This is a genomic window from Endozoicomonas sp. ISHI1, from assembly GCF_024606225.1.
Classification (GTDB): domain Bacteria; phylum Pseudomonadota; class Gammaproteobacteria; order Pseudomonadales; family Endozoicomonadaceae; genus Endozoicomonas_A.
In genome coordinates, this window is sequence record NZ_JAGRPU010000014.1 from 1 (window position 1) to 57,671 (window position 57,671).

The 57,671-nt window shown below is 48.6% G+C and carries 50 protein-coding genes, 4 tRNA genes and 1 riboswitch (1 of these 55 running past the window's edge); of the genes, 40 read left to right on the forward strand and 14 right to left on the reverse strand.

The window, feature by feature from the left end; translation table 11 throughout:
* Nucleotides 1-326: 326 nt before the first annotated feature.
* Together KBW69_RS23770 and KBW69_RS10360 are read left to right on the forward strand one after the other, a co-directional pair.
* The gene (locus KBW69_RS23770) at nucleotides 327-485 is read left to right on the forward strand and encodes a DUF5993 family protein (protein ID WP_368736464.1); all 159 of its coding nucleotides are present in this window, start codon (nucleotides 327-329) and stop codon (nucleotides 483-485) included.
* Nucleotides 486-534: 49 nt separating this feature from the next.
* Complete coding sequence (locus KBW69_RS10360; protein WP_257255378.1) at nucleotides 535-1,077, forward strand: disulfide bond formation protein B; 543 nt, start codon at nucleotides 535-537, stop codon at nucleotides 1,075-1,077.
* On the opposite strand, the gene KBW69_RS10365 is transcribed toward KBW69_RS10360, so the two are convergent.
* The gene (locus KBW69_RS10365; protein ID WP_257255379.1) at nucleotides 1,015-2,607 is read right to left on the reverse strand and encodes a PhoPQ-activated pathogenicity-related family protein; all 1,593 of its coding nucleotides are present in this window, start codon (nucleotides 2,605-2,607) and stop codon (nucleotides 1,015-1,017) included. The genes KBW69_RS10360 and KBW69_RS10365 overlap by 63 nt on opposite strands.
* A gap of 34 nt (nucleotides 2,608-2,641) precedes the next feature.
* Complete coding sequence (locus tag KBW69_RS10370) at nucleotides 2,642-4,321, reverse strand: hypothetical protein (RefSeq protein WP_257255380.1); 1,680 nt, start codon at nucleotides 4,319-4,321, stop codon at nucleotides 2,642-2,644.
* Between the two features lie 170 nt (nucleotides 4,322-4,491).
* Here KBW69_RS10370 and KBW69_RS10375 point away from each other — a divergent pair, with 170 nt between their 5' ends.
* The 12 genes from KBW69_RS10375 to KBW69_RS10430 all read left to right on the forward strand — a co-directional run bounded on the left by KBW69_RS10375 (nucleotide 4,492) and on the right by KBW69_RS10430 (nucleotide 15,200).
* Nucleotides 4,492-4,872: a hypothetical protein gene (locus tag KBW69_RS10375; RefSeq protein WP_257275586.1), complete on the forward strand. Its 381-nt coding sequence runs from the start codon at nucleotides 4,492-4,494 to the stop codon at nucleotides 4,870-4,872.
* A 16-nt stretch (nucleotides 4,873-4,888) separates the two neighbouring features.
* On the forward strand, nucleotides 4,889-5,308 hold the full coding sequence (locus tag KBW69_RS10380) for a YbaN family protein (RefSeq protein ID WP_257280837.1): 420 nt from the start codon (nucleotides 4,889-4,891) through the stop codon (nucleotides 5,306-5,308).
* Nucleotides 5,309-5,578: 270 nt separating this feature from the next.
* A complete protein-coding gene (locus tag KBW69_RS10385; protein ID WP_257255572.1) occupies nucleotides 5,579-6,142 on the forward strand; it encodes a hypothetical protein in 564 nt (187 codons plus the stop codon).
* A gap of 55 nt (nucleotides 6,143-6,197) precedes the next feature.
* Nucleotides 6,198-7,073: an SMP-30/gluconolactonase/LRE family protein gene (locus KBW69_RS10390; RefSeq protein ID WP_257280838.1), complete on the forward strand. Its 876-nt coding sequence runs from the start codon at nucleotides 6,198-6,200 to the stop codon at nucleotides 7,071-7,073.
* A 269-nt stretch (nucleotides 7,074-7,342) separates the two neighbouring features.
* A complete protein-coding gene (gene rbsD / locus KBW69_RS10395) occupies nucleotides 7,343-7,783 on the forward strand; it encodes a D-ribose pyranase (protein WP_257280839.1) in 441 nt (146 codons plus the stop codon).
* 117 nt (nucleotides 7,784-7,900) lie between these two features.
* A complete protein-coding gene (gene rbsA, locus KBW69_RS10400; RefSeq protein ID WP_257255644.1) occupies nucleotides 7,901-9,409 on the forward strand; it encodes a ribose ABC transporter ATP-binding protein RbsA in 1,509 nt (502 codons plus the stop codon).
* An 11-nt stretch (nucleotides 9,410-9,420) separates the two neighbouring features.
* Nucleotides 9,421-10,452 carry a ribose ABC transporter permease gene (gene rbsC, locus KBW69_RS10405; RefSeq protein ID WP_257280840.1) on the forward strand — a complete coding sequence of 344 codons (1,032 nt, stop codon included), beginning with the start codon at nucleotides 9,421-9,423 and terminating at the stop codon, nucleotides 10,450-10,452.
* Nucleotides 10,453-10,543: 91 nt separating this feature from the next.
* Nucleotides 10,544-11,476, forward strand: a complete 933-nt coding sequence (rbsB, locus tag KBW69_RS10410; RefSeq protein ID WP_257280841.1) for a ribose ABC transporter substrate-binding protein RbsB — start codon at nucleotides 10,544-10,546, stop codon at nucleotides 11,474-11,476.
* 62 nt (nucleotides 11,477-11,538) lie between these two features.
* Complete coding sequence (gene rbsK, locus KBW69_RS10415) at nucleotides 11,539-12,501, forward strand: ribokinase (RefSeq protein WP_257255564.1); 963 nt, start codon at nucleotides 11,539-11,541, stop codon at nucleotides 12,499-12,501.
* A gap of 12 nt (nucleotides 12,502-12,513) precedes the next feature.
* A complete protein-coding gene (locus KBW69_RS10420) occupies nucleotides 12,514-13,530 on the forward strand; it encodes a LacI family DNA-binding transcriptional regulator (protein WP_257255563.1) in 1,017 nt (338 codons plus the stop codon).
* A 131-nt stretch (nucleotides 13,531-13,661) separates the two neighbouring features.
* A complete protein-coding gene (gene tal, locus KBW69_RS10425; protein ID WP_257255562.1) occupies nucleotides 13,662-14,612 on the forward strand; it encodes a transaldolase in 951 nt (316 codons plus the stop codon).
* A gap of 162 nt (nucleotides 14,613-14,774) precedes the next feature.
* Complete coding sequence (locus KBW69_RS10430) at nucleotides 14,775-15,200, forward strand: Spy/CpxP family protein refolding chaperone (protein WP_257280842.1); 426 nt, start codon at nucleotides 14,775-14,777, stop codon at nucleotides 15,198-15,200.
* Nucleotides 15,201-15,204: 4 nt separating this feature from the next.
* Here KBW69_RS10430 and KBW69_RS10435 read toward each other — a convergent pair whose 3' ends face one another.
* A complete protein-coding gene (locus KBW69_RS10435) occupies nucleotides 15,205-16,551 on the reverse strand; it encodes a PhoPQ-activated pathogenicity-related family protein (RefSeq protein ID WP_257255559.1) in 1,347 nt (448 codons plus the stop codon).
* Nucleotides 16,552-16,800: 249 nt separating this feature from the next.
* Between KBW69_RS10435 and KBW69_RS10440 the strand changes: the two genes are divergently transcribed.
* The 5 genes from KBW69_RS10440 to KBW69_RS10460 all read left to right on the forward strand — a co-directional run bounded on the left by KBW69_RS10440 (nucleotide 16,801) and on the right by KBW69_RS10460 (nucleotide 25,569).
* Nucleotides 16,801-17,316 carry a GNAT family N-acetyltransferase gene (locus KBW69_RS10440; RefSeq protein ID WP_257255558.1) on the forward strand — a complete coding sequence of 172 codons (516 nt, stop codon included), beginning with the start codon at nucleotides 16,801-16,803 and terminating at the stop codon, nucleotides 17,314-17,316.
* Nucleotides 17,317-17,459: 143 nt separating this feature from the next.
* Nucleotides 17,460-18,290, forward strand: a complete 831-nt coding sequence (locus KBW69_RS10445) for a phosphodiesterase (RefSeq protein WP_257255557.1) — start codon at nucleotides 17,460-17,462, stop codon at nucleotides 18,288-18,290.
* Entirely contained in the window at nucleotides 18,287-18,955 is a 669-nt protein-coding gene (locus KBW69_RS10450; protein WP_257255556.1) for a phosphohydrolase, read from the forward strand. The genes KBW69_RS10445 and KBW69_RS10450 overlap by 4 nt, the downstream gene beginning before the upstream one ends.
* Before the next feature lie 66 nt (nucleotides 18,956-19,021).
* Nucleotides 19,022-19,126, forward strand: a riboswitch (TPP riboswitch).
* 86 nt (nucleotides 19,127-19,212) lie between these two features.
* Nucleotides 19,213-20,940: a phosphomethylpyrimidine synthase ThiC gene (gene thiC / locus KBW69_RS10455; RefSeq protein WP_306670940.1), complete on the forward strand. Its 1,728-nt coding sequence runs from the start codon at nucleotides 19,213-19,215 to the stop codon at nucleotides 20,938-20,940.
* A 303-nt stretch (nucleotides 20,941-21,243) separates the two neighbouring features.
* Nucleotides 21,244-25,569, forward strand: coding sequence for a DUF2608 domain-containing protein (locus KBW69_RS10460; protein ID WP_257280843.1), 4,326 nt, complete (start codon nucleotides 21,244-21,246; stop codon nucleotides 25,567-25,569).
* Here the strand turns inward: KBW69_RS10460 and KBW69_RS10465 are convergent, their stop codons facing one another.
* From KBW69_RS10465 to KBW69_RS10490, 6 genes are all read right to left on the reverse strand, one after another.
* The gene (locus tag KBW69_RS10465; protein WP_257280844.1) at nucleotides 25,570-26,622 is read right to left on the reverse strand and encodes a histidinol-phosphate transaminase; all 1,053 of its coding nucleotides are present in this window, start codon (nucleotides 26,620-26,622) and stop codon (nucleotides 25,570-25,572) included. It abuts the gene before it with no gap.
* A 163-nt stretch (nucleotides 26,623-26,785) separates the two neighbouring features.
* Entirely contained in the window at nucleotides 26,786-28,009 is a 1,224-nt protein-coding gene (locus KBW69_RS10470; protein WP_257280845.1) for a WD40 repeat domain-containing protein, read from the reverse strand.
* Between the two features lie 183 nt (nucleotides 28,010-28,192).
* Nucleotides 28,193-28,438, reverse strand: a complete 246-nt coding sequence (locus tag KBW69_RS10475) for a hypothetical protein (protein ID WP_257280846.1) — start codon at nucleotides 28,436-28,438, stop codon at nucleotides 28,193-28,195.
* Between the two features lie 56 nt (nucleotides 28,439-28,494).
* On the reverse strand, nucleotides 28,495-29,862 hold the full coding sequence (locus KBW69_RS10480) for a WD40 repeat domain-containing protein (RefSeq protein WP_257280847.1): 1,368 nt from the start codon (nucleotides 29,860-29,862) through the stop codon (nucleotides 28,495-28,497).
* Between the two features lie 32 nt (nucleotides 29,863-29,894).
* A complete protein-coding gene (locus KBW69_RS10485) occupies nucleotides 29,895-30,212 on the reverse strand; it encodes an aminotransferase class I/II-fold pyridoxal phosphate-dependent enzyme (RefSeq protein ID WP_257255577.1) in 318 nt (105 codons plus the stop codon).
* 193 nt (nucleotides 30,213-30,405) lie between these two features.
* Entirely contained in the window at nucleotides 30,406-31,752 is a 1,347-nt protein-coding gene (locus KBW69_RS10490) for a WD40 repeat domain-containing protein (RefSeq protein ID WP_257280848.1), read from the reverse strand.
* Between the two features lie 438 nt (nucleotides 31,753-32,190).
* Here KBW69_RS10490 and birA point away from each other — a divergent pair, with 438 nt between their 5' ends.
* The 15 genes from birA (at nucleotide 32,191) to rpoC (ending at nucleotide 47,842) form a co-directional block, all read left to right on the forward strand.
* Nucleotides 32,191-33,153, forward strand: coding sequence for a bifunctional biotin--[acetyl-CoA-carboxylase] ligase/biotin operon repressor BirA (gene birA, locus KBW69_RS10495; protein ID WP_257254484.1), 963 nt, complete (start codon nucleotides 32,191-32,193; stop codon nucleotides 33,151-33,153).
* Nucleotides 33,150-33,902 carry a type III pantothenate kinase gene (locus tag KBW69_RS10500; protein ID WP_257254483.1) on the forward strand — a complete coding sequence of 251 codons (753 nt, stop codon included), beginning with the start codon at nucleotides 33,150-33,152 and terminating at the stop codon, nucleotides 33,900-33,902. Before birA ends, KBW69_RS10500 begins: the two co-directional genes overlap by 4 nt.
* 94 nt (nucleotides 33,903-33,996) lie before the next feature.
* Nucleotides 33,997-34,695 (forward strand): SPOR domain-containing protein, encoded by a 699-nt coding sequence (locus tag KBW69_RS10505; RefSeq protein ID WP_257254482.1) that lies wholly within the window; start codon nucleotides 33,997-33,999, stop codon nucleotides 34,693-34,695.
* A gap of 106 nt (nucleotides 34,696-34,801) precedes the next feature.
* Nucleotides 34,802-34,885 (forward strand) — tRNA-Tyr (locus KBW69_RS10510).
* A gap of 70 nt (nucleotides 34,886-34,955) precedes the next feature.
* Nucleotides 34,956-35,029: transfer RNA gene (locus KBW69_RS10515), tRNA-Gly, on the forward strand.
* 17 nt (nucleotides 35,030-35,046) lie between these two features.
* A tRNA-Thr gene (locus KBW69_RS10520) sits at nucleotides 35,047-35,122 on the forward strand.
* Between the two features lie 148 nt (nucleotides 35,123-35,270).
* Nucleotides 35,271-35,346: transfer RNA gene (locus KBW69_RS10525), tRNA-Trp, on the forward strand.
* 61 nt (nucleotides 35,347-35,407) lie between these two features.
* Nucleotides 35,408-35,779 carry a preprotein translocase subunit SecE gene (gene secE, locus KBW69_RS10530; RefSeq protein WP_257254481.1) on the forward strand — a complete coding sequence of 124 codons (372 nt, stop codon included), beginning with the start codon at nucleotides 35,408-35,410 and terminating at the stop codon, nucleotides 35,777-35,779.
* 9 nt (nucleotides 35,780-35,788) lie between these two features.
* Nucleotides 35,789-36,322 carry a transcription termination/antitermination protein NusG gene (nusG, locus tag KBW69_RS10535; protein ID WP_257275605.1) on the forward strand — a complete coding sequence of 178 codons (534 nt, stop codon included), beginning with the start codon at nucleotides 35,789-35,791 and terminating at the stop codon, nucleotides 36,320-36,322.
* A gap of 179 nt (nucleotides 36,323-36,501) precedes the next feature.
* Nucleotides 36,502-36,936 (forward strand): 50S ribosomal protein L11, encoded by a 435-nt coding sequence (gene rplK / locus KBW69_RS10540; protein ID WP_257275606.1) that lies wholly within the window; start codon nucleotides 36,502-36,504, stop codon nucleotides 36,934-36,936.
* On the forward strand, nucleotides 36,936-37,631 hold the full coding sequence (rplA, locus tag KBW69_RS10545; RefSeq protein ID WP_257275607.1) for a 50S ribosomal protein L1: 696 nt from the start codon (nucleotides 36,936-36,938) through the stop codon (nucleotides 37,629-37,631). Before rplK ends, rplA begins: the two co-directional genes overlap by 1 nt.
* Nucleotides 37,632-37,975: 344 nt before the next feature.
* Entirely contained in the window at nucleotides 37,976-38,506 is a 531-nt protein-coding gene (gene rplJ / locus KBW69_RS10550) for a 50S ribosomal protein L10 (protein WP_257275608.1), read from the forward strand.
* 129 nt (nucleotides 38,507-38,635) lie between these two features.
* Entirely contained in the window at nucleotides 38,636-39,013 is a 378-nt protein-coding gene (gene rplL / locus KBW69_RS10555; RefSeq protein ID WP_257275609.1) for a 50S ribosomal protein L7/L12, read from the forward strand.
* A gap of 476 nt (nucleotides 39,014-39,489) precedes the next feature.
* Nucleotides 39,490-43,566, forward strand: a complete 4,077-nt coding sequence (gene rpoB, locus KBW69_RS10560) for a DNA-directed RNA polymerase subunit beta (protein ID WP_257280849.1) — start codon at nucleotides 39,490-39,492, stop codon at nucleotides 43,564-43,566.
* A gap of 64 nt (nucleotides 43,567-43,630) precedes the next feature.
* On the forward strand, nucleotides 43,631-47,842 hold the full coding sequence (rpoC, locus tag KBW69_RS10565; RefSeq protein ID WP_257255184.1) for a DNA-directed RNA polymerase subunit beta': 4,212 nt from the start codon (nucleotides 43,631-43,633) through the stop codon (nucleotides 47,840-47,842).
* Between the two features lie 183 nt (nucleotides 47,843-48,025).
* Here the strand turns inward: rpoC and tnpA are convergent, their stop codons facing one another.
* Entirely contained in the window at nucleotides 48,026-48,430 is a 405-nt protein-coding gene (gene tnpA, locus KBW69_RS10570) for an IS200/IS605 family transposase (RefSeq protein ID WP_257280850.1), read from the reverse strand.
* Nucleotides 48,431-48,477: 47 nt separating this feature from the next.
* Here tnpA and KBW69_RS10575 point away from each other — a divergent pair, with 47 nt between their 5' ends.
* Nucleotides 48,478-49,572, forward strand: coding sequence for a transposase (locus tag KBW69_RS10575; RefSeq protein WP_257280851.1), 1,095 nt, complete (start codon nucleotides 48,478-48,480; stop codon nucleotides 49,570-49,572).
* Here the strand turns inward: KBW69_RS10575 and KBW69_RS10580 are convergent.
* Nucleotides 49,569-49,955 carry a hypothetical protein gene (locus KBW69_RS10580; RefSeq protein ID WP_257255185.1) on the reverse strand — a complete coding sequence of 129 codons (387 nt, stop codon included), beginning with the start codon at nucleotides 49,953-49,955 and terminating at the stop codon, nucleotides 49,569-49,571. The two genes, KBW69_RS10575 and KBW69_RS10580, sit on opposite strands and share 4 nt — an antisense overlap.
* A gap of 394 nt (nucleotides 49,956-50,349) precedes the next feature.
* Between KBW69_RS10580 and nhaA the strand changes: the two genes are divergently transcribed.
* The gene (gene nhaA / locus KBW69_RS10585; protein ID WP_257255186.1) at nucleotides 50,350-51,753 is read left to right on the forward strand and encodes a Na+/H+ antiporter NhaA; all 1,404 of its coding nucleotides are present in this window, start codon (nucleotides 50,350-50,352) and stop codon (nucleotides 51,751-51,753) included.
* Between the two features lie 249 nt (nucleotides 51,754-52,002).
* A complete protein-coding gene (locus tag KBW69_RS10590) occupies nucleotides 52,003-53,715 on the forward strand; it encodes a choice-of-anchor I family protein (RefSeq protein ID WP_257280852.1) in 1,713 nt (570 codons plus the stop codon).
* Nucleotides 53,716-53,814: 99 nt separating this feature from the next.
* Here KBW69_RS10590 and KBW69_RS10595 read toward each other — a convergent pair whose 3' ends face one another.
* Both KBW69_RS10595 and KBW69_RS10600 read right to left on the reverse strand, forming a co-directional pair.
* Nucleotides 53,815-54,171 carry a YgiW/YdeI family stress tolerance OB fold protein gene (locus KBW69_RS10595; protein WP_257255188.1) on the reverse strand — a complete coding sequence of 119 codons (357 nt, stop codon included), beginning with the start codon at nucleotides 54,169-54,171 and terminating at the stop codon, nucleotides 53,815-53,817.
* A 128-nt stretch (nucleotides 54,172-54,299) separates the two neighbouring features.
* A complete protein-coding gene (locus KBW69_RS10600) occupies nucleotides 54,300-54,671 on the reverse strand; it encodes a hypothetical protein (RefSeq protein ID WP_257255189.1) in 372 nt (123 codons plus the stop codon).
* 247 nt (nucleotides 54,672-54,918) lie between these two features.
* Here KBW69_RS10600 and KBW69_RS10605 point away from each other — a divergent pair, with 247 nt between their 5' ends.
* From KBW69_RS10605 to KBW69_RS10615, 3 genes are all read left to right on the forward strand, one after another.
* Complete coding sequence (locus KBW69_RS10605; protein WP_257280853.1) at nucleotides 54,919-55,491, forward strand: RING-H2 finger protein; 573 nt, start codon at nucleotides 54,919-54,921, stop codon at nucleotides 55,489-55,491.
* 215 nt (nucleotides 55,492-55,706) lie between these two features.
* Nucleotides 55,707-56,267, forward strand: a complete 561-nt coding sequence (locus KBW69_RS10610) for an RING-H2 finger protein (RefSeq protein ID WP_257280854.1) — start codon at nucleotides 55,707-55,709, stop codon at nucleotides 56,265-56,267.
* 215 nt (nucleotides 56,268-56,482) lie between these two features.
* Nucleotides 56,483-57,061 carry a hypothetical protein gene (locus KBW69_RS10615; RefSeq protein ID WP_257280855.1) on the forward strand — a complete coding sequence of 193 codons (579 nt, stop codon included), beginning with the start codon at nucleotides 56,483-56,485 and terminating at the stop codon, nucleotides 57,059-57,061.
* Between the two features lie 141 nt (nucleotides 57,062-57,202).
* Here the strand turns inward: KBW69_RS10615 and glpX are convergent, their stop codons facing one another.
* Nucleotides 57,203-57,671, reverse strand: the final stretch of a protein-coding gene (gene glpX / locus KBW69_RS10620) for a class II fructose-bisphosphatase (protein WP_257280856.1). The gene runs 542 nt beyond the window's last position; 469 of the gene's 1,011 nt are visible here — the last part of the coding sequence; its start codon lies beyond the right edge, outside the window; it ends in the stop codon at nucleotides 57,203-57,205.

Consider the following 57,671-nt stretch of genomic DNA (forward strand, 5'->3'; position numbering starts at 1 on the left):
TTAAATGTGTTGCTTGTGGTCATGCCGAAAATGCCGACATTAACGCTGCCAAGAATATCTTAGCGTCAGGACATGGCGTGTTAGCCTGTGGAGCGGGTTCGTTGGAACCTGTGACGAAGCAGGAACCGCTGCGAAATCGTGAGAAAGTAGCAGCCTGGGCTAGGCGCCCCCATGGGAATCCCCCACTGATTTCTTGAATCAGTGGGGGAGGATGTCAATAACCTGTAAATAAAACATGTTAACGCTATGCTCTAATGAAGCTTTCATGGTCGGGGGTTGTCGCAAAAGTTTGTGAAACAATCTCGTTAGGCTGGGGAGTACAGGTAATGCCTTACACTTTGCTATCTTTTATCTTCATATTATTTGCGTTGATGGTTGCCTGGTTCAATCGAAAGTGGGGAATCGTTTGCTTCAGCATTTCTCTTGTTCTGATTGCATTGGTTTTTATTCATCATATTTCTGAGCACTTGGAAATTTATCTTTAGAAGTTTGGCGGGTCTAATCATGAACTCATGCAGAGAGATCAATGATTTTGTGAAGTTTGCCAGTGTTTTTGAATTGATAGTCATCTGTCTTCTTCTGGTTGCTGCTTTCTGGTTTCAGTTTGTGATGGGCGAATTACCCTGTCCTCTCTGCATATTGCAGCGGCAGGGAATTTTAGTGATAGCCTCAGGGTTCCTGCTCAATATGAGGTACCACGTTCGACCCGGTCATTACAGTTTGTCGCTGCTAGCGGCTGTCTTGACTAGCTTTATTGCTCTGAGGCAAATTGCACTGCATGTGAACAATCCTCAAGGATATGGTTCGGCTTTGCTGGGACTGCATATGTATACTTGGTTGTATATTCTGTGCTCTGCTTTAATCGTATATATCGCACTGGTCATAGGTTATTCCAGACAGTTTGAATTGCACGCTTATGAGGACGAAGTCTCAGAAGCGAAAAACCCCGAAATCAGATGGTTTTCCCATTTTGCCTTTGCGCTTCTGGTGTTCCTGACTGTGGCTAATATCGTTTCAATTTTCTTTGAGTGCGGGCTTGAGCAGTGCCCGGACAATCCGGTGCGTTATATCCTCTGAGCTTTGGCCATGAGATGGAGTGCGATTGTCCTCGGGATAAACATCTGGGGTGACAAACACCCGGGTCGTGAATGACAGGTCACGATAGGGCGGGTTAGGGTAGATCAGCTCGACAAAGCTGGCTTTCCAACCTTTTTCGGGGGCTTTCAATGCGACATCTGCCCGACAGCTTTCACGACAACGGAATGTGAGTGTTTCAGATTTAAACTGGCTGACCTTTGGGTTGTCTGAAGTGGTTCGGAAATCTCTGGCTTCAGGATTTGTTGCAGTCCACAGTTTCATGGCTTTGGGAGGCATTGAGGCTTCGACTTTCAGGTTTAGTTTAGAGACATCCCAGCTGATCTTGGGCATGGGGCGATCTTTAATGATGGCTCCGTAAAAGGATTCGATGCTTTCACTCACCAGTGTTTGATCCATTCTGAGAATGTAATGCCTCAGGTCTGGAAGGAATCTCAGCCATTTTTCGCCTTTCAGGTCATCGAAGTAAAAGCGGCTGGAGTCGGGTAAGAAAAAATCATCGCCGGTGGCATTAATGATGTACTTCGGCATGGTTAGCAGAGGGAGGTAGGAATAGGGGTCGACCACCTCCATTAGCTGAGTCATAGGCTGGGTGCCGATTGTGTGCATCAGAGAGTAATAGTCTTTGACAGCCGGAGCCCAGCGTTGGTAACTATTGAAGTGGTGTCGCATACTCTCTTGCAGATTAAGAACATCGATGACCATGGGTATGATGGCTGACACTCTGTTATCCATTGCTGCGGTCAGCCAGACTGTCCAGCCTCGTTTTGATCCTCCGGCTAATACAAAATGCTCAATTTTAATGTGCTTCTCTTTCATCAGTGCCTGAATCGTATCCATGGCCCGAATGGAAGCCCTGACCATGGGTAATCGGAGTGGCCAGTTATAGTTTTTCCCCGGGTTATCAATGAACTTTTGCCAGCTATAGGCCATCAGGCCATCTTCCTTGAGCGGTTTGCCATCACCAAATCGCAAGAACTGGTTTGGAATGTCTTTCAGATCAACGACGATCGACCGGGTTCTGGCGGCTATATGAGAAAATTGCAGGGCATCAGTGCTCCTCTTGTTTCTATCGGGCTGATCTTCGGGCCAATGGATGATGCCGCCATTGATAAAGAGTAGAGCAGTGGTGGAGCTGACTTTTTCCGGTATATACACCTTGATCCGATGCTCCCAGACCGGATCAGAGACTTTATCCTGTTCTCCGATAGTCCAGCGCAGAGACTTCATACGGACAGGGTAGACTTTGACCTTCAGCTTCTTTCCATCCAGCTCGACGCGCTCTTCAGTCGCAGCTGCAGCACTCCATTGATAATTCTTATCTTCTTGTTTCAGGTAACAGGGCAGTACGTCACGAAAGTGTTTGCCAAGGTAAGAGGGGTTACAGTTGTCAGGAGAGACTTTCAGGTGATCTCTGGCATGAGCCTGATGCTTCAGAAGCATCAGGCATAAGCAGAACAATGCCAGTAAGCCAGCCTGAAAACTGGAGACGAATTCTTGTTCTTTTGCCATTTTGTTACTCTTTTTTTTGCAATTTCATGGCAGTTCACAGGGGTGTTAAATCAGGGCTTCCTGCTGCCAGCGTTAACATGAAGTCTTTCAGCTTTAATTCATGATCTCTCTGGAGTCTCGCCTTGGTATTACTGCCGACAAACTTATTGCAGGCTTCTGAATCAAGATTCAGGCAGGCCGAAACTCTTTTTTGATATCGAGTGTGGTCTTCAGCCTTTACCCAAAGGCTCTGACCGGGCAGAAAACTGTACTCCAGACTGTTGCGTGCGAACTCAATAATCTGATCAAAGGACAGGAGAGCGCCGTCGCTGGATTGATTAGGGCTGAAGCCATAGACGGCTTCTACAAACTGACTGGTCAAATCGACTTTTAGAATCCCCGGATCGTCAGTAGCCAGCGCCACTGCAACATTGCTATTGACATAAACAGGAAAGGGGTGTCCGCTGTTGGGCCCGATATCATTCAATCGCTGGTCGCTGGTGAAAGGAATTTCAACAGCAATGTCATTATCCAGCATGGTTTTGAGCAGCTCAGCACTGCAGTTGACGTATTCTTCATTGCCGGAGCTGGACTGCTTCAGGCAGTCCTGTGCCATTAGGCTGATCCCGTGGCCTATGCGTTTGGGCTGAACGATATTAATAGCGTCTGCCAAGGTGGTTCGGTAGTAAAAATCTTCGACTGTGGCTTTGACCAGTTCTCCTGCATGCAGGCTAATATGCTCTTTCACCAGAGGGTATTTTTTGTGGTTTTTAAGAAAACTCAGCATTTTCATATGGCTGAGGTAATCGTTCAGTGCCGTATCATTATTTTCAGCGCCGTCTATGTTGATGCCCAGCACTTGAGGATCGCTGCCAGAGAGACTCAATTGAGCCAGTTCAAAGGCAAAGATCATCTGGGCGTAAACCCGGGGCAGGGGATCGGTCCGGTGAATTTCGTGTAGAAACCGAACGGTGACAGAACAGGCAGGTTGAGAGGGGCTATGAGAGCAGTTCAAGTGGTCGTCAGAATCTTTCAAGGCATCGGCTACCTCTTTGGCAGCTGCCTTTAACTGGGTTTGAAAATCGGGCTGGGCACTCAGTCTGGTACGAAAGTCTTCCAGACTTTTGGAACTGTCCGGGTCCGGTGCGGGCAGGTTGGTGATGAGGGAAAACAACTTGTCAGGCCCGTTCGCTTCATTCCAGTAGATAGTTGATTCAATGTAAGAAAGTCCATCAACAGCGGCCTTTTTACGTATAAGTGAAATGAAACGGGCATCTATTCCATCGAATAAGGCTTTCACGATAGCAAAGTAGTCGAAGAAATGCTTGTCACGGATCTCAAGCGTATCGTTGCTGTCGGCAAGCGTTAGCTGCCTGATCAGAGCTGCACGGTTTTCTTCATTACTGACGTATGCGCTCACGGACTGTGCACAGCAATCACACGGGGCCATGTGATGGTCCTTATAAATGCAAAACTTTCGTTCTATCGCGATATCAATGATTTCTTCGGGCTCGATGGCCCCCATCAGGTGATGATGGAGATCGCCGCCTTTGGGCAGTCGATTCATAAACGCCTGAAGTTCCGGACGGTTGTTACGAATACTCTCCATGAAATCACTGGTTCGCTTATGGCCCTTGGTAAACCCGGAAATCTCATACTCAGAGGATGAAAAACTGGTGTTGGCAGTTAAGAGCATCATCACCAGAGCAAATCGAAGAAGAATATCTGAAGTCATAATTGATCAATAGTCACTGTTGAGGATTACAGTATAGATATATTTTAAGTGCTCATTTCTGATTCGGGTGAGGTCTGCTTGTAGCTGTGTGCATCCTTTCCTGATTAGCCACCATGAAGCAGAAAAAAGAGTTACTATAGCCACGCAAGTTATCTTCCAAGGTTTCGCTTATGACATTAAAAGCCCCTGCTATACTCCTGCTGGTTCTGTTACTGGGTGGTTGCTCCACGCTGGGCTGGAAAGCGGGGCATATGGCCAAAATTAAGTTTGATCTCAATGAACTCAACAAGGAGGGTCTGCGAGGCTCAGGTGATAACTTGACAGCGGTGTCTTATGAATTCTGTATTCCGGACAAGATTGAGTACGTTGATCAGGTCATGGCGATTGATCCAACGCTGGTTGTTTACCGGGCGTCGCCGGGAAAAATACAGTGCCGATCAGCAGAGTATCTGGCAGTTGGTGACACCCATCAGCTGGATTTTTATGAAGTTCTGAGAAAACTGGCAGAGCTGGATTATGTAAAGATTATTCAGGAAGCGACGTTTGAGTAAGTGTAAAGGGCCCAATTTGGCTGGTCAGCTGGCAACAGAAGAAGAAAATCTTCTGGTCAGAAACCCGTTATTGCGAATCTTCTATCAGGGATTGGCATTGCTTTGCATTGTTCTCGGCATCATTGGTGCCGTGCTGCCCCTCATGCCAACGACCGTGTTTCTGTTGCTGGCAGTGTGGCTCAGCGTTCGGTCTTCACCCAAATTGAATCGGTGGTTGCTGGAGCATCCAAGGTTTGGTCCGGCCCTGAAAGAGTACCTGCATGACAGGGCGCTCTCACCCAAAATAGGGTGTCGGGCTCTGGCGCTCCTGTGGCTGGGCATAGGGATTTCAGTCTGGCTGGTTCCTCAGGTTTTTCTGAAAGTGTTGTTGGGGCTGATTGCTCTGGCGGTGAGCATTTATCTTTGGATACTGATGCGCAGATATCAACAACAGTGAGTCAATGTAACAATGACCTTCAAAAACATGCCACGGCCAAGGAGGGTGTCGCAAAAGTGCTGCGCTTCGCTGATACCGCGTTAAAAAGTGGCTCAAAATGCTCATTTACTCGCTGTAAACTGCGCTTTTTCGCCACTTTTTGCCTTGTCACAGCTTTGCTCGCTACTTTAGCGACACCCTCTAAGAAGAGGGGAACAGGTCGTTCTGGTAGCCAGTTCCTGATCAGGGCTCTGACTATAGTAAAGGGAAGTAATAAGTCAGGGCATTATCATGGAGTTGAGAAAATGGGTACTTGGCGCCGCTATTTTGCTGATTCCGATTGCAGGATACGCAAAGCCAATTTACAAGTGTCAGGTTAATGGCGATGTGGTCTTTACAGAAGAGAAGTGTGACAGCAATGCCAAACCAATTGAGCTCAAGGGGTTGGCGGCACCGCTTGAGCCATTTGATATCGATAAGTTGCGGGGGATGGACGAAAAGTTACGCGTCCAGATGATCGAAGATCGCATTGCTCTGAGGCAGAAGCGGATTCGGACCTATCGTAATCGTATGCAGAGCGAGCTGAAAAAACTTCAGGGAAAAATCAATAAAAAGACCCTGGAGAACAAGAGCCTGCCCCGCAACAGTGTTCAGGAAAAAGAGCTCAATACTCAACTGAAGTCTATTGCAGACAATGTTGAGCTGGATACCAGGGGAACCCTGTCTGATCAGATGAATGCGGTTGTAGTCCGTTATAAAACCCTGATTGAAGCGGAACAATTTCAAATTGAACTGTTGTTGCAGGAGCTCAGGGTTAACCAGATGATGCATCAGAACACCTCCCGGAATCCCTGAAATTTCTTGTAAATTCACTTGCAAGCTCTGGGTACCGGGTTCACTATTCACTCCGATGAAAATCGTCAAAAATGTGCTTGATGCCGGTACTCTTTTAGGGGAATGTCCCCGCTGGCATGAGCCCACGTCTACCCTCTACTGGGTTGATATCACCGGAAAGTCTCTCAACAGCTGGCAACCAGAATCCGGCGCCCGGCAGTCGTTGAGTCTGCCTGAAGAAATAGGCTGTTTTGTGTTCAGGGCGTCTCATGGGCTGGTAGCGGCCTTGCGTTCCGGCTTTGTATTTCTGGATTCCATTGAGTCGGGTCGAATAACTCCTATTTGTGACCCGGAGTCTGATAAACCTCACAATCGCTTGAATGATGGTCGTTGCGATGCTTTGGGGAGGTTCTGGGTGGGATCTGTTTATCCACCGAAAGACAAGTCGGATGCCTGGATCTACATGCTGAATAATCAGCTGGATTGCCAAAGAAAGGCAGGGCCATTTTTAACCAGTAACGGCATCGCTTTCAGTCCGGATAATCGAACGATCTACTATGCGGATTCACCTGAGCAGATTATTTACGCCTGCGACTTTGATCTTGAAAGAGCTGAGTTGAGCAATCGCAGGGTGTTTCATCGATTCCCCGCTGGAAAGGGACGTCCGGATGGTTGTGCTGTCGATGAAGAAGGTTGTTACTGGACAGCACTCTTCGCTGGCGGAGCAGTTGTCAGATTATCGCCCGGCGGGGTCCTTTTGGAGACCATAAGCTTACCCGTTAAATATCCAACCATGGTCGCTTTTGGTGGTGATGATTATTCAACATTGTACATCACCAGTTGCCGTCAGGCCTGTTCTGATGAGGAGCTGGAGTTGTATCCTGAGTCGGGCTCCATTTTTGCTATAGAGATTGAAATCAGTGGCCTGAAAGAAAATCGATTTGCTCTTTAACCAATACAGTTGTTTAAGTGTTTTTCCTTTCTGATAACCGCTGTTTTCGTGCCTGTTCATGTCCTATCGAATCAGTATTTCCCATAACCCATTCGTGTTTTTGTCTGTGAGGGTTTGTTTCTGATTGATCTATGTCAATTTTAATCCACATTCGAATCGTTATAGTGGCGGCGAGAAAAACGTTTGCGCAAACGTTTTTCTGCATCCTGATCATCGGCAAGCAATATATATCCGATAGCCATGAGCTTTCTGCGAAGAAAAGCTCGCTAATGCAACGAACGGTGGCCACCATGAAAAAGACCAGACTTCTCAATTCACAGCTCTCCGGAGCCATTGCCAGTCTGGGCCATGGGCAAGGGTTGACTGTCTGCGATTGCGGTCTGCCCATTGGTGACAGTGTTGAGCGAATTGATCTGGCTTTGACCCATGGTGTTCCGGGTTTTCTGGATACTCTGGATGTAGTTTTTTCTGAAACTGTCGTAGAAGAAATCATCATTGCCAAAGAGTTTGCCCAGGTCAGTCCGGAGTTGTATCAACAATTCGCTGAGCGTATTCGACGGTTGGGAGAAGAACAGGGGGCTCCTGTGAAAGTTGTTCAGGCGACTCATGAGTCCTTCAAGGCCCAGTCCGACCTCAGTAAGGCAGTGGTTCGTACCGGGGAATGCACACCCTATGCCAATGTTATTCTGAAATCTGGCGTTGCTTTTTAAAACAGCCTTGAGCTGATTAACAGCCTTGAGCCGATTAAGAGCATGAACATGAAATGCCGTCGCTTTCATACCTCTGAAAATGGCATTGTCGTTGTGAGCAGTCTTTAGGAGGATGTGGTGAGTACCCAGTCAAAATCTGAACCTGTTTTCCAGATGAAAGATGTCATCAAGATATTTCCCGGTGTTCGGGCTCTGGATGGCGCCTGCTTAAATATTTATCCTGGCCGGGTAATGGCACTCTTGGGAGAAAACGGTGCCGGCAAGTCAACTCTCATGAAAGTCATGACGGGTATCCACAGGTGTGATGAAGGCCAGCTGAAGTACCACGGTGATGACGTGGTTTTCAGGAGTTCCAGAGATTCCCGGGAGCGCGGTGTCAGCATTATCCATCAGGAGCTGAACCTGATTCCTGAATTGTCTATTGCCGAGAATATTTTTCTGAGTCGTGAACCTATGGGGCGATTCGGCAGAATTGACTGGAAAACCATGCGTGAGGAAGCGCAGAAACTGCTCGATCTGCTGGATGTGCCGTTTGATCCCTCAACACCAGTGGGCAAGCTGAGTATTGGTGTTCAGCAGATGGTAGAAATTGCCAAGGCGCTGTCGTTTTCATCGCAGGTGATTGTAATGGACGAGCCGACAGATGCTCTAACCGATAAAGAGACTGAAAGTCTGTTCAAAGTGATTCGCCAGCTGCGCAGTGAAGGTAAGGGCATCGTTTATATCTCCCACCGTCTGCAGGAAATTTTCCAGATCTGTGATGACGCTACCGTCATGAGGGATGGTCGTTTTATTGCTGAAACGCCGGTATATCAGCTGACTGAGGACGACATCATCGAACAGATGGTAGGTCGCTCCCTTGAAGAACAGTATCCCCGCATTGAAGTAGAAACCGGTGCCCTGGCGCTGGAGGTGAAAAATCTTTCTGCCCCGGGTGTTAAAGGTATCAGTTTCCAGCTGAAAGAAGGTGAGATCCTTGGAATCTCAGGCCTGATGGGCGCAGGACGAACTGAACTGATGAAAGCTCTTTACGGTGCGAATGCCGCCCAGTCTGGCGAAATCCGGGTAGCGGGTGAAGCAAAGCAAATTAAAACGCCGGCTGAAGCTTTGCAGTCAGGGATTGTCTATATCTCTGAAGACCGTAAAGGGGATGGTCTGGTGCTGGAGCTTTCGGTGTCTGAAAACATGAGTCTCTGCAGCCTGAAACGATTCCAGAGTGCTATCGGGAAGATTAATCGCAGCCGCGAGATGGACTCGGTTCAACACTTCATTAAAGCCTTCAATATCAAAACCCCTTCGGCTAAACAGCTGATCAAGAATCTCAGCGGTGGTAACCAGCAAAAAGTGGCCATCGCTAAGGGTTTGATGATCAATCCAAGAGTGCTGATCCTGGACGAGCCTACCCGTGGCGTTGATGTTGGTGCCAAGAAAGAAATCTACCAGTTAATCAACGAATTCAAGAATAAGGGCATGAGTATTTTGCTGGTGTCGTCTGACATGCCGGAGGTTCTTGGCATGAGTGACCGGGTTCTGGTGATGCATGAAGGAAAAATTACCGGTGAATTTGATCGTCAGGAAGCCACCCAGGAAAAATTGATGCGTTGTGCCGTTGGTAAGGCAGCGTAAGAGGAAATATTATGACTGAAAAAACCTTACGGTCAGGTGCACTCAGCCCTGGGCTTACAGGCAGCCCTGAGCATGTAAAGAGCAGCGTTAGTAAGTTCCGCATCAATAAAGATTTTCTGTTCGAGTACAAATCTGTTATTGCCCTACTGATCTTCATGGTGGCGGTCTCCATGATCAGTGACAGCTTTTTCAGCACTAACAATATGCTGAATATCCTGCGACAGACTTCTATTAACGCCATCATTGCGGTGGGTATGACCTTCGTCATCCTGACCAGTGGTATCGACCTGGCCGTTGGCTCCATTCTGGCACTGAGTGGTGCTCTGGCGGCAACCCTGATTGGCATGGACTTCAACATTATGCTGGTGGTGACCCTGACTCTCGCAGCTGGTGCTGCCATGGGAGCCATGAGTGGTTTGATAATTGCCAAGGGAAGGGTTCAGGCGTTTATAGCAACACTGGCGACAATGACTCTGCTCCGTGGTGCCACAATGGTATTCACCGACGGTCGTCCCATCTCTGCCAGCAGCGGTGCTGCTTCTGATGCGTTCTCATTTATCGGCAGTGGCTACTTGTTTGCTATTCCTTTCCCGATTTACCTGATGGCATTCACCTTTTTAGCAGCATGGTTCGTGTTAAATCACACACGACTGGGTCGTTACGTCTATGCTCTGGGTGGTAACGAAGCTGCTACTCGTCTGTCCGGTATCAACGTCGATCGTATCAAACTGGCTGTTTACTCCATTTCTGGCGGTCTCTCCGCCCTGGCAGGATTGATTGTCACCAGTCGTCTGGCTTCGGCTCAGCCTACAGCGGGTAATAGTTACGAGCTGGATGCAATTGCTGCGGTAGTGCTGGGTGGAACCAGCCTGACAGGTGGTAAGGGACGGATCACCGGTACTCTGGTTGGTGTGCTGATCATCGGTATCCTGAACAACGCCCTGAACCTGCTCAATGTTTCTTCCTACTACCAGTTGATTGCCAAGGCTCTCGTTATCCTTCTGGCTGTCCTGGTAGACACTCGTTCCTCCAGACAGTCTTAAGAACAACGCTACTTTCCGTCGTGGAAGTGGCCGTCTGCCAATATAAGGCCGGAATAAACCGGCCAAACAATCGACCACGAGGTTGTTCTCCATGATTTTCTCCATGAAAAAAACATTAGCCATTGCCCTGGCTGCAGGTCTGGCTCTGACAGGTTGCAGCAAGCCTGAAGAAGGCACTACGGGTACTGAATCCTCTGACGCTTCCGGTCAGAAATCGATGGCGCTGGTGGTGTCTACCCTGAACAACCCTTTCTTTGTCACCCTGAAAGAAGGGGTTGAGAAAAAAGCTCAGGAGCTGGGCTATGACTTGGTGATTCTGGATTCCCAGAATGATTCTGCAAAGGAAATGACCAATACTGAAGATCTGACGGTGCGTGGTGTTGATGCCATCCTTCTGAACCCTACTGATTCAGACGCTGCAGCTAACTCTGTGCGTGCTGCCAACCGTGCTGAAATTCCGGTAGTTACTCTCGATCGTGGGGCTAATGGCGGCAATGTGGTGTCTCATGTGGCTTCCGACAACATTGCCGGTGGTGAGATGGCCGGTGAATTTATTGCCAGTAAGCTAGGCGGAGAGGGTCAGGTGATTCAGCTGGAAGGTGTACCGGGCACGTCCGCTGCTCGTGAGCGTGGTGAAGGTTTCATGAAAGCCATCAAGGGCACTAACCTGGAGCTGGTGGCCAGTCAGCCAGCCAACTTCGACCGTACCAAAGCTCTGAACGTTACCGAAAACCTGCTACAGGCTCATCCGGATGTTAAAGCCATTTTTGCCCAGAACGATGAAATGGCATTGGGTGCCCTGAAGGCCGTACAAGCTGCGAAAAAAGACGTCATCGTCGTAGGTTTTGATGGTACGGATGAAGGGATCCAGTCTGTTCAGGACGGTGGTCTGGCTACCACTATTGCCCAGCAGGCATCCATGATTGGTGAAATGGGTGTGGAAACTGCGGATAAAGCTATCAAGGGCGAAGAGGTGGCAGTCTATACACCGGTTGAGCTGAAACTGATTACTAAGCAGCCCTGAGCCGATAATGAGTATGACCAGACCTTTGGACTGATCATAGAAGCGAAGATAGAGATAGATTCATGACCAAACAGATTCTTGTTCTTGGCAGTGTGAATGCAGACCATGTACTGAAAGTAGAGTCTTTTCCCCGTCCCGGTGAAACTGTCACTGGCAGTCGCTACGATGTTATTCCCGGTGGTAAAGGTGCCAATCAGGCAGTAGCGAGTGCCAGACTGGGCGGCAACACCCGCTTTCTTGCCTGTGTAGGACAAGATGCTTTTGGTCATGAAATTGTCGACAAGTTCGCAGAAGATGGTATTGATACTTCCCTGATTGAACAGGTGGAAGGCTTAAATACCGGTGTCGCCTTGATTTTTGTCGATGGGCGTGCAGAAAATTGCATTGGTATTGCTGCTGAAGCTAATGCAGCATTAACCCCTGAGCGGGTTCTGGATAAGAAAGCCGGGATTGCCGGTGCTGACTACCTGCTCATGCAGTTGGAAACCCCGCAAGCTTCTATTCTCGAGGCTGCAAAAGTGGCGCGCAGCAACGGTGTTACTGTTGTTATCAACCCGGCACCCGCACGTCCATTGTCTGATGAACTGTTGGCCAACGTTGATACAATCACGCCCAATCAGACAGAAGCAGAACTGCTGACAGGTGTCGCTGTCAATGATCCGGAAAGTGCCTGTCAGGCTGCCTCAGTGCTCCATGACAAGGGAATTTCAACGGTTGTTATCACTATGGGAAGAATGGGTGCGCTGATTTCTGATCAGACGGGTGCCCGAATGGTTCCCGGTTTTGAAGTATCAGCAACCGACACCACCGCTGCAGGCGATACGTTTAATGGTGCACTGCTAGTGAAGCTGGCTGAAGGATTGGATATAGACAGTGCTGCACTTTTTGCCAACGCCGCAGCAGGCATTTCTGTGACTCGCAGTGGTGCGCAGACATCTATCCCGGGAAGGGATGAAGTAGAACAACTTCTGGCAGAACGCATTGCGCATTGCTCAGAAGTACAACAGATTGTGGCAGAACGGTAAGAGAACGGCGCTATGGCAACGATCAAGGATGTTGCAAAGCAGGCAGGAGTTTCCATCTCAACGGTCTCTCATGTTCTGAACGGTACCCGGTTTGTCAGTGAAGATAAGGCATTCCGGGTCAGAAAGGCGGTTATAGCATTGAACTATAAGCCCAGTGCTGTTGCCCGCAGTTTAAAAACGAATAAAACCTACACCATCGGTATGCTCACGGGATCCAATGCCAACCCGTTTTTTGCCGAAGTGATTCATGGTGTTGAAGCCACCTGTTATGAGCGGGGCTATCATCTGGTTCTGTGTAACTCCGACGACAATCTGGATAAACAGGCATCTTATTTGCGGACTCTGGAAGAAAAGCGCATTGATGGCCTGCTGGTGATGTCCGCTCACAGTGCCCCGGGTTTTTTTGAAATGCTGAGTGAGCGTTGCCAATGGCCTCTGCTTATCCTGGACTCTCCGGCTCCGGGTCTGGAAGCCGATGTCATTATGGAAGATCCGGAGCAGGGCGGTTACGAAGCAACCCGTCACCTTCTGGAAAAAGGGCATCGCTCTATTGCCTGTATTAGTGGTCCGACAAAGTTATCGCCGAGTTCACAGCGACTGGCAGGTTATCATAGGGCGTTGGAAGAGTTTGGGATACCGGCCGGGAGTGGCTGGGTTGTTGAAGGGCGTTTGACAGCAGAGAGTGGTTTTTTGGCAGCCAATCGTCTGCTGGATGACCTGGATGCTGGCCAGCAGCCACCATCGGCCCTGTTTGTCGGCAATGATCTGATGGCCATGGGGGTAATATGTGCACTTCAGACCCGGGGTTACAGGATTCCGGATGATATATCCGTGATAGGGTATGATGATATTGAACTTGCGTCGTATACATCGCCGCCATTGACCACGATTCATCAGCCTAAGGCTGAGCTGGGCAGGCTGGCTGCGGATACACTGATTGCACGTATAGAAAACCCGGGTCAAAAGCCTGAGGTAAAAACGCTGCGTTCAACATTGGTTGAACGTCAGTCTGTTAAATCAACGCTGTAAATCCGGACTATAAGTTTTTTCATTCAGACAGTCATGAATACAGATACAATCCTGAGTAGTTCCTGATGAATAGTTCCTGACTATTGTAAGAAAAATGATTGCCAGAATAAAAAGTGAGGATCGAGAGGCCAATGAATCAGTTAGAGCAACTCAAGGGTATGACAAAAGTAGTGGCAGACACCGGCGATATCGAAGCCATTCGTCGATACCGGCCCGTGGATGCTACGACTAATCCATCCCTTATTCTGAAAGCGGCAGAGCTGCCTGCCTATGAGCCACTTTTTAACCATGCCCTGGAGCACGGCAGATCCAAATCTGATGATAAAATGGCACAAGTCAGGCATGCCTGTGATTGGTTGGCCGTAGCGATTGGTAAGGAAGTCCAGCAGGTCGTACCGGGTGTTGTCTCAACAGAAGTCGATGCTCGTTTATCCTTTGATAAAGATGCGACCATTGCCAAAGCTCTTGAGCTGGTTGCCTTATACCGTGAGCAAGGCGCTGACCCTGAGCGTCTGCTGATCAAGATCGCCTCTACCTGGGAAGGTATTGAAGCTGCAAAGGTACTTGAACAGGAAGGCATCCGTTGCAATCTGACTCTGCTGTTCAGCTTTGCCCAGGCACAGGCCAGTGCTGAGGCCGGTGTATTCCTGATTTCTCCATTCGTTGGCCGTATTCTCGACTGGCACAAAAAAACAGAAGGTCGTGACTTTAAAGCGGCTGAAGATCCGGGTGTTGTTTCTGTGACCCGCATATACAACTACTACAAGCAGCATGGCTATAACACGGTGGTCATGGGTGCCAGCTTCCGTAACACGGGTGAGATTATTGAACTGGCGGGTTGTGATTGTCTGACTATTGGCCCGGGCCTGCTGGATGAGCTGGAGAAAACAGAAGTGACTGTTGTTCAGAAACTGTCTCCGGAGAACGCAACCTCCAGTCATAAAAAAGTGATACTGAACGAACAGGCGTTCCGCTGGGCTATGAACGAGGATGCTATGGCCACGGAAAAACTGGCCGAGGGTATTCGTAACTTTGCCAGGGATCAGGTGAAGTTGGAGCGACTGGTTGAATCCAGGCTGTAATGCTTTCAGAAAAAAACGACATCAGACCTTAAGCAGATATCGAAATACTCGGTATCTGGTTCAGGCTTTCCGGAGTAGTTTGGGTCTTCCATATTGGCATGGCAGGCAACTTTCGTTTTATGTATGGCACACTGATTCACAGACTCACTGGGAGGCGCTGCTATGAAACCCGGGACACCTTTTTATCCTCCAGACAACTATTCGTCATCACGGAGCATAATTTCCAGCCTATGGCTGGTTTTTGTGCTGCTGGTATTTTGCACGGTCGGAGTAAAAGCGGCTTCGACTGAAGCGCTCATGGATATGGATGAAGCCTACGGCCAGTTGGAGCAAAAACTGAATCTCACCGACGAACAAAAGCCCAAGGTAGAAGCCATCCTGAAGGAGAGCAGGGCGGTTATTAAAGAGATTCGGGCCTCCGACGAGAATCGGCTAAGTAAAGCCAGGGCGCTCCGTAAAAACAGGGATGAAACCAATAAGAGACTCGCGACGGTATTGAACGATCAGCAGATGCAAACCTATCGGGAACTTCGTAAGGAAATGCGGGATAGGCTGAAAGAATACCGCGGTCAGAAAAAGTCTGAATAGATGTTCAAGGATAAACGTCAGGAGTCACCCGAACGCCTGACGTTAAGATCAGATCCGGATAAGACGCATTGTCAAAAGCCAGCTCAATGAAGAATGCAGTCCATCCATTTTCAGGGGCTTGGGGGCAGAATTGATAGGTCCAGGGTCTTGAGTGGACAGGCGTTATGTGAGTTGCCTGAAAACGTATACCAGCTTGTTGCAGTACATCTTTTCGGAAGTCTCTGGCGTCGGGGTTATGGCAAACCCAGACACGCGCAAGCTTAGGTTCAAGGCTGGTTCTGATTTCCAGGCCACCGTCATCCAGCAGTCGCCAGTTCATGGCGGGCATGTCCTGCTCCGAAATCAGCGCACCAAAGACAGAAGCCATAATCTCATCGATGTTCACAGCACTATCCCGGCCCAGATAATGGCTGGCATTCGGCAAGTACCTGAGCCAGGTTAATTCAGATAATTTCGGATAATAGAAACGGGCAGAGTCCGGTGGAAAGAACTCATCGCAACTGGCGTTAACAATAAACGTGGGCAGGAAGAGCTGATTTCTATAAACAAAAGGGTCGATATCATTGAGCAATTGCTGCATACCCGGAGAGTCCAGCTTTGACAGAATGTCATGATCATTGTCGGCATAATCGCGAATGGCACTGGCAAAGCCGCCGTAAACATTCAGATGATGATGCATACAGGCTTGTATGTTCAGTGCATCAATCACCATTGGAATAAGAGCCATGACCCTCTGATCAGCAGCTGCCGTCAACCATGAAATCCAGCCCCGTTTGGAAGCCCCGGCGATAATGAAATCATCTATTCGGGTGGACCCTTTTTCACTGAACTTTTTACTGAACTCACACAGGGCATCCATGGTTCGGATTACACTCTTAACCATGGGCCACTGGACGGGCATAAAGCCGTTGTTTTCAGGATCTTCCAGAAAGGCTTGCCAGGAAAAAGCAACAAGATCATCTTCCGACCTGGGAACACCATCCTGAAAGGTCAGAGGCTGGTTGGGCACGTCTCTGAGGACGGCTACCGGGGCTTTAGTGAGTTGGCATAATCGTGCACCATCGACGTTATGTGAGGGTGTGAGTTCAAGGGATGGATCGTGCCTCGATCCTCCATGAATCATTAGCAGACAGGGGTTGTCTGAACCTTCTTCAGGCCAATAGAGCGTCAGGCGGTGTTGCCATTCGGGTTGACGGAGACCAAAGCGAATGCCCTCCTGCCAGGTCTGGGAAATAAGTTCTAAGTGACTCATTGTGACGGCTGGAAACTCGTCAGAATAACAGGTTTCAAGGCAGCGCCAGCTGAAGTTGTCATCTTCTCTATTCAGGAAGTCCAGAAATTCAGGATTCAATGCCAAGCCTCTTGGTTGCTGGAGTTCATTTCAGTGTCATCGGCGGTTATTGATAGAATACAAGCCGGTATTCATTTTGTAGTCAGTCTATCGTTTTTGTGGAAAAAAGATTCGATCTGGCGAACTTTTTTTGTTCCTTCAGGGTCGAAGAGAGCAGTAAACATTTATTTATTGGGTACAGGTTCTGGTTAAAGCCAAAAAATCGGCTAAACATTATCTTGCCTGATCATGAAGTTTCTGGAGTCTCATGTGCTGATTGTTGCCGAAACCCCCCGACTGATCCTTCGAACCTGGCAAGAAGCCGATTTAAAGCCGTATGCCGATATCACGGGATCGGTTCAAAAAGAACCGCGTTATGGTGCTCACTCCCCCGCCTCTGAAGCAGAAACCGACCTCTGGCGTTTTCAAATCGAACTTGACCAGAGGGGCTGGTCTCGTTGGGCGGTTGTGCTTAAAGAGACTTACCAGCTGATTGGCAGCTGTGGATTTTCAGCCTATGGCGATACTGTCGAAATGAGCTGGCGATTCAGTCAGGAGTATCGTGGCCGCGGGCTGGTGATTGAAGCGGCTGAAGCAGTGACCGACCTGGGGTTCAGAAGATTGGGCTTCAAGGAAATCATCTCTTTTGCTTCACCTCAGAATGAATTTGCCCTTGATGTGATTGAATCATTGGGCATGAGTCTGGCGGGGTATGAAGGCTGGTGTAATGTAACGGTTGCCCGGTTTACTCTGAGTTCGGCAGAAGCTCTCAGTCCCCACCATTAGGATTGCTTCCGGATCGGAGATATCTCTCGTGTATTGGTTGGCAGTCTCGCCAGTCTGGGAACCCGTTGTAAACGGGCTTCCCCTAAAGCGAGCACTTTTCCGAACGATCATTCAAGCTGAGAACAATAACGGAGTTGCATTACATGACCTATCGATTTGTACACTTCTCTGATCCCCAGTTAGTTCCGGCGGGAATGTTGAATTATGACATTGACCCACAGGCAAGGTTGAAGCACTGCGTCGACACACTTTTGCAGCAAGTGCCGGAATCCAGCGCTTGCATCATCACAGGTGACCTGACTCACTGGGGCGAAAAAGAGGCCTATAAAGCCTTGAAAGAAGAACTCGACAGGTTGTCTTTCCCGGTTTACTGCCTGATGGGCAATCATGATCACAGACAAAATTTTCTGGATGTTTTCCCAAACCATCCAAGGCAGCAGGAGGGCTTTATCCAATTTACGGTTGAGACAGAACTGGTCAACCTGATCTGTCTGGATACGCTGGATGACAGAAAACGCAGTGGGGTTCTCTGCGAGCAAAGACTGGCATGGCTGAAGCATGAACTGGAAGCTGCAAACAAACCGGTTTGTCTGTTTATGCACCATCCTCCATTTGAAACGGGATTGGCAAGCATGGACAGGGACAATCTGGTCAATTCAGAAGCACTCAGGTCAATGATTCAGCCCCACAAAGAATGGATCAGGCATTTGTTTTTCGGTCATTTGCACCGCTCTGTTTCGGGTCATTGGCAGGGAATCAGCTTTTCATGCCCACCTTCTCTGGTTCATCAGACACCTTTTAATTTTGATAACCCCAAGCCTGACTCTGTTTCGCCAGAGCCTCCGGTTTATAACCTGGTAGATATTCATCCCGACAGACTGGTTGTCCACACTCACAATTTTTTGCATGATTCTCCCACTATTAACAGCAGAGCCTGTCAGCGCTATCAAAAGCCTCTGGACCCTGAATTATGAAATTTAATGAACCTGCACTTCTGAAAAACTGGGAAAAACGTTTTGTAGAATTTCTGCAAGACCGGGATTGCGAGGATGCCTCTCACGACATTTCCCACTTTCAGCGGGTCTGGAAAACGGCACAACAGCTGATGGATGAAGGCCATTTTGACATTAACCGGCTGGTGGTTCTTGCTGCCTGTTATTTTCACGATATTGTTGTGTTGCCAAAAAACCATCCGGAGCGCTCGAAAGCTTCCACCCTTTCGGCTGAAGAGACTGAAGTTTGCCTGAAATCTCTGGCGTTTCCTGAAGACCTGATCGCTGCCGTGTGTCATGCAGTAAAAACTCACAGTTATTCCGCTAACATCCCCCCTGAAACTTTGGAAGCTGAAGTGGTTCAGGATGCGGACAGGATGGAAGCCCTTGGGGCGATTGGCATTGCCCGTTGTTTTTATACGGGTGGCAAGCTGGGCCAGAAACTGTTTGATCCCGAAGACCCTATGGGGAAAAACAGGACACTGAACGATCGTCAGTACTCACTGGATCATTTTGAAATCAAGCTCTTGCAGATTCAGAAGACCATGAAAACAGAGCCCGGGCGCAACATGGCAGTTCGTCACAGCGACTTTTTGCAGTCCTTCCGAACTCAGCTGTGTAAGGAGCTTTCAGGCGACTACAGCTAAATAAAGTCTTGGTTTTTTTTGTATCTTTGTACTATTAACCTCTTAGCAATCTGCTTATACTTTCCGGCAATCTTGTCGGAGCGCCACGGGCTGAGACCGAAAGTTTTTTTTTCGGAATCCGTAGAACCTGCTCAGGTTAATACCTGCGAAGGGAACAAGATGGCCTATCCGGCAAGCTATTTCGAAACAGTCGTGAACTGGAAAACAGTCTTGAACTGGAAAACAGTCATGAACTCAACGTGAAGGATACTGAAACGATGGCTTGCGAGAAAAATGCGTCCGGTTTTGACCGGCAGTTACTGATGGACGCCTGTCGCCCCTTTCCCAACTCCCAAAAAACCTATGTAACAGGCAGTCGCGAAGACATTCGTGTCGGTATGAGAGAAGTTCATCTGCACGATACCCCTGAGCGTTTTGGTGGCGGCAAGAATGAACCGGTTCGGATTTATGATACGTCGGGCAGCTACACGGAGAGTGGTGTTCCTCATGATTTGAATGAGGGCTTGCCGGGTTTGCGCTCAAAGTGGATTGAAGAAAGAGCTGATACTGAGCTGCTCAACGATCGGTCCTCAGAATTTGCCCGCTCCCGTCAGTTTGATCTGCGTCTGCAGGAGATTCGCTTCAAAGCACTGAGAACGCCCCGCAGAGCCAGGGCGGGCCAAAATGTCTCACAGCTGTATTACGCCAGACAGGGGATAATCACTCCTGAAATGGAGTTTATTGCGATTCGTGAGAATATGGGGCGTACCGAAGGCTCTCACATCACTCCAGAGTTTGTCAGAAAGGAAGTCGCTGAAGGGCGGGCCATTATCCCGGCCAACATTAATCACCCTGAGTCCGAGCCCATGATTATCGGGCGTAACTTTTTGGTGAAGATCAATGCCAATATTGGTAATTCTGCGGTGACCTCTTCCATTGAAGAAGAAGTTGAAAAGATGCTCTGGTCTGTTCGCTGGGGTGGCGATACGGTGATGGACTTATCCACAGGCAAGAACATCCATGAAACCCGTGAGTGGATTATCAGGAACTCGCCAGTGCCTATCGGTACGGTGCCTATCTATCAGGCTCTGGAAAAGGTCAAAGGCAAGGTGAAAGACCTGAACTGGGAAGTCATGAAGGACACCATCATCGAGCAGGCAGAACAGGGCGTGGATTACATGACGATCCATGCCGGTGTCCTCAGGGAACATGTTGCTAAAACCAGAAACCGGGTGACAGGTATTGTTTCCCGGGGGGGAGGTATTCTGGGGCAGTGGGCAGAGATGCATGATGCCGAGAATTTCCTTTACGACAATTTCCGTGAGCTGTGTCAGATCTGTCAGGCGTACGATATCAGCCTGTCTCTGGGTGATGGTTTGCGACCTGGTTGTATCGCCGATGCCAACGATGAAGCGCAATTTGGCGAACTGAAAACCCTTGGGGAACTGACAAAGATTGCCTGGGAATACGATGTTCAGGTCATGATTGAGGGACCGGGCCATGTGCCCATGCACCTCATTAAGGAAAACATGGAGATGCAACTGGAGCACTGTCATGAAGCGCCTTTCTATACCCTTGGGCCTCTGACGACTGATGTGGCACCGGGCTATGACCACATTACTTCAGGTATCGGAGCTGCCATGATCGGCTGGTATGGCTGTGCGATGCTTTGTTATGTCACACCCAAAGAGCATCTCGGTCTGCCTGATAGAGATGATGTAAAAGCAGGTCTGATTGCCTATAAAATTGCCGCTCATGCTGCTGATTTGGCCAAAGGTCATCCCGGTGCCCAGATTCGTGATAATGCTTTGTCCAAGGCGCGCTTTGAATTCCGCTGGCTGGATCAGTTTAACCTGGCTCTGGACCCCGATACGGCAAAAGCCTATCACGATGAGACATTACCTCAGGAAGGTGCGAAGGAGTCAGAGTTCTGCTCCATGTGCGGACCTGATTTCTGTCCCATGCGGATGACTCAGGATGTTCGCGAACTGGAAGAAACTGCCTGAAAATAAACGCTGGGAGTCAGTCGTCTGGCTGACTCCTTCTGACCTGTCGAATATATGACGTCACCACTGCTTGCTAATCTTTTGGGAGTGCTTTGCTCAATCCAGGAGGTCATAGTGGTTCCGTTTTCTCCTCAATCATTTCTGAGTTTCTTTCAATCCCGTAAAGACGCTGCAGGCCAGTACCCCATCCTTGATAGGGGGCAATTGTCATCGGAAAAAGTCGGTTGGGTTCGGGGGCCGTCTGATAAGTACACTGCTTTTTGTCGCTCCGTAAAAATTTATTACGAGCGAGAGAACGAACTCATGGATAAGCCGGAGTTGCAGGGTGTTAGTCGTATAGTACAAACGGCCACCGGGTCTGCAACCCCGCTGTTCAAAAGAGATGTGTCAATCACAAATCCGGCCACGCCAAGAAAAGCCAGTGAGTGGAATGATGAGTTTATAGCGGTAAATCAGGCGAGTCTGACGGTGTTGCATGAGGCTGAGGTTGAGTTGGTTCAGTTGCTCCTGAACAAAGCGCCAGAGGATGAAATACAGGCAGCAGTTGAAAACCTGATAACAATGTTCTGTTTGACCACTAAAAGCAGAGACGGGGGTGACTGGGAAGCCCATTTAAGGGACTTTATGGAATCCGAGAAAGTGGATATCCGGATTCAATGTGCAAGACACCGGGCTCCTGATGAAGAGAAGCCTTATGACCTGGCCTTGCCCCACGCAAGAGCGAATGCATCAGGGAAAAGAGTCTTCACCTCACCGCATACGGGTGATCTGGACCTGCATTTTGGCATGATGGATCGTGCTATTGATTATTTCAAGGCAAACCCACCCAGAGGCGTTCAACATACCAGACAGGATCGGAAGCAAGCCGGCTTTAGTCATGCACTTGATAATGTCAAGCAGCCTCAACGATTGTCTCCAAATACGCCACCGAAATTAAAAGAGAAGCTGATCGACGAAGCCTGCCAGTTATTTGTAGCGATTATCGGAGACAGACAATACGGTTTGACCGTTCAGGACATGAAACAGGCTTATCGGGATAAAGTGATGACCGATGAAATGGTCAACGCCTGTCTGGATAATATGCAGTTTGATGATCCTCAACTCAACGAACTGGGGCGTTTGGTTCAGGAAGGCAAGTTAATGTACGGAGCTTTTGCCACAGATGACGTTGACTCTACACCTGTCTTTACCAATCTTGAAGACTTACTGCAGTTCTTGAGGGAGTCTTCGGAATCTACTGACGACAGCAACGAGTCGGATGATGAAGATTGGCAAACGTGCCAGAGCTCATTGAGCGATGTGAGCGATGACTTTGTTGGCCCACAGCTACCGGTAGCAGCAGCAACAGCAGAGCAGCTTGAAGCCTTTAAAAAAGCTCAGGCATTCAACCCGGATGTAAAAGATGCAGACCTTGCGGTGGCTGTTGATCTTTTAAATACCGATGAAGAGCTGGCACGTGGAGTTCTGAATAGAAGTCCTCTTCGGCAGGATTACATCCGTGAGTTTTCCGGGTTAATTGTGGTAACGGCCAAAACCGGGGTTCCATCAATGGAAGGAGCCTCTGTCGCTGAGCAGGCAGCTCAGCAGACAGCTCAGCAGACAGCAATGACACCTCCTGCCATTCCGGAAAAACCGTCCGTAGCTTCTGCTGCGATCGCTATGCCATTAGAGCAGGCTTCATGGCCATTGTCGGGAATGGACGACACTCAACAACAATTCCTGACTATGAAGGCCCGGTGGGATAGTCTGCAGCCATCCCGCCAGCAACCCGACCGGCTTGTTAGTGAGCAGTTTAATCAGCATCCGGTTAATGCAGGCTCCTTTGAGAATGCTGAAAGTGATCTGGAAGAACAGCATCGACAGTTGCTAAATGAGATGCAACAGAATATGGACGCAGAAACATTTGACCTGATCAAGGAAGATATGGATCGGGCTCATAACTGCTCCAGAATTAAACTTGAATACCAGTTCGGACGGATTGATAAGGATGAAGCCAAACGGCAGATAACCGAAAGAAGTTTTGGCGGTGAAAGAGCAGGTCACCTTGCCGAGCTGGATAGACTGACACCTCATAAGCAGACGCTGATTTCAGCCGATGAAGAAGTTGAATTTGAACTGCTTAACAGCGTTGTGTCTGAACTGTATAAAAGACAGGCTGCGGGTAACTCAAATTGTCAGGGCTTTGCCAACTCTCTGGAGCACTTTGCCAGAGGCAGGGGTTATAACCAGGTTCATGGCATTTCAACGCCGATAGAGCTTGCTTTTGATGCCAGTCAGACGACACCTATTGTGGGTTGGGTTCAGGTTGATGGTCTTGAGGAAAAGCAGCATCACCATGAGTTTCAGAATCGTGTGGGTGAATTTTTCGAAGCCATCAAAAAGGGTCAGCAAAGACAGCCAGGTGCGGCCAAAAGACCATTAGCCGAGGCTTTTGATAGTGACCGATACGTTGTCCTTAAATCGGGTACCAGTGGTGGTGCAGGCCACTATACCTTTGTGCAAAGACTGAAGTCATCCGGGCGATTTATCGTAGTGGATGCGCAAAACAGGCAGATGTTTCCTGTACTCAATCCCGATGGCACACCGACGGATGAAGCCAGGGCGTACTTCAACAATGTCTCCGTCCAGGCGTACTCCCCAGAGTTTTTGAGTGATGAGCACTATGACAGGGAGATTGACAGCACTAACCTCTGTCTGGCTAATGATCGAAATTATGGCCATCTGATCGGGGTCTTTGAGCATCTGGAAAGAGTGCCTGAACAATGCCAGAAAAGTATTGAAGAGGCCGCTGACTGGTTATCCACAAATGTGAACGGAGCACCTGCCAGAGATGAAATTATCAAAGGGTTGGAAAAAGCTCCCGGGCGTGAGCTATGGTCTTCGCTGTGGGATGGGACCTATCAGCTCAAAAGACCCAGTGAAGTCGAGCCTTTGAAGCAACGTTTTGACGTCTTCGATCCAAAGAAAGGGCAAGACTGGTGTCGCTATCTGATCAAGAATCTGGGGCGTCTGACCGCTGAGCAAAGAAGTACACGTCGAACGGCTTATGAAACGTTTCAACAACTCAGAAACAGCGATACACAGATTGATCAGGCGATGAAAGATGTTCAGGAAACCAACTTTAATGCTGCGTTTCCGACAGAGCGGGAGTGGGATGAGTTCTGTGGTCCTGATATAGATATGAATGTAAAGGCTAATATTGACAGGGCTGAGCAACAGGTGATCAATGCTCAACCGATTAGTAAACCGGCTGCAATGAAACAACTAATGGATGACTTATGGAAGTTATCTCCAGCTGCATCACAAAGTCGAAAGCAGGCTGCTCAGGAACTGGTACAGATTCGACCTGAACTCCAATTGAGTCCGGTGGAGGTAGAAGCGAATCTATCCAGATGTTTCTCTGAAGCGGGTTGGGATTTCCTCTGGGGAGGGTTGAACCTGAAGCGCAGCCAGATGAGTTCTCTGCAGATGAGAATGGACGAAGCGAAAGTCTCCAGACCCAATGAAATGAAAGCATTGATGGTTGAGGTGTTAAGGCTTTCTGATCGTGCTGCCAGAGATATAAAGCTTGCCTCGCAGGAACTGGCTGAGATACGACGCGATTTAGGTCTTGGAGCTGAAGAGATCGAAAGAAACTTGAAACGGGCATTCCCGGGTGATGACTGGAAAATACAAAATCGTGCTCTCAGGGGGAGGGCTAGAGAAGTCAAAGACGATATCAAGCTGAACCTGATGGATCGTGGTCGTCAGGTCATGACCTGGGGGCAAGATGTGCAGGGGCCAGTAGTTGAAGCCAAAGCACCGGAAGCAGTGCAGGCCGTACCAGAACCTGTGCTGGTTCGCGAGTCAAAAAGATTGGAGAAATCAGAAAACATTGGGGAAGTGCTGGCGCACATCAAGCCTGGCGAACCTGTTGTGGTCTGCTTTGATTTGGATGAAACGCTCATCGCCAAAGATATAGTGGCTGGTGGTCGTCAAGAGAGGCGTATGGTCAATCCTGATACGGCCAAAATCATTCAGGACATTCGAACAAAGGCGGGTCCGGGTAATGCCAAAATTATCCTGCTTACCGCCAATGAAGAAGACTCTTTGAGAGAAAAACTTGAAAAAACGCAACTCGACAGACATCTGTTTGATGATGCAATCACGATCAAAGTCCAAACGGGGCCACTGAAAACCAAGGGTCAGGGCCTGCATCACTACCTCGACACATCCGGGCACCCGGCACAGCACGTCGTTATGGTAGACGACGTGCAGGGCATGTTGGATTCTGTTGAAAAGGCCGCTGATCAACGTGGCATACCCTATACAACATTCCACTTTTATGGCGCTAAACCGATGACCTACAGGGTGGATTTTGCTGCTATTAAAGACACGTTCATGTCTGAAGATGGAGAAGGTCCTGATATCAGTTTTGAGCGATTTACTGAGTTGCAGGTGCTGTCCGATGATAAGGGTTGGAATTCTGAAGAATTGAAAGCGATCTATATAAACGAATCGCCTCTAATGAGAGGTAAGTTTGATAGTTTGAAAGTGTTCAACGCCAGTTTTGACTGGCGAAACTATAAATTACCCAGAGACTACCAGCCTCCCCGGCATTTGGGGAGACCAGTGATTGGTGTTAAATAATCAGACTATCTGGGACAAGGTTTGGATAAGAGACTCGGTTTGAGCCTTATTGCCCAGATTAATTCTTAAACCGACTCTGCCGCTTTCATCGGCTTTTGGTCGAACCAGAATATGGTGAGCCCTGAGGTGTTTTTCGATCTCATCCGGATTATTTGGGAATGTCCAGATAAAGTTGGCGACACTGGGCCAGTAATCAATCCCTTTCCTGTTCAGAAAATCTTCAAACATGGGTTTGGAGACCTCCATCACTTCTTTAACATACAGTTCGGTGTAGCCCGGGTTGGAAAGTGCTGCATCAATTGCAACCACCGCCAGCTGATTAACGTCGTAAGGGCCACGAACATTCAGCAGTGCTCGTATATTCCCGCTATTACTGATGACATAACCGAGACGAACAGAAGGCAATCCCCAGGTTTTTGAGAAGGTGCGGGTAATCACCAGGTTTGGGTACTGCTCAACGACATCTGCTACCGTTTCCTGTGTGTATTCAAAATAACATTCATCCACAAGAATGGCGGCTTTGGGTGCTGCGGCTGCAATTTCAAGAATCTCTTCTCTGGCCACACCAGTACCCGTTGGATTGTTGGGATTGGCCATCACTATAAGCCGGGTTTTGTCGGAAATGGCATCAAGTACAGCCTGCTTGGGAAAGCCTTGGTCTACAGAATACGAAGGCTCAATGATTTTAAGGTTTTCTACCTTGGCGACCTGTTGATACATGGCGAATGAGGGGCCGGGAATAATGGCTTCTTCACCTTCACTGCAAGCTGAGCGGATGATCAGATCAATACCCTGATCGGAGCCGTTGGTGATCATCACCTGTGCGGCATCAACATTGCAGTATCTGGCAATCTTTGTAGTAATGTTCCCGTAGGATGGGTAGCACTGCAGACGATCATCCTGAATGAAATCAATCAACGCCTGCTTTACTGAAGGGCAGACTGGCAGGGTACGCTCATTAAAGTCCAGCAGCAGGTGGTCATGAGGGGCCCGGCCTTCCAGAGGTGGGGTATAAGCTCCTATTTGGGCAATGTGGGATTTAAAAATACTCATGATCAACGTGCCTGCTTGCTCTTGTAGTCCTGATTAGCAGCGCAAGTATATGCAGAGCGTGGCAGACAAGCCAACTTAAAGCGCGAGGTTCCCCATCCTTTTGCGAAGCAATTAGCAAACTCCGGCCATTTCCTTAAACCGTTTGACTATAGCTGCTGCATCATCATTGGAATATGATGCCTTCGAGAGCAGCAGTTAATGAGGCAGCAAAAGTAAGGGCTACAAGAGTCGAAGCATTTTTTACTTCAGTGCCAGACTCAGTGCTGACTTCTGAGCCTGCTTCGGTAACTGTTGTGGTAACTGCTTCGGTAACTGTTTTGGTAACTGCTCCTGTAACCGTTCTTGAAACGATCTGATACATCATGATCTTGTCATCACTCCCCCAGGTTGCCAGCAATTTTCCATCAGGGCTGTATATCGTTCTTGTTGATCCACCGTAAAGGCTGTAAATGTTGATGGGAGTTGGAATATCCTCCTCTTTTTTATAAACCATGATCTCTCCGTTCAGAAACCCAATGGCCATCTCGATACCGCTTTTGTTGTAAGAAATGCTCGTTACCGAGTCTGGCACGGAAAACGAGTATGAGTAGAAGTGCTGCTGCAATAAATCATAAATCATGACAAATGTACTATTGCCTCCAATAGTCAGCTGGGTTCCGTCGGGGTTGTATGCAACGGCCTGTAACTCGGTATTTAAATCGTTCAACTCTTGTTTCAGGGTAAATGGGGGTATCCCGCTGTATTTTCTTAGTCTGTGATCTTCCGACGAAACGGCCAGCTCGGCAAGGCTGGGATGGTAGTCAATATCTGTTATTCGGCCTCTCGATTCGGACAGCACTTTCATAAGTCTGAACCTATTTGTCACGTTATAAAGCCTGACCTCTGTATCATATCCCCCGGCTGCCAGTTGGGTGCCATTGGGGTTGAAAGTAACAGACTGTATTCTGTCTGTCGCTTCGGGCAGGATCTTCAGAACGTTGAAAGGGCTTGTACCATTTATGATGTAGACCTTTTTATCATGCCCGCCGATTGCCAGTTCAGTCCGTTTTGGGTTGAAGGCAACGCTTCCTGCCCAGTCTGTCAAGTGCAGGGTTTTCATGAGTCTGGGTTCTCCCTGGGCAGTCATATCAAAAAATTGTACAGCGCCTGAAAAAGAGCATCCGCCTCCGCCGGAACCAATTCCTACTGCCATCAGCCTATTATCTTTATCCCATGAAATACTTAAAACCCTGTGGGGCGGGCAATGTTTTGACAGGGGGGGCGGTAACTGGTTTGGATCTACATCAATTTCATGGATTAATTGAGGCTTTTGGACCTGCGCTTGTAAACAGCTTAATGCCAGAAAGATAGCCAAGCTAGCAGTAGCGAGAATCTTCTCAATGTTCATTACCCTTCTCCAGAACTCTGTTTTTCAACAACCGCAGTAGGGCAGTCCATTCTCGGACAGCCTCCTGGATCCAGTGCTGTTCATCAGAACTTTTCACCGGTAATCTGTTGATCCGTATCAATTGCACACCACCTCGCAAATACAAATAGTAATAATTCTCATGTTTAGGTTGGAACACTCCAATTATGGCTGCCAGCCCGCCTGAATCCCGAGCTGACTGTAGTGTGTGACGATGCTGTAAAAGGCATTGTTGTAATACCTGATGAACGAACCTCTGCGGTGACTGCCACTCTGGTAGCGATAGATTGCCACCGGCACCAACTGGGTCCACTTTCCGGAGGACATGATGGATAGATCAAGGTGTATAAGATCGGTATTGCAGGAGCGGGGTGATAAGTCATTAAAAAAGTACAGAATTCGGAGAGCCATTTGGCCTATTCAGTTCTCTCATGAGTCTGAATTGGCCAGATAGTTTTCCGAAAATATCATTGCATTACGATGCTATGAAGAACTGCTGTTAATAGAGTGATTAGGGAAAGGGCTTTAAGCGTCGAAGAATTATCCATTTTTGTGCTGGCTTCAGTACTGGCGTCTGTTGTATTGACTACTGTCATATTGACTGCTGTTGTATTGACTGCTGTTGTATTGACTGCTGTTGTATTGACTGCTGTTGTATTGACTGCTGTTGCAGCGATTGCTGTTGTAATCGCTTCAGTCGAGCTGGCTGGAGTTGTAGGTGTAGGTGCTCTTACACCATCGACCCTAAACATCAGGATATCTTCTCTACCGATTGACAGCCATTTGCCGTCGGGGCTGAATGCAAGGGCGAATGCTGACCACGGTGGCATTACGTACGGCAGGGAGCCCAGGGCGACTAACGAACTGATTCCCTCAAAAATATCGACCCTTCCATTTGTAAACCCAACTAGCAGCCGGGTACCTTCTCGGTTGAAGGCAATGCTCGATATCCGTTCCGCTACCGTAAAGGTTTGCAGGGGATTGCTTTCGTCCGGATCCGTCCCATTATAAAGCCTGATCGTTTTTTGATTATCCGCAGTTGCCAGCACGGTGCCATTGGGGTTGTAGGCAACAGCCAATACCTGGCTGCGTGAAACGAACAACTCTTTCAGGCGGTTATACGGGCTGATCCCGCTGTAAATTCTTACCCTATGGCTTTCCTCGCCGACTGCCAGCTGGCCGTTGATGGGGTGGAAGTCAACGCCTACTATATAACTTCCTGCATCGGACAGGGTTTGCACGTGGGTGAACAGACTTCTCCTGTTTTTAAGATAAAGCCTGACTTCTGTATCCTCCCCCCCGACTGCCAGCAGGGTGCCATTGTAGTTAATGGCAACAGTCTCTATATCGCTTGCCCCTTCAGTCAGGGTTTGCAGGTGGTTGAACGGGCTCACCCCTTCATAAACATTGACCGTATCATCATCCCCTCCGGCTACAAGCCGAGTGCCGTCGGGGCTGAAAGCAACGCTTTCTACCCATTCTGTTGCGTGTATGGTACGCAGAAGTCTGGGGATTCCTGAACTCATATCAAAGATTTGCAGGGCTCCTGTACGACCGCAGAGAAAAAGGCCGGAACCCACTCCCACAGCCATGAGCGTACTGTTTTTATTCCATGCAATACTGAGAGCCCTGTGAGGTCCACAACGTGCTGGCAGGGTGGCAGTGGGCGTTGAAGTGGGTATTGCCTGTGGCTGGTTCGGATCTATAGCAATTTTATAGAATAATTGAGGAGGTATTTGTGCTCGCTGATTCGAGCCTGACATTTGAGCCTGTGTAAGGCTTCCTGTCAGAGACATAATCAGACTTGCAATAGCCAGACCTTTTCCAAAGTTCATTATTTTCCTCCAGAATTTCGGCTTTGAATGACTCAGATAGTTCCCAGAGCCAGCGTGGCCATGACAAAAAACGGTGAAAATATGTTGAGGTTTTCTGCCTTGGCCAGCTGGTGATACATGGCGAATGAGGGGTCGGGAATGATGGCTTCTTCACCTTGATGGCAGGCTGAGCGGATGATCAGGTCAATACCCTGGTCGGAGCCGTTGGTAATCATCGCCTGTTTTACTGAAGGACAAACTGGCAGGGTTCGCTCATTAAAGTCCAGCAGCAGGTGGTCATGAGAGTCCCGGCCTTCCAGAGGTGGGGTATAAGCTCCCATTTGGACAATGTGGGATTTGAAAATACTCATGACAAACATTCCTGCTTGTTCTTCCAGGGTGCCAGTGTATGCAAAGCTCGTCGGGCAAGACAAGGAAAGTCACATGAGCAGCCGTGGGCAGGCTTAATAACATGAGTCTGTTATTTGTTTTCTGGAAGGTCGGATCAACCCAAAAGATCATCCATGACCGTGTCTGAATTGGCCAGATAGTTTTCCGGAAATGTCATTGCAGTACGATGTCCTGGAGAACTGCTGTTAATAGTACGATTAGCGAAAGGGCTTTAAGCGTCGAAGAATTATCTATTTCTGTGGTGGTTCCGGTACTGGCGTCTGTTGTATTAACTGCTGTTGTATTGACTGCTGTTGTATTGACTGCTGTTGTATTGACTGCTGTTGTATTGACCGCTGTTGCAGCGACTGCTGTTGTAATCGCTTCAGTTGTGCTGGCTTGAGCTGTAGGTAATCTTACACCATCGACCCTATACATCAGGGCACGATCCAATCTACCAATTGACAGCCATTTGCCGTCAGGGCTGAATGCAAGGGCGTATGCTGGCGATAATGGCATTGCTATCGGAATAATTGTCAAGCGGGGTGACGACTTGAGTTCCCCATAAACATCGACGCCTCCATTTACATAACCAATTAGCAGCTGGGTACCTTCTTGGTTGAAGACAATGCTTTCTATCCGTTGCGGTAACACGAGGGTTTGCAGAGGGCTGTTTTCGTCCGGATTCGTCCCATTATAAAGCCTGACTGTTTTTCTAGTATCCGCACATGCCAGCAGGGTGCCGTCGGAGTTGTAGGCAACAGTCAACAAAAAGCTGCCTGAAACGAACAAGTTTTCCAGGCGGTTATACGGGCTGATCCCGCTATAAATTCTTAACCTGCTGCGTTGCTCAGCGACTGCCAGCTGGCCGTTGATGGGGTGGAAGTCAACGCCTTTTATATGGCCTCTTGCATCGGACAGGGTTTTCACGAGGGTGAACAGATTTCTCACGTTTTTAATATAAAGCCTGACCTCTGAATCTTCCCCCCCGGCTGCCAGCAGGGTGCCGTTGGAGTTAAAGGCAACAGTATTTACATCGCTTCCCGCTTCGGTCAGGGTTTGCAGGTGGTTGAACGGGCTCACCCCTTCATAAACATTGACCGTATTATCATCCCCTCCCGTTACAAGCTGAGTGCCGTCGGGGCTGAAAGTAACGCTTTTTATCCAGTTTGTTGCGTGTATGGTACGCAGAAGTCTGGGGATCCCTGAACTCACATTAAAGATTTGCAAGGATCCTGCAAGGCCGCAGCGAATAGCGCCGGAACCGACTCCCACAGCCATGAGCGTACTGTTTTTATTCCATGCAATACTCAAAGCACTGTGGGGTCCACAAGGTGCTGGCTGTGCGACAGTGGGCGTTGAAGTGGGTATTGCCTGTGGCTGGTTCGGATCTGTGTTAATTTCATAGAATAATTGAGGAGGTATTTGTGCTCGCTGATTAAAGCCTGATTGAGCTTTTGTAAGGTTTAATGGCAGAGAGATAAGCAGACTTGCGATAGTCAGACCCTTTCCAAAGTTCATTACCTTCCTCCAGAGTTCCGGCTTTGAATCATTCGGAAAGTTTCCGGAGCCGGCGTGGCTATGACAAAAAACAGTGAAGATAGAGAGTTGAGACTTCTTCATGACAGGAGCGCTTTCAGTACTTTCAGTATCTTGGATGAAAAACCTCTCTCTCACGCAGAGTTGCAAAAGAGAGCATCCGGACTGATCGCTTGAGGTTGAGTATAAGCTCGGTCCGGGTGAAAGAAAACTAAAAGACCCACTGCAATATCGTTCCTTGAAGAACCGCTGTGAACAATGTGACTTAAGAAGGTTGTACGCAGCGAAGCATTATGCACTTCTGTAACGCCTCTTGTAACCGCTTCTTCTGGCATCTGCTGAATCAGACTGAATGTCTGAATGATTTGAGCAGCTGGAATGAAGCGCATATTATTTGCTCTCAGTTGTTGGGAGTGGTTGATGGATAAATTACTGGGCTTGTTGGCAGATGGACAATTCCATTCCGGTGAAGAACTGGGTGAGCATCTTGGGATTAGCCGGGCAGCTGTCTGGAAAAAACTGAAAGCGGTTGAAGAGCTTGGCCTGGCACTGGATTCTGTGCGAGGTAAGGGTTACCGCCTCGGCGGTGGTGTTGAGCTTCTTGATCACAAAAAGATTGAAAGCTTTATAGATCCTGACGTTCGTAATAAATCTGAAGTTCATACCTGCGTTATTACAAAGTCAACCAATGATCTGGTTCGTGCCCTTGGACCGGTTTCCGAAGGGGTCATCCGTTTTTGTCTGGCTGAGCATCAGTTAAAAGGGCGGGGGCGACGGGGTCGTGTATGGAGCAGTCCTTTTGGTTCAACAGTGTGTTTATCAGCCTTGTGGCAGAGCGGTGAGGGAACGGCTTCGCTGGAAGGGCTCAGTCTTGCGGTCGGTCTGGGTGTTGCGAAAGCATTGGAAACACTGGGAGCCAGAGAGTTAAAGCTTAAATGGCCCAATGACGTTCTTTGGCAGGGTAAAAAACTCTGCGGTGTGTTACTGGAAGTTCATGGAGATCCCACGGGAGAGTGTGAAGTGGTGATTGGGATAGGCATTAATGTCCGTTTAAGTGATGAGCAGTTGGCGTCAGTGGGTCAGCCTGCTATCGACCTTTTCCGGGTGTGTGGCAGAGCGGTGAGTCGAAACGCGGTCGCAGGTCAGTTGATCAATACTCTGACACATTTACTCGATGGGTTCGGACAAGGTGGCTTTAAACTGTACAGGGAACAATGGTATGAATACGATGCCTTTCATGGCAGGGAAGTTACAATAATGGCTTCTACCCGATCCGTAACAGGGCGTTACATGGGAGTGGATGATCAGGGTGGACTGCTGCTTGAGACAGCTTCTGGTCTTCATGTGTTTAATGGTGGTGAAGTGTCATTACGTCAGTCATGAACAAACTCACGGGTAGTCAGCTGCAGCTGGATGCAGGAAATACGCGGCTCAAATGGCGTCTGATGGCGGGTAGAGCTGCCGTTCAGTCAGGCTTCATTAATAATGATGCTGACTGGCAGATTATCTTGTCTCTGCTGCTGGAACAATGGGGTACTCTTCATTCCATTGCTATTTCGACAGTCTCTGGAAACGCAAGATTAGGTCAGTTGTTGCGCATATTGTCAGAAGCTACCGGCATAGAGCCATTTATTGCCAAAACCCAAAAAACCTTTGCTGGTCTCACGGTTATCTATAAAGAAGTAGAGAGGTTGGGTGTAGATCGTTGGCTGGCCATGCTAGCGGCACATGCTCATCCACTCGACGACACCAAAGTCGTTGTTAGTTGTGGTACAGCTATTACAGTGGATGTAATTGATGGTCAGGGAGATCATCAGGGGGGCTTCATTGTTCCGGGTATCCGTCTGATGAAGAAAGCTCTGGCGGTCAATACAGCCAATCTCGACAACATTGAGCATCCTGCAGAGGCGACGGCACTGGGCACTGTCACTTCAGAATGCATTAATCATGGTGTTCTGGCCATGGCAGTATCTCTCATTAATGAGACTTGTCTCAAATGGCCGGGAGCCCGTTTGTTTTTAACCGGAGGTGATGCCTCTTTGTTGCAAGCCTATATAAAGGAAGAAATAGAGCAGGTTCTGATTGAAGAGCTGGTTTTGGATGGACTCTCGATTGCCTCTGAAAGACAATAATGTTAATTGATCACTCTGATTAACAATTAACGGGAAGTCATACTTTTTAAAGAGGTTCTTTATAGGGTGTAACTTTCAAAATTCGGTTTTTAGTATGCGCTGGATCGTTCTAATACTTCTCTTGTCCAATGTCGGCTACTTTGTTTGGGGCTATTATCACCAGTCTCATAAGCCTTATCGGGCAATAAAAGTCGACACCGAAGTGCCTGTACAGGCAGGTAAAAGATTGATGCTGCTCTCTGAAATGGCGTCAACACTTCCTGAGCAAACACTGAAGAAAAAAGAAACCAAGGGAATCGCTGAAGCTCAGTGTCTTGTAGTGGGACCTTTTGAATCCTCAGCAAAAGCAGACAGTCTGCAGCAAAAACTCTTTTCAGTGGGTGTTTCGAGTAGAGAACGCTCTGACAATGAGGTAATGCTTGCAGACTACTGGGTGCATATTCCGCCCCGAAGTAATCGTCAGGCGGCAATAAGATTGTTAAGAGAATTGCAGGGGCAGGGGATAGACAGTTTTGTGATTACACAGGGAGAACTGGCCAATGGCATATCTCTGGGGTTATTCAGTAAAGAGGTTTCGGCAAATGAAGTCAGTCGTCGTGTACAAGAAGCGGGTTATGAACCCGCTATTAAAAAGTTGCCCCGTGAGCCTGAAACTTTCTGGCTGGAGATGACGGATTCAGAAGCAAAAAAGTTAAGTGCTGGTTTTTGGGAGAGACAGGCCGACGAATACAATGATCTGAAAATGCTGGAAAAAAACTGCAAAAGCGTTGCATCCGATGATTCGATTCACTAATATACGCCTGCGCTTCGGGGCGGTTAAATAAAGCAGGCTTTCTGTATCGTTTGCAGGGAAACAAACTTGACATTGAAAAGCTCCTGAATAAAATAGCGCAGCACTTGGTGGGGTTCCCGAGCGGCCAAAGGGATCAGACTGTAAATCTGACGCGAAAGCTTCGCTGGTTCGAATCCAGCCCCCACCACCAGATTGCCAGGTCTTCTTTTGTTGTAAGTTGGCTTGATAAGTGGGCATACTGCATGATGTGGTCCTGCTTCGCGGGTATAGTTCAATGGTAGAACCTCAGCCTTCCAAGCTGATGATGCGGGTTCGATCCCCGCTACCCGCTCCATTGATTCTGATTTAAGTGCTCTTGTAGCTCAGTTGGTAGAGCGCACCCTTGGTAAGGGTGAGGTCGGCAGTTCAAATCTGCTCAAGAGCTCCATATGATAGAAATACGGTAGTTTACTCCTGTTTCTGGCCTCTGTTAAAAGAGGTTTAAAAAAGAATAAGACTTTTCAGCTTGATTGGGGTCGATTATAATTGATCGGTCCTTGTATCGGGGTGGGTATAACAAGACTGCTCAAAGATACAGGCCAGTAGTTCAATTGGTAGAGCACCGGTCTCCAAAACCGGGGGTTGGGGGTTCGATTCCCTCCTGGCCTGCCATTTCTATTTTATGTCAGCGTTTTGTTCTGACAAAGCTTATCCGAGTAGAGATAGTCAACCAATGAGTGGAAAACCTGAAGTAGCATCTAAAGGACGACTGGACGGGCTCATGTGGGCTCTGGTGGCGGTTCTGTTAGTTGCTGGTGTTGGCGGGAATGTGTACTTTGGTGAGTATTCTGTTCTCTATAGAGCGTTGGCGTTGGTGGCTCTGGCTGTAGTGGCCGGGTTTATTGCGCTTCAAACCGTAAAGGGTGATGCTTTTTGGACATTGGTCAAAGAAGCAAAGGTTGAGATTCGAAAAGTAGTCTGGCCGACTCGTCAGGAAACTGTTCAGACCACGCTGATTGTTGTGGCGGTGGTTGTTATTATGGGGCTCATTTTATGGGCGCTTGATTCTCTGCTAGGCTGGATCATCAGTAGCCTGATTGGATAGGGATAAATAATGGCGAAACGTTGGTATGTGGTTCATGCCTACTCCGGCTATGAGAAGCAGGTGATGCGTTCGCTGATTGAGCGCGTAAAACTTCATGGTATGGAGGATCTCTTTGGTGAGATTTTGGTGCCTACCGAGGAAGTGGTTGAAATCAGGAACGGCCAGAAGCGCAAAAGTGAGCGTAAATTCTTCCCTGGATATGTATTAGTCCAGATGGAAATGAATGAAGATAGTTGGCATCTTATTAAAGATACTCCTCGAGTGATGGGCTTTATTGGTGGTACCGCGGATAAGCCGGCACCTATCACTGAAAAAGAGGCCGATGCGATACTGCAGCGTGTTCAGGAAGGTGTTGAGAAACCTCGTCCCAAGACGTTGTTCGAACCTGGTGAGATGGTTCGGGTTATTGATGGGCCGTTTGCGGACTTCAACGGCGTAGTAGAGGAAGTGAACTACGAGAAGAGTCGTCTGCATGTGGCGGTAATGATTTTCGGTCGCTCTACACCGGTTGAGCTCGAGTTTGCTCAGGTCGAAAAAGTCTGATCTGTCTTGAGCGTGTCTTTAGGGATAGCAGACACTATAAGAGTTTAAGACCCTGTGCTGTGTGAATGGCGCAGGGTTTTTATCTGAGGGGCGAAAGCCCGGAACGGGTAGCTGAAACAGGTACTTCTGGTGAAAACCGGTAGACGCTGTTGATGCGGTGACCCATTGTTGAGGTTGATATGGCTAAGAAAGTCGAAGCTTACATCAAGCTGCAGGTTCCTGCAGGTAAAGCTAACCCTTCACCACCTGTTGGTCCCGCTCTGGGTCAGCACGGTGTGAACATCATGGAGTTCTGCAAGGCGTTCAACGCCAAGACTCAGGAGATGGACGCTGGTATGCCGATTCCGGTAATCATTACCGTATACGGCGATCGTAGTTTCACTTTTGAGACCAAGACTCCACCTGCATCCGTTCTGCTGAAGAAAGTTCTGAAGCTCAAGAAAGGTTCCGGTCGTCCAAATACAGAAAAAGTAGGTACTGCTACTCGTGAGCAGTTGCTGGAAGTGGCCAGGATTAAAGAACCTGATCTGACTGCAGCAGACGAAGATGCGGCAATCCGCACCATCGCTGGTTCCGCTCGTTCCATGGGTGTCAACGTGGAGGGTGTGGAATAATGGCTAAGATGTCCAAGCGCGCCAAAATGATTGCTGAGAAGGTTGTAGCTGAAAAGGCTTATTCCTTTGAAGAAGCGGCTAACGTCCTGAAAGAAGTATCCAGCGTCAAGTTCAAGGAATCTGTTGAAATTTCAGTCAACCTGGGTGTGGATCCTCGTAAATCTGATCAGGTTGTTCGTGGTTCTACCGTTCTGCCTGCAGGTACCGGAAAAGACGTCCGTGTTGCTGTGTTTACACAAGGTGCTAACGCTGAAGCGGCCAAAGAAGCCGGTGCTGACATCGTTGGTATGGACGATCTTGCTGCTCAGGTTAAAGCTGGCGAAATGAACTTTGACGTTGTTATCGCTTCTCCCGATGCGATGCGCGTTGTAGGTCAGCTGGGCCAGATTCTGGGTCCACGTGGCCTGATGCCTAACCCTAAAGTGGGTACTGTTACTCCAAACGTTGCTGAAGCCGTTAAAAACGCTAAAGCCGGTCAGGTACGTTTTCGTACTGATAAGAACGGTATCATCCACGCGGGTATCGGCAAGATCGATTTTGAAGCGGGTTCACTGCAAGAGAACGCTGAAGCACTACTGGCTGAACTGAAGAAGCTGAAGCCTTCTTCCAGCAAGGGTATTTACATGAAGAAAGTCACCCTGTCTTCTACTATGGGCCCGGGACTGACCATCGACATGAACTCACTGAATATCTAGTATTCACGGATTTGCTTAAAGCAGCCTTGAGCTGATAAACAGCCTTGAGCTGGTAAATGAATAGCGGAAAGCTGCAGGCAGCATGTCTGCAGTATCCGAAAGACTTTGGGGTCTCCGGTTTTCGGAGGTCGTCAAAGATCGTAGGTGTGAAGATCTGTGCCTGTTTAATCGGGGTTGGGCCAGAGGTCTGACAAAAAGATCGACGCTTAATTTCCTGCGTAGACGGTGAGCAATACAAAAGACTGTTACAGTGTTTTGCTATTAACCCTTCACCGTATTGTAATTGCCCGGCTTTTCAGTGGCTGAAGAGCTGGGTGTTAACTTCATAATTTGGAGTAAAGCCAATGGCGTTAGGACTCGAAGACAAGAAGGCGATTGTCGCCGAAGTCAGCGAGGCTGCACAAAGCGCTCTGTCGGCTGTAATCGCGGACTACCGTGGTCTCACGGTTGACCAGATGACGCAACTGCGTAAGCAGGCTCGTGAAGGTAACGTATACCTGAAGGTTGTACGTAACACCTTGGCCAAGCGCGCTGTTGAAGGCACTGATTTCGAGTGCCTGCAAGACTCTCTGGTTGGTCCAACTGTGCTGGCCTTCTCTCAGGAAGACCCGGGCGCGGCAGCGCGTCTGATGAAGGACTTCGCTAAAGAGAACGATGCTCTGGAAGTTAAGGCTCTGTCCATCTCTGGACAGGTTCTGGGTGCAGAGCAAATTGATGTTCTGGCCAAGATGCCTACTCTGGATCAGGCTCGCGCGATGCTGATGAGTGTGATGATTGCACCTGTGACCAAGCTGGCAAGAACTCTGAACGAGTTCCCAGGCAGCATTACACGTGTAATGGCAGCTGTTGCCGACGAGAAGAAAAAAGCCGCATAAGCCCTTTGGCAGGCATGAAGTTCACTGCAAAGGAAGTCCTTGGTGTGGAAGTGACCTGCTGGCTGGTTTTTCTCTCTTATTTAATGAATTCCGGGGTTTTACCCCAAAAAAGATTTTTGGAGACATACAATGGCTCTGTCTAAAGAAGATATCCTGAATGCAATCGCTGAAATGTCTGTAATGGATGTTGTTGAGCTGGTTGAAGCTATGGAAGAGAAGTTCGGCGTTTCTGCTGCTGCTGCAGTTGCTGCTGCTCCTGCTGCTGCTAGCGACGCTGGCGCTGCTGCTGCTGAACAGACTGAATTTGACGTCATTCTGACTTCTGCTGGCGACAAGAAAGTAAACGTAATCAAGGTTGTTCGCGGCGCGACTGGCCTGGGTCTGAAAGAAGCTAAAGCTGTTGTAGACGGCGCTCCTGCTCCTCTGAAAGAAGGTGTGAGCAAAGAAGAAGCTGAAGACCTGAAGAAGCAGCTGGAAGAAGCTGGCGCTTCCGTAGAAGTTAAGTAATTCTACGACAGCGTTGAAATATCCAGAGCCTATTGCATAATAGTCTCAGGTGGCTGGTGCCTTTATGGCACCGGCCTTTTTCCGTTGTATGAGCTATATCGTTCTATGCCGGATGGCAACGTTCGATGGTTCAATTAATTGATGGAGTTCAGATCGTTAAAGGCTCAGGCTGACTGTGTTTTACCGCAGGGATCTATCTCCTTCAATCTGAGAAAGTTGCAGTGTCATTGGCAGAGTGGGAGCCTGACCGGAAATTGACAGCTCGGACAAAAGTCCGGCAGAGCATAATTCCCGATCAGATTCCCGGAATGAAAGTCTGACTTTCGTTCTGGACGCTAAAGCTCATGCAACGGTAACGGTTGAAATCACCGTTTTTTAATTGGGTATCAAAAGGGGGCCACCCGCCCTCAATAAACCTAGATGGCCAGACCAGACGGTCTGAAGCCAGAACCAGGTGACCAAGCTGGGGAACGCTGATGGCATACTCGTATACAGAGAAAAAACGCATCCGCAAAGACTTCGGCAAACTGCCGCATGTCATGAATGTGCCCTATCTTCTGGCGATTCAGCTTGATTCTTATCATAAGCTGCTGCAATCCGGAAGAGAGCCGACCGCACGTGAGGACATTGGTCTTCATGCTGCATTCAAATCCGTATTTCCAATCGTAAGTTACTCTGGAAATGCAGCGCTGGAATACGTGAGTTACAGGCTCGGTACTCCAGCGTTTGATGTCAAGGAATGTCAACTTCGTGGTGTGACTTACGCGGTACCTCTGCGTGTAAAAGTGCGCCTGATCATTTATGACAAAGACTCTGCCAACAAGGCAATCAAAGATATCAAGGAACAGGAAGTTTACATGGGCGAAATTCCGCTCATGACTGAGAACGGTACATTTGTAATCAATGGTACTGAACGTGTTATCGTATCTCAGCTTCATCGTTCTCCTGGTGTATTCTTTGACCACGACCGTGGCAAGACACACTCTTCAGGCAAACTGCTGTATTCTGCCCGTGTGATTCCTTACCGTGGCTCATGGCTGGACTTCGAGTTCGATCCGAAGGACATGCTTTACGTACGTATCGACCGTCGTCGTAAGCTGCCTGCTACGATTCTTCTGCGTGCCCTGGGCATGAGTAATGAAGAGATCCTGAATGACTTCTTCGATACCGTAGACTTCAAGATCGGCTCTGAAAATGTCAATACTGAGTTTGCCGCTGAGCGCCTGCGTGGTGAAGCTGCAAGCTTTGACATTAAAGACGGCGACGGCAATGTTCTGGTTGAACAGGGTCGTCGTGTGACGGCGCGTCACATCCGTCAGCTGAAGAAAGCCAATATTGAACAGCTGGAGGCTCCGGTAGAGTATATTTACGGGAAGGTCCTGGCCAAGACCGTTGTACATGCTGCCACCGGTGAAATCATTGTTGACTGCAACACTGAAATTACTCCGGAAGTTTACGAAAAACTGCTGGAAGCCGGAATCAAACAGGTTGAAACCCTGTACATTAATGAGCTGGACTGCGGTTCATATATTTCTGACACTCTGCGCAGTGACACCACGACAAACCGTCTGGAAGCTCTGGTAGAAATCTACCGCATGATGCGTCCCGGTGAACCGCCGACACAAGAAGCAGCAGAAACCCTGTTTGGCAACCTGTTCTTCTCTGCAGAGCGTTATGACCTGTCCGCAGTTGGTCGCATGAAATTCAACCGTCGTCTGGGTCGCGAAGACGACGTCGGTTCTGGTGTCCTGGATAACGCTGACATCGTTGATGTTCTGAAGACACTGGTCGACATACGTAATGGTCAGGGCATCTGTGACGATATCGACCATCTGGGTAACCGTCGTGTTCGTTCGGTCGGTGAAATGGCTGAAAACCAGTTCCGTGTCGGTCTGGTTCGTGTCGAGCGTGCCGTGAAGGAACGCCTGAGCCTGGCAGAGTCCGAAGGCCTCATGCCTCAGGATCTGATCAACGCCAAACCGGTTGCAGCGGCCATCAAGGAATTCTTCGGTTCCAGCCAGCTGTCCCAGTTTATGGACCAGAACAATCCACTGTCCGAGGTGACTCACAAGCGTCGTGTATCTGCACTTGGCCCGGGTGGCTTGACCCGTGAGCGTGCCGGTTTTGAAGTTCGGGACGTACACCCGACTCATTACGGTCGTGTATGTCCTATCGAAACGCCTGAAGGGCCCAACATTGGTCTGATCAACTCTCTTGCGACCTATGCTCGTACCAACGACTACGGTTTCCTGGAGTCTCCATACCGCAAGGTCGTGGATGGCAAAGTGACGGATGAGATCGATTACCTGTCTGCTATCGAAGAAGGTGAGTACGTTATCGCTCAGGCTTCTGCGAAGATGGACGACGGCAATAACCTGACTGAAGAGCTGGTTAACGTTCGTCACCGTAACGAATTTACCCTGATGGGGCCTGAAAAAGTCCAGTACATGGACGTTTCAACCAAGCAGGTGGTTTCCGTTGCAGCCTCCCTGATTCCATTCCTCGAGCACGACGATGCTAACCGTGCCTTGATGGGATCGAACATGCAACGTCAGGCCGTGCCAACCCTGCGTGCCGACAAGCCTCTGGTGGGCACCGGTATGGAGCGTAACGTAGCTTCTGATTCCGGTGTTTGTGTGGTGGCGCAGCGTGGTGGTGTGATTGATACTGTTGACGCAGCGAAGATTGTTGTTCGTGTCAACAACGACGAACTTCAGCCTGGTGAAGCCGGTGTCGATATCTACAACCTGACCAAGTACACCCGTTCTAACCAGAATACCTGCATTAACCAGCGTTCTCTGGTCCGTGCCGGCGAGACCATCGCTCGTGGCGATATTCTGGCTGATGGTCCATCCGTAGACATGGGTGAGCTGGCCCTGGGGCAGAACATGCGCGTAGCGTTCATGCCCTGGAACGGTTACAACTTTGAGGACTCAATCCTCATCTCCGAACGTGTTGTACAGGAAGACCGCTTCACTACGATTCACATTCAGGAACTGACCTGTGTGGCTCGTGATACCAAGCTCGGACCGGAAGAAATTACTTCTGATATTCCTAATGTCGGTGAGTCTGCACTGAACAAACTGGATGAAGCCGGCATTGTTCATGTCGGTGCTGAAGTCGGTGCTGGCGACATTCTGGTGGGTAAGGTAACCCCTAAAGGTGAAACTCAGCTGACACCAGAAGAAAAACTGCTGCGTGCAATCTTCGGTGAGAAGGCATCCGACGTTAAGGATACTTCTCTGCGTGTACCGACTTCTGTCAAGGGTACCGTCATCGACGTACAGGTATTCACCCGCGACGGCGTTGAAAAAGACAGCCGTGCCCAGGGCATCGAAAAGGCGGCTTTGGACGAATATCGCAAGGACTTGAACGAAGAATTCCGTATCGTTGAAGAAGATACCTTTGACCGTCTGCGTGAAGCTCTGCGTGGTCAGCCTGTTGACCGTGGTCCTGGCCTGAGCAAGGGCAACACCATCACGGACGAGTTCCTGAATGGTCTGGAACACGAACAGTGGTTCCGTCTGTCCATGTCTGATGAAACTCTGAACGAACAGCTGGATCTGGCGAAAGAACAGCTGAAAGAGCGTCGCGCACAGCTCGACGAGCGTTTCGAAGACAAGAAGAAAAAGCTGCAGACCGGGGACGACATGGCGCCTGGCGTGCTGAAAATAGTCAAAGTTTATCTGGCGATCAAACGTCGTATCCAGCCGGGTGACAAGATGGCGGGTCGCCACGGTAACAAGGGTGTTATCTCCATCATAATGCCTGTCGAAGACATGCCCTACGATGAAGAAGGCAACCCGGTTGATATTGTGCTGAACCCTCTGGGTGTGCCGTCCCGGATGAACGTAGGACAGGTTCTGGAAACTCACCTGGGTGCTGCGGCACGTGGTCTGGGCCACAAGATCAACCGCATGATCGAGTCCCAGAAGAGAGTGGCTGAAATCCGTGAATTCCTCGACCAGGTTTACAACGGAGTCGGTGGCGGACGTGTTGAGGAACTGGACAAGTTCACTGACGAAGAAGTCATGGAGCTGGCCCATAACCTGCGCGGCGGCGTACCTATGGCTACTTCGGTATTCGATGGTGCCAAAGAATCTGAAGTGAAGGAGTTGCTGCGTCTGGCAGATCTCAGCGACACGGGTCAGGTAAGACTGCACGACGGACGTACCGGTGATTCCTTCGACCGTCCTGTCACTGTGGGCTACATGTACATGCTGAAGCTCAACCACCTGGTTGATGACAAGATGCACGCACGTTCCACAGGTTCTTACTCTCTGGTTACCCAGCAGCCACTCGGTGGTAAGGCCCAGTTCGGTGGTCAGCGTTTCGGGGAGATGGAGGTATGGGCACTGGAAGCCTACGGTGCTGCCTACACTCTGCAGGAGATGCTGACTGTTAAGTCTGATGATGTGACCGGTCGTACCAAGATGTACAAGAACATCGTCGATGGTGATCATCGAATGGAAGCCGGGATGCCCGAATCCTTCAACGTACTGTTGAAAGAGATTCGCTCTCTGGGTATCGACATTGAGCTGGACACCGAATAACGAATACGTGAAATCCGCTGGTTGGGCATAGCCCGGCCACCGGATGGATCGAGGAGATGCGATCTTGAAAGACTTACTGAATCTACTCAAGACCCAGGGCCAAACAGAAGAGTTTGACTCGATTCGTATCGGTCTGGCTTCCCCAGAAATGGTACGTTCCTGGTCTTACGGTGAAGTTAAAAAGCCGGAAACAATCAACTACCGTACGTTCAAGCCTGAACGTGACGGCCTTTTCTGTGCCAAAATCTTTGGCCCGGTTAAAGACTACGAGTGCCTGTGCGGAAAGTACAAGCGACTGAAGCACCGTGGTGTTATCTGCGAAAAATGTGGCGTAGAAGTCGCCCTGGCGAAAGTTCGTCGTGACCGTATGGGCCACATCGAACTGGCCAGCCCTGTTGCCCACATCTGGTTCCTGAAATCCCTGCCATCCCGTATCGGTCTGTTATTGGATATGACCCTGCGTGATATTGAGCGAGTACTGTACTTTGAGTCATACGTTGTTATTGATCCGGGTATGACGACGCTGGAGAAAAACCAGCTGCTCAACGATGAACAGTACTACGAAGCTCTGGAAGAGTTTGGCGACGACTTTGACGCCCGTATGGGTGCAGAGGCCATCAAGGCTCTGCTGGCAGACATCGAGCTGGGTGAGGAAGTGGACATGCTGCGAGAAGAAATTCCGCAGACCAACTCTGAAACCAAACTGAAGAAACTGAGCAAGCGTCTGAAACTCCTGGAAGCTTTCCACAAGTCAGGTAACAACCCTGAGTGGATGATTCTGACCGTTCTGCCAGTTCTACCACCTGATCTGCGTCCTTTGGTACCGCTGGACGGTGGTCGTTTTGCGACGTCCGACCTGAATGACCTTTACCGCCGCGTGATCAACCGTAACAACCGTCTGAAGCGTTTGCTCGACCTTAACGCTCCTGACATCATTGTCCGCAATGAAAAGCGTATGCTGCAGGAATCGGTAGATGCGCTGCTGGATAATGGCCGCCGCGGTCGTGCTATCACCGGTTCCAACAAGCGTCCTCTGAAATCCCTGGCCGACATGATCAAGGGTAAACAGGGCCGCTTCCGTCAGAACCTGCTTGGTAAGCGTGTTGACTACTCTGGCCGTTCTGTTATCACCGTAGGTCCTACCCTGCGTCTGCATCAGTGCGGTCTGCCCAAGAAAATGGCTCTGGAACTGTTTAAACCATTCATCTTCGGCAAGCTGGAAGCCAAAGGTCTGGCGACCACCATCAAAGCTGCCAAGAAGATGGTAGAGCGTGAAACCCCTGAGGTTTGGGACGTTCTGGCTGACGTCATCCGTGAACACCCGGTGATGCTGAACCGTGCACCCACTCTGCACCGTCTTGGTATCCAGGCGTTCGAGCCGGTTCTGATCGAAGGTAAGGCGATTCAACTGCACCCACTGGTGTGTGCGGCTTATAACGCTGACTTCGACGGTGACCAGATGGCGGTACACGTACCACTGACTCTGGAAGCCCAGCTCGAAGCCCGTGCCCTGATGATGTCCACCAACAACATCCTGGCACCTGCAAGTGGCGAGCCTATCATTGTACCTTCCCAGGACGTGGTACTGGGTCTTTACTACATCACCCGTGACCGTATTAACGCCAAGGGTGAAGGCATGGCTTTCGTTGACGTCAACGAAGCCCTGCGTGCCTACCGTACCGGTCATGCTGATCTGCATGCCCGTATCAAGGTACGTGTTTCTGAAAAATACAAAGACGACGATGGCGTAGAGCACAGCAATGCCTTCCTGGCCGATACCACCATTGGTCGTATCCTGTTATGGGAAATCGTACCAGAGGGGCTGCCCTTCGAACTGGTTAACCAGACCATGAAGAAGAAGGCGATATCCCGCCTGCTGAATACCTGCTACCGAAACGTGGGCCTCAAAGAAACGGTTATCTTTGCTGACCAGATGCTGTACATGGGCTTCCATTACGCGACCATCTCCGGTTCTTCTATCGGTGTTAACGACTTCGTTATCCCGGGCGACAAGAGCCGTATCATTAATGACGCAAATGAAGAAGTGCGTGAGATTGAAAACCAGTTTGCTTCCGGTCTGGTGACCCAGGGTGAGAAGTACAACAAGGTGATCGATATCTGGTCCCGTGCCAACGAACTGCTGGCCAAGCGCATGATGGACAACCTGAAGTCCGACACCGTGATTAATCGTCAGGGTGAAGAGGAAGAGCAGGAATCCTTCAACAGCGTTTATATGATGGCTGACTCCGGTGCCCGTGGTAGTGCTGCACAGATTCGTCAGCTGGCCGGTATGCGTGGTCTGATGGCCAAGCCAGATGGCTCCATCATCGAAACGCCTATTACGGCGAACTTCCGTGAAGGTCTGAACGTACTTCAGTACTTCATCTCTACTCACGGTGCCCGTAAAGGTCTGGCAGATACTGCTCTGAAGACAGCGAACTCCGGTTACCTGACCCGTCGTCTGGTAGACGTCGCCCAGGATCTGGTGGTGACTGAAGACGACTGTGGCACAGTACGTGGCCTGCAGATGACTCCGCACATCGAAGGGGGTGAAGTTGTCGAACCTCTGGGTGAGCGTATCCTCGGTCGTGTGGTGGCTGAAGATGTACTCAAACCGGGTGCAGAGAATGAAATCGCTGTGCCCGCCGGCACCCTCATCGACGAAGCCTGGGTTAAGCGTCTGGAGCTGATGAACGTTGACGAAGTCAAGGTTCGTTCTCCAATTACCTGTGAAACCCGCTACGGCATCTGCTCCAAATGTTACGGTCGTGACCTGGGTCGTGGACATCTCGTTAACAAAGGTGAAGCAGTCGGCGTTATCGCTGCCCAGTCCATCGGTGAGCCCGGTACTCAGCTGACCATGCGTACCTTCCACATCGGTGGTGCTGCATCCCGTGCTTCTGCACAGGACAACATCTCTGTTAAGAACAAGGGTACTGCCCGTCTGCTGAACTTGAAGCACGTTGAACGTAAAGACGGTGCTTTGGTGGCAGTGAGCCGTTCCGGTCAGCTGGCCATTGCTGATGAATTCGGTCGTGAGCGTGAGCGTTACAAGCTACCATACGGTGCGGTTCTGTCTGTTAAGGACGGTGTTGATGTAGAAGCCGGTCAGATAGTTGCCAAGTGGGATCCGCACACTCACCCCATTGTGACCGAACTGTCCGGTACCGTTAAGTTCCTGGGCATGGAAGAGGGCATTACCGTCAAGACTCAGACGGATGAACTGACCGGTCTGTCCAACATCGAAGTTCTGGATCCGAAGGATCGTCCTTCTGCCGGTAAGGATATTCGTCCTGCTATCCAGCTGCTGGATGCCAATGGCAAGGAGCTGAAGCTGCCTAACACTGACGTAGCAGCTCAGTACTTCCTGCCTGCAAACGCTCTGGTGAACCTGGCCGATGGCACGACGGTAGAAATCGGTGACGTTGTTGCCCGTATTCCACAGCAGTCCGGCGGTAACAAGGACATCACCGGTGGTCTGCCACGAGTGGCCGACCTGTTTGAAGCCCGTAAGCCAAAAGAACACTCTATTCTTGCGGAAATCACCGGTACCATCGGCTTTGGTAAAGAGACCAAAGGTAAGAAGCGTCTGGTCATCACTCCGAACGACGGCAGCGATCCGTATGAAGAGCTGATTCCCAAGTGGCGTCACCTGAACGTGTTCGAAGGTGAACAGGTGACCAAGGGTGAAGTTATCTCTGACGGTCCTACCAACCCCCACGACATTCTGCGTCTGCTGGGTGTCGGTGAGCTGGCCCGTTACATCGTTAACGAAATCCAGGACGTATACCGTCTGCAGGGCGTTAAGATTAACGATAAGCACATCGAAACCATTCTGCGTCAGATGCTGCGTAAGGTTGAAGTCACTGACACGGGTGATTCTTCGCTGATCCGTGGTGATCAGCTAGAGTTGACGTCCGTTCTGGAAGAGAACGAGAAGCTGGGTGACAAGGATCAGATCCCTGCCAAATACGACAGGGTACTGCTGGGTATCACCAAGGCATCTTTGGCGACCGAGTCCTTCATCTCTGCGGCTTCCTTCCAGGAAACTACAAGAGTACTGACCGAAGCAGCAGTGACCGGTAAGCGTGACTACCTGCGTGGACTGAAGGAAAACGTGGTCGTCGGTCGCCTGATTCCTGCGGGTACAGGTCTGACCTATCACGAAGAACGTCGTAAGGGTCGCGAAGAGCCTGAGTTTGAAGTACCAAGCAAGGTCTCTGCTTCTGAAGTTGAAGCGGCTCTGTCTGAAGCTCTTAACTTCGGCGAGGTGTAACAATAGGCTGACGCCTGTTTTTATACAGTGAGCTAAACAGAAAGGCTGCCTTCGGGTGGCCTTTCTCATTTTTTGGTGTCTGGAAACTGTGATGATTAACACCAGACTAAAACCTGACCGGAAAGAGCGTCAAGCCCAGTACTTCTAGTGCTGGGAAGGATAGCCCGGAGTCCGATAGGACTCCTAATGCGGTCTATCCTGCTGTTCGATGTATTGCTTAAGAACTTCAATCGGCGCACCACCTACGGAACCCGCAAAGTAGCTCGGACTCCATAGAGCATTCTTCATATATGCAGGCTTTATCAGCTCTGGATGATATTGTTTCAGTCTTCGGCTTGAAACACCTTTCAGACTGTTTACCAGTTTTGATACTGCTACTTTTGGTGGATAGTTTACCAGAATGTGTACGTGATCTTGCCCGCCATTAAATTCTTCCAGTTCTACTTCAAAATCAGAACATACGCTTCGGAATATTTTTTCAAGTGTTTTCAGATGTCTGTCTGTAAATACTTTGCCTCTGTACTTTGTGATAAAAATCATGTGTGCATGAAGCATAAAAACGCATCTTCTACCCTTTCTTAATTCCATTAGACCAACCTTGTAAATAGCCATTATGGTCTATATAATAAATCATTATGGATATTCAGACCAAAACACTGTCAGTCAGAGTGAAAGACAAACACGCAAAGGTACTGCGTGAAATGGCTTATGAGGTCAATCAAGTCTTTAATCTGGCTAACGAGCTAACCATGAAAGCCAATGGTCGTACGAGCGACTATGGGCCGGTTAAGCCTGTTTGGTTGTCTGCTTATGATGTCCAGAAGCCCGTTCTTGTTTTCAGGAAAGAGCAAAAGTACTTAATTCCGTCTCACACGGCTCAGGAAGTCTGTGCAAAGCACCATCAAGCTAGAAATCAATTCAAGAAAGCAAAGCTACGTTGGCGCATCAGCTCTGGAAGCAAGCGCTCTCTTGGTTGGATACCTTTCAAAAAAGGCTCTGCAAAGTGGTCTAACGGACAGGTAAGGTTTGCCAGAAAAAGCTTTAACGTCTGGGATAGTTACGGTCTTTCAAAGTATCAATTTCTTGCAGGCAGTTTTTCAGAAGATAGTCGTGGGCGCTGGTACTTCAATGTGGCGGTGCAAACCGAATCAAAACCTGTTACCGAAGGCAAAACCGCTATAGGAATTGATCTTGGGCTGAAAGATGTAGCTACTTGCAGTAACGGCGATCAGCTTGAATCAAAGCAGTTTTATCGTGAGCTGGAAGAAAGGCTTGGTACGGCTCAAAGAGCCAACAAGAAGCAAAGAGTTAAGGCTATTCATGCGAAAATTAAAAATCGCAGAAAAGACCAGATTCATAAATTTACGACACGGCTGGTAAACAACCACGCCGCTATATTCGTAGGCGATGTAAGCAGTACCAAACTGGCAAAAACGAAAATGGCTAAGTCTGTTCTGGATGCTGGTTGGGGAATACTGAAAGATCAACTGAAGTACAAAGCGATGGCGCAGTCAGTTGTGTTCGAGGTCGTCAACGAATCCCACTCCACCCAAACGTGTTCGAGCTGTGGCACTATTCCGTCCAGCAGTCCGAAAGGTAGAACAGGTTTGCGAATAAGAGAATGGACTTGTTCAGAGTGCGGAGCTGGACACCTGCGTGATTTAAATGCAGCAAAGAACATTCTTGCGGCTGGGCATAGCCGTCTCGCTGGAGGAATCCCACTGCTTTAGCTGTGGGAGGATGTCAATGCTCGTAATTGTTGCAAACTAAAATCGGCAGTAGACTCGTAAAAAGTTGTTGGAAAAACAGGAAATACCAATTTAGGCATATTCATAACAAACAAAGATTTTACGCTTAAATCTTTTCTGGTAGTTCTGTGTTGTAATTCAGAAAGAAGTACCCTGATATCGTCAATCATTATATTCAAACCAGTGCTAAAACTAATAGATCTAAATATTTCATGGCTTTGACTTCCTGGAGGCATAACTTTTAACGCTAATTGGTTACTCAAAAGTATAAATTTCTCAGCTGCTTGAATTATTTCAGGGTTTGCATTTACCACTGATACGGATGTTATCAAGTAAAGAAAAAGCGATATTCTTAACTCTTTCATCGTAAACTGCCTTCATCTTGTATCAAATTGTGTCAAGTCAAGGTAGCATTTATTTTGAGAAATATAACAAAAAGGTATCGCCTTTAGTGAAAAATCGCGGGCTGGCCTTACGAAGGATCCCTGACCCTAACACTTCCACAAAAGAATTCCCCTTTGTTTGCAGCCGCTTTGTACCAACAAAAGACGGCACAAAGACGAGAGCCGTCTATTGATGGATGTCCAGCCTTTTACTCCAAAGTCTTGAAGCGGAAGTTCGTAAGCAGGTTCATGGGGGTATAACCTCCGATAGATAACTGACTAAAGGCAACTGAAAGACTCGCTGAACATTTAAGAGACATCAACAAACGCATGATGTAGTCTACGGTGTCAAGCTTGATGCTCTTGAGGAGTTGCTGTGGCGGGAAATAATTTTACAAAATTTATTGGTCGGAAAGGCAGGGTTTATAACGCTCGCTGGGAGGCGGCATTTGACCGTATCCTCACGCCTTTTGAAGAATTTATCCATCGTCAAACGACCAGCGGCATCCTTCTGATGATCTGCGCTGTCATCGCTTTGGTGATCGCGAACAGTAATCTGTCTCCCCTCTATGAACAGATTCTGAAAACCTATGCCGGTATTTCTATCGGTGAAGGCGGCCTGAAGATGTCTATTCACCATTGGGTCAATGATGGTCTGATGGCTTTTTTCTTTTTCCACGTCGGTCTCGAACTCAAACGTGAGTTTCTTGTCGGTGAGCTTTCCGACCTCAAACATGCCGTATTGCCTATCATGGCTGCGATTGGGGGTATGGTAGTGCCCGCACTGATCTATGCCAGCATCAACCCGACAGGTGTTGCCGCAGACGGTTGGGGCATTCCGATGGCAACGGATATTGCCTTTGCTGTTGGTACCTGTGCACTTCTGGGTGGCCGTGTTCCTAAAAGTCTGATTACCTTCCTCGTGGCTTTGGCCATTGTGGATGACCTGGGAGCTATTGCGATCATTGCTGTTTTCTACACCAACGAAATCAATCAGGTGGCTTTGCTGTGGGCTGCTGGATTCACTGCCTTTTTGTGGGTGATGAATGCTTTTGGTATTCGTAATCCACTGCCTTATCTCCTGGTGGGTGGTGGCCTCTGGTTGCAGCTGTACGAAGCCGGTATTCATGCGACATTGGCTGGCGTTATTACCGCTTTTGCCATTCCGGCTAAACCCAAATACGATCCTGTTGCATTCAGTGACCAGATAAAAAATCTGATTCGGCGATTTGATGGTAGTTACCGTCCTGGTGAGGACGTTTTGCGTAATGAAAAAATGCGTGCTTACGTCCGGGCGCTTGGAAATGGTACTCGCCTGGCAGAAGCTCCACTGCAGAGAATCGAAACCAGCCTGCACTTACCGGTGACTTATATCGTCATTCCCATTTTTGCCCTGGCCAATGCCGGTATTCCCTTTGATGTTTTTTCCGGGGATACCGAGATTTTCAATAACGTCACCTTGGGTGTCACTCTGGGTCTGGTGTTAGGTAAGTTAATTGGTATTGCAGGTGCCACCTGGATAGGCTGGAAGCTGGGATGGGGTGACTTGCCTCATGAATGTAACTTCCTGCATATTGTGGGCGTTGCCTTTCTGGGCGGAATCGGTTTCACCATGTCGATCTTCATATCAGAACTGGCATTTGCTGGCAGCCCCAATGATTTAGTACTGGCCAAAGCAGGGGTTCTGATTGCGTCCCTGATAGCCGGTATTGCTGGCTTTATCTGTTTGACTAAAGCTTCTCCCAAGGCCGTTGAAAAGAATACTGTTGAGCAGGCTTAAGCTCAGATTATTCATCTCTGAATATTAATAACCCGGAGCTTGCTCCGGGTTTGTGATTTTGGTTAGCTTTTCTGCTCATTCTCGTTCTCATGTCGAGGAGGCTGTCAAAACAGAGAATGCCGCACTTTTGGCGCAGCCTCAGAGTGTTGGTGCGAGACAACTTTGTCTCTATGTCATAGTTGTCATTAAACAGTCATTTGCAACCGTTATAAAAAGCCCTGATCAAATTGAATAAAATCAGGAACCTCAATGGAACTGAAACTTACTCGCAACGCTATCACTCTGGCAGCTCCCTTTATTTTGGCTGGCTGTTCAATGGTTCAGGAAAATGCTGAAGTTTCCCATCCCACCATGGAGCCGATCGGTCGATATGCTTCTGGCAGTTACCATAAAGGTGCCGCAGAGATTGTGGCCTGGCATAAAGCCAGTCAGTCTATCTATGTTGTCAACGCCCTTGATAAAACCATAGATATTCTCAGTGGCAAATCCCTCAAGGGGCAGCCACTTGCTAATCCGACCATGGATTCCAATATTCTCAAAATTGGCAAGATCAATCTTGAGTCCAGTATTGATGGCATGAAGCTGGGCACCGCTAACAGCGTTTCTGTTCATGGCGATCTTTTGGCTGTTGCTGTTGAAAATAGCGACAAACAAAAGAAAGGCGTTGTCATTGTTTATAAGCTCGATACCGAAGGTGGTGCCGTATTCAGTGATTATAAATTGGTAGGGGCGCTGCCTGATATGGTGACCTTTACACCGGATGGAAAATACCTGCTGACAGCAAACGAAGGTGAACCTTCATCAGATTACAAAGATGACCCGGAAGGTTCGGTCAGCGTTGTCAAGGTGACTTCTGAAGGCAAACTGGAAGAACCACGTCATGCTACTTTCACTGCTTTCAACAAAGGCTACTCCAGAAACAGTGAATTGCCGAAAGATGTCAGGGTTTTTGGTCGTGATGCCTCTGTGGCTCAGGACCTTGAGCCTGAGTACATAGCCGTTTCTGCTGATTCCGGAACTGCTTACGTTTCTCTGCAGGAAAACAATGCCCTGGCACTCGTTGATATTGCCAATGCGCGAATTGATTCTATTGTTCCCCTTGGCTATAAGGATTATGGCCAATTTGCGATGGATGCCAGCAATAAAGATGGTGGTGTGAATCTTCAGAAATGGAGCGGTGTCTACGGTATGTATCAGCCAGATACCATTGCTACCTATTCGGTCGAAGGTAAAACCTATGTTGTGACAGCCAACGAAGGTGATGCCAGAGATTATTGGTACACAACTGCTTCTGAAGATCAGTGCCTGGCTTCAGGTGGTTTGAAATACGATAACGAAGACGGTTGCCTGGGGTTCACAGAAGAGGTTCGTACCAAGAAGGTTGAGGTCGCCCGGGAGCATCCTAATGCTGAGGCAGCCAAAGATAAGAAAAAGCTTGCTCGCCTGAAAATTACCAACACACTGGGTGATACGGATAACGATGGCCAGTTTGAAGAACTTTACTCCTATGGCGCTCGCTCATTTTCTATCTGGAACGAAGCGGGTGAGCTGGTTTATGACTCGGGTAGTGACTTTGAAGAAGTGACAGCAGCCGTACTGGGTAAACATTTCAACAATAATGACGAGGAAACCAAAGGCGATAACCGCAGTGATGATAAAGGCCCTGAGCCAGAGGCACTGGCCGTGGGTGAGATTGATGGACGTCAATATGCGTTTATTGGCCTGGAGCGAACCGGTGGTGTCCTGATGTACGACGTGACTGATCCAGCAGAAGCTGAGTTTGTCCGCTATGTCTACAACCGTGACTTTTCTGTTGATACTGACAAAGAGCCAGAAAAAGCAGGCGATGTGTCTCCCGAAGGGATGAAGTTTGTCGAGGCTTCTGAAAGTCCAACTGGAAAGCCTTTATTGATTATCGGTCATGAAGTCTCTGGTTCTACGCTGGTTTACCAGATCGATTGATTAGATGTTCCTTTCAGTCGACTATTTTTGGCTTTGTTTTAAACGGACTGAGGGTTGCCGTAGGATTTCTGGCAACCCTTTTTCAAACGGAAGGTCTGTTTAAATGACAGAAATTTTTTCGACCTCAATTTCGGTGGTTTCAAAAGCACCGCTTTCGACTTCACCCAGAATGTTAACTTTGGTCTTTTCATTAATCTGCACGTCAGGCATGTCTCTGGACTCAATCTCTACCTGAATGCTGTCTTTACCATCTGAAAAGGTGTAGGTCTCATCGTCGATTTTATTGGTCAGGTAACCGGTCAGTTCTACCCGGGAGTCATCAACCGGGTTTTCGATGATGGTGGCAATATCATTGATGGTGGGTGTGCTATTGGGGCCGGTGTATTCAGCCATTGCGTTGCCAGTGGTCAGAGCAATCGTTGAAGCAGCAAGGAAAGCAGACAGTGTTGGATTCATGGTTTGAGTCTCCGGTTTTCTATCGATATAGGTATCTGTTTAAAAGATGGGCGTAGCATAATCGAAGGCAGGTAACCGGAAGATGAGTGAATCATTAAACTTTTTTCATAAAAGAAAAAACGGCGGTTTCAGGGACCGAGTTTCCAAGTCGTAACCGGAAGTTGATAGTGCTCCAAAACCTGCTGTAAGCGATCCCAGTATTCATGGTCGGATGGTTTTCTCAGAATCAACACAATTCCCGCCTGTTTTCTGGTCAGCATTCCATAGGCCAGGGACTGGCCGATGGCTTCAGGCCATTTGTTGGCAAAATCCATTTCAATGGCATGACTTTCAGTCATGCAATCAACACGTCTCCCATCATCCAGCCTGACTTCAACTTCGCCACCTTTACCTTCGCACCAGACCTTCTGATACCAGAGCTCGGGTTCCGATGCCCAGGAATGATTGCTAAGCAGATGAGATGAAAGAATCGCAAGAAGACGAAGCAGGGTCGATAACATGTGCTCAATCCTTTGAGTCAATGTTTCAACGCTACCTGTGACAACAGCTCGCTGCAACACTTATTTGATCCCTGGGCTATGCATAGCTTCTGCGTATGTCCGCTCGCAATAGGCTGGCTGTAGCCTTTTAGGTTGAAGCCTCGACAAGGCTGGAAGTGTCAGAAGTCTAAGTATTCATAGGGAACTAAAACCAAATATAAATATCTAAGGTTGTAAGTAACGGAAAATATAATAGGAGACCTTTAATATGAACAGTCTTAACGGTGTTAAAAGCGCAATATGTCAAGATACAAATCGTTGTGAAAGCATCACTCTAAATTGTGGACATGCTTTTGGTCGACCATGCATGCAGGGAGGGCTGGAAGAACATAACCAAATAAACTGCCATCTCTGTCGAGAACAATTATCTGATGATGATATAGAGGTAGAAAAAATTCCAATGCAGGAACGCGTGGTAACTATTTCGAAAAACACTATTAAATTTATTTCTCAGACTGCTTACACGTTTGCTCACTCAATTCCCTCGTTTCTTATTGGGGCTGCTGGCGGGGCTACCGCAGTTGCAACTGCAGTCGTTGCAGATGAAGGCTATGCTGAGCCTCGCGCTGCTCTCTTGGGTGGTGGTGCTGTCGGCGTTTTCATTGCTACTCAGATGCGTGAATTGACTGTCAGTGCTTATACTGGTTTTGCTAGTGGTATTGCTGCTGGTATTGCTGCTGGTCTTGCTACTTGTGCCTTTGTGGGAAGCTCCGCAGCTTTCAGTTTAGGTGCCGTGTCTGTTGTCGGAGTTGCTGCCAATTATCTTGTAAAAAATCATTAAAATGATTTGCTGAGCTATTTTGAGGCATATTCTACTAGCTGATTCCTCAATCACTGTCGTGGTTGATGCTGCGTATGATGCGGTATTTTACATGCTCGCCCGAAAGCGTACTGGTGGTAGAGTGAGTTAAAAGTCTAAGTATTCATAGGGAACTAAAACCAAATATAAATATCTAAGGTTGTAAGTAACGGAAAATATAATAGGAGACCTTTAATATGAACAGTCTTAACGGTGTTAAAAGCGCAATATGTCAAGATACAAATCGTTGTGAAAGCATCACTCTAAATTGTGGACATGCTTTTGGTCGACCATGCATGCAGGGAGGGCTGGAAGAACATAATCAAATAAACTGCCATCTCTGTCGAGAACAATTATCTGATGAGGATATAGAGGTAGAAAAAATTCCATTGCAGGAACGCGTGGTAACTATTTCGAAAAACACTATTAAATTTATTTCTCAGACTGCTTACACGTTTGCTCACTCAATTCCCTCGTTTCTTATTGGGGCTGCTGGCGGGGCTGCCGCAGTTGCAACTGCAGTCGTTGCAGATGAAGGCTATGCTGAGCCTCGCGCTGCTCTCTTGGGTGGTGGTGCTGTCGGCGTTTTCATGGCTACTCAGATGCGTGAAATGAGTGTCAGTGTTGCTACAGGTATTGCTACTGGTGCTGCTACTGGTCTTGCTATTTGTGCCTTTATCGGAAGCACCGGAGCTCTCTGTTTAGGCGCCGTGTCTGTTGTCGGAGTTGCTGCCAATTATCTTGTAAAAAATCATTAAAATGATTTGCTGAGCTATTTTGAGGCATATTCTACTAGCTGATTCCTCAATCACTGTCGTGGTTGATGCTGCGTATGATGCGGTATTTTACATGCTCGCCCGAAAGCGTACTGGTGGTAGAGTGAGTTAAAAGTCTAAGTATTCATAGGGAACTAAAACCAAATATAAATATCTAAGGTTGTAAGTAACGGAAAATATAATAGGAGACCTTCGATATGGACAGTCTTAACGGTGTTAATGGTGTTGAATGCACACTATGTCAAGATTCAGGTAGATGTGAAAGCATCACTCTACATTGTGGACATGCTTATGGTAGATCATGCATGCGGGTAAGTTTGGAAAAATATAACCAAACAAACTGCCATCTCTGTCGAAAGCAACTGAATGATGATGATATAAAAGAGATAAAAAAAATTCCATTGCAGGAACGCGTGGTAACTATTTCGAAAAAAACTATTAAGTTTATCTGTCAGGTTGTTTGTACTTATGCTCCCTCGTTTGCTCCTTCGACTTTTGCAGGGTTTGCTGCCGGAGCTACCGGAGTTGCTGGTGCCGGAGTTGCTGGTGCCGGGTTAGCTGCTGGGTCCCTCGTTAGAGTGCTGTCTTTATCTGTTGTAACGGTTGTCTGGGGTGCCCACTTTTGTAAAAAGACGGACGGTTTCGCTAGCGGTGTTGCCAGCGGTGCTGCTATCGGTTTTGCTTTGGGAAATTTCGAAGCTGTTTCTATGGCTGCCGTGTCTATTGTCGGGACTACTGCCAACGCTGCTGGTAATTATCTCGTAAGAAACGATTAAAGAATGTTTTGCCGAGCTATTTTCGGGCATACACCCCTGACTATCCCCTCGAAATAAAACATCAAGGGAAGAGCCATTGCCTGTTTTCAACAATGGCTTGGAAACAATAGCTTGGAAACAATGGCGCGGAGGAAAATAGGGTTAAAAGATGACACCCTTGATGTCGTCGTCTTTGCGATCCAGGTAGTGGATAGATTTTATACGACGGATCGTACGGGATTTTCCACGAATCACCAGTGTTTCTGTTTCCGCAATGTTGCCTTTGCGGGCAATACCTTCCAACAGATCACCCTTGGTAATGCCGGTGGCTGAAAACACCACGTTGTCAGAGCTGGCCATATCATCCAGACGCAACAGGTTGCCGGGCTCAATGCCCATCTCTTTACAACGGCTGCGCTCAATGTCACCGGCAGCCTTATTCTCAGGTGTATCGCCCTTGGCTTGATCACGAGTCATCAGGCGACCCTGCATGTCGCCACCCAATGCACGAATCACGGCTGCCGATACAACACCTTCTGGTGCACCGCCGATGCAGTACATCATGTCGACTTCACTGTCAGGCATACAGGTCAGGATAGAAGCGGCTACGTCACCGTCGGGAATGGCAAAA

Coding starts and splice junctions, on each gene's coding strand:
- KBW69_RS23770 (WP_368736464.1), top strand. CDS start 327: ATGCCTTACACTTTGCTATCTTTTATCTTCATATTATTTGCGTTGATG.
- KBW69_RS10365 (WP_257255379.1), bottom strand. CDS start 2,607: ATGGCAAAAGAACAAGAATTCGTCTCCAGTTTTCAGGCTGGCTTACTG.
- KBW69_RS10370 (WP_257255380.1), bottom strand. CDS start 4,321: ATGACTTCAGATATTCTTCTTCGATTTGCTCTGGTGATGATGCTCTTA.
- KBW69_RS10375 (WP_257275586.1), top strand. CDS start 4,492: ATGACATTAAAAGCCCCTGCTATACTCCTGCTGGTTCTGTTACTGGGT.
- KBW69_RS10385 (WP_257255572.1), top strand. CDS start 5,579: ATGGAGTTGAGAAAATGGGTACTTGGCGCCGCTATTTTGCTGATTCCG.
- KBW69_RS10390 (WP_257280838.1), top strand. CDS start 6,198: ATGAAAATCGTCAAAAATGTGCTTGATGCCGGTACTCTTTTAGGGGAA.
- rbsD (WP_257280839.1), top strand. CDS start 7,343: ATGCAACGAACGGTGGCCACCATGAAAAAGACCAGACTTCTCAATTCA.
- rbsC (WP_257280840.1), top strand. CDS start 9,421: ATGACTGAAAAAACCTTACGGTCAGGTGCACTCAGCCCTGGGCTTACA.
- rbsB (WP_257280841.1), top strand. CDS start 10,544: ATGATTTTCTCCATGAAAAAAACATTAGCCATTGCCCTGGCTGCAGGT.
- rbsK (WP_257255564.1), top strand. CDS start 11,539: ATGACCAAACAGATTCTTGTTCTTGGCAGTGTGAATGCAGACCATGTA.
- KBW69_RS10420 (WP_257255563.1), top strand. CDS start 12,514: ATGGCAACGATCAAGGATGTTGCAAAGCAGGCAGGAGTTTCCATCTCA.
- tal (WP_257255562.1), top strand. CDS start 13,662: ATGAATCAGTTAGAGCAACTCAAGGGTATGACAAAAGTAGTGGCAGAC.
- KBW69_RS10430 (WP_257280842.1), top strand. CDS start 14,775: ATGAAACCCGGGACACCTTTTTATCCTCCAGACAACTATTCGTCATCA.
- KBW69_RS10445 (WP_257255557.1), top strand. CDS start 17,460: ATGACCTATCGATTTGTACACTTCTCTGATCCCCAGTTAGTTCCGGCG.
- KBW69_RS10450 (WP_257255556.1), top strand. CDS start 18,287: ATGAAATTTAATGAACCTGCACTTCTGAAAAACTGGGAAAAACGTTTT.
- thiC (WP_306670940.1), top strand. CDS start 19,213: ATGGCTTGCGAGAAAAATGCGTCCGGTTTTGACCGGCAGTTACTGATG.
- KBW69_RS10460 (WP_257280843.1), top strand. CDS start 21,244: ATGGATAAGCCGGAGTTGCAGGGTGTTAGTCGTATAGTACAAACGGCC.
- KBW69_RS10465 (WP_257280844.1), bottom strand. CDS start 26,622: ATGAGTATTTTTAAATCCCACATTGCCCAAATAGGAGCTTATACCCCA.
- KBW69_RS10470 (WP_257280845.1), bottom strand. CDS start 28,009: ATGAACATTGAGAAGATTCTCGCTACTGCTAGCTTGGCTATCTTTCTG.
- KBW69_RS10475 (WP_257280846.1), bottom strand. CDS start 28,438: ATGGCTCTCCGAATTCTGTACTTTTTTAATGACTTATCACCCCGCTCC.
- KBW69_RS10480 (WP_257280847.1), bottom strand. CDS start 29,862: ATGAACTTTGGAAAAGGTCTGGCTATTGCAAGTCTGATTATGTCTCTG.
- KBW69_RS10485 (WP_257255577.1), bottom strand. CDS start 30,212: ATGAGTATTTTCAAATCCCACATTGTCCAAATGGGAGCTTATACCCCA.
- KBW69_RS10490 (WP_257280848.1), bottom strand. CDS start 31,752: ATGAACTTTGGAAAGGGTCTGACTATCGCAAGTCTGCTTATCTCTCTG.
- birA (WP_257254484.1), top strand. CDS start 32,191: ATGGATAAATTACTGGGCTTGTTGGCAGATGGACAATTCCATTCCGGT.
- KBW69_RS10500 (WP_257254483.1), top strand. CDS start 33,150: ATGAACAAACTCACGGGTAGTCAGCTGCAGCTGGATGCAGGAAATACG.
- KBW69_RS10505 (WP_257254482.1), top strand. CDS start 33,997: ATGCGCTGGATCGTTCTAATACTTCTCTTGTCCAATGTCGGCTACTTT.
- secE (WP_257254481.1), top strand. CDS start 35,408: ATGAGTGGAAAACCTGAAGTAGCATCTAAAGGACGACTGGACGGGCTC.
- nusG (WP_257275605.1), top strand. CDS start 35,789: ATGGCGAAACGTTGGTATGTGGTTCATGCCTACTCCGGCTATGAGAAG.
- rplK (WP_257275606.1), top strand. CDS start 36,502: ATGGCTAAGAAAGTCGAAGCTTACATCAAGCTGCAGGTTCCTGCAGGT.
- rplA (WP_257275607.1), top strand. CDS start 36,936: ATGGCTAAGATGTCCAAGCGCGCCAAAATGATTGCTGAGAAGGTTGTA.
- rplJ (WP_257275608.1), top strand. CDS start 37,976: ATGGCGTTAGGACTCGAAGACAAGAAGGCGATTGTCGCCGAAGTCAGC.
- rplL (WP_257275609.1), top strand. CDS start 38,636: ATGGCTCTGTCTAAAGAAGATATCCTGAATGCAATCGCTGAAATGTCT.
- rpoB (WP_257280849.1), top strand. CDS start 39,490: ATGGCATACTCGTATACAGAGAAAAAACGCATCCGCAAAGACTTCGGC.
- tnpA (WP_257280850.1), bottom strand. CDS start 48,430: ATGGAATTAAGAAAGGGTAGAAGATGCGTTTTTATGCTTCATGCACAC.
- KBW69_RS10575 (WP_257280851.1), top strand. CDS start 48,478: ATGGATATTCAGACCAAAACACTGTCAGTCAGAGTGAAAGACAAACAC.
- KBW69_RS10580 (WP_257255185.1), bottom strand. CDS start 49,955: ATGAAAGAGTTAAGAATATCGCTTTTTCTTTACTTGATAACATCCGTA.
- KBW69_RS10590 (WP_257280852.1), top strand. CDS start 52,003: ATGGAACTGAAACTTACTCGCAACGCTATCACTCTGGCAGCTCCCTTT.
- KBW69_RS10595 (WP_257255188.1), bottom strand. CDS start 54,171: ATGAATCCAACACTGTCTGCTTTCCTTGCTGCTTCAACGATTGCTCTG.
- KBW69_RS10600 (WP_257255189.1), bottom strand. CDS start 54,671: ATGTTATCGACCCTGCTTCGTCTTCTTGCGATTCTTTCATCTCATCTG.
- KBW69_RS10605 (WP_257280853.1), top strand. CDS start 54,919: ATGAACAGTCTTAACGGTGTTAAAAGCGCAATATGTCAAGATACAAAT.
- KBW69_RS10610 (WP_257280854.1), top strand. CDS start 55,707: ATGAACAGTCTTAACGGTGTTAAAAGCGCAATATGTCAAGATACAAAT.
- KBW69_RS10615 (WP_257280855.1), top strand. CDS start 56,483: ATGGACAGTCTTAACGGTGTTAATGGTGTTGAATGCACACTATGTCAA.